Origin of the sequence: Nonomuraea sp. 10N515B (genome assembly GCF_052245915.1) — a bacterium.
In the GTDB taxonomy this organism is placed as follows: domain Bacteria; phylum Actinomycetota; class Actinomycetes; order Streptosporangiales; family Streptosporangiaceae; genus Nonomuraea.
In genome coordinates, this window is sequence record NZ_JBQQBQ010000004.1 from 339222 (window position 1) to 394736 (window position 55515).

Consider the following 55515-nt stretch of genomic DNA (forward strand, 5'->3'; position numbering starts at 1 on the left):
TGGTCCCGACCTCGCGCAGCCGAGCGCCCGTGGATTCGAGCAGGTCGGGGAGGCGAAATCCGTCCCCGATCTCCACCATCTCGCCGCGGCTGACGACGATCTCCCGCCTGGCCGCCAGCGCGGTCGCCGCCAGCACCAGCGCCGCCGCGTTGTTGTTGACGACGTGCACGTCCTCCGCGTCAGGAACGGCCGCCGCCAGTGCGGCCAGCGCCGCCCGCCCGCGCCGCGCCCGCTCCCCCGTCACCAGGTCGAACTCGACGTCCGTGCACCCGGCCACCGTGCTCATCGCCTCGACGGCGGCAGGCGAGAGCGGAGCCCGGCCCAGGTTGGTGTGCACGAGCACACCCGTGGCGTTGATCACCCGGCGGGGGCCGTCGGTCAAGGCGGACACGGTGGCCGCGACGACGTCCTCGGGCGCGATCCGGCCCTCCCTGGCCCGCTGCTGCGCGGCGACGACCGCGGCCTTGGCGACGGCCCGGCCTGCGCCCCTGGCCGCCTCGACCACCCGGGGGTCGGCCAGGACGGTGTCGGTACGCGGGATCCGGCGGCGCGGATCATCGCCCATGGCGGCCTCGTGTCCTAGGGGAACCTGGAGCGGAGGCGCACGGGAATCGAACCCGCCGACGACGCCGCGCGCCGTCCACCGGTTTTGAAGACCGGGGTGCACACCAGAACACAAGCGCCTCCAAGGTCAATATTTCACGATATGACCCGTCAGGTGACGGAGGACTTCAGGATCGTGCCACCTCCGTGAAGGGAGGCAGCCGTTCACCAGCCGGGCCTGCCGGGTTACGTTGGGGAGAGCCTCCCACCGAGACCTGCGAAGGACGTGGTATCCGTGCTTTACCTCTTCGGCTTCGAGCGGATCGGCGTGGCCGTGAGCGACATCTACTTCGTCGACCCCGACCCGATCCCGGGGCAGGAGAGCGCCGAGCGAGGCGTGCGGCTGGAGATCCGCCGGCTCGAAGCCGGTGAGTTGAAGGGTTCCATCTACTCTGCCCGGCCGATCACCGTGGATCGGCCGCTCTGGCGCATCGACCTGCTGGAGTCGGTCGACAGCCCGCCGGGGAGCTTCAATCGCACCCATCATCACCCGTCCATCGACGGGTGGGAGCCGGGGCCGCGGGTGTTCGACACGGAGTTGTCCGGCGAGCCGTTGAAGTGGCTGAGTGAGCGGCTGGCCGATCTGGAGGGGGTGCTGGAGGAGGTCGGATTCGACCGGAGCGAGGTGTCGCCGGCGGATGTGGCGGGGCTGCGTGACCGGGCTCCGGAGATCGTCGACACCGTCGGCCGGCTGCTGGAGCGCATCCGCACCGGGGAACTGGGCACCCCGCCGGACGCCGGGTCCGCCACCAGCATGCGGGTCAGCTGGCTCTGACCCCGGGCCATGGCACGGAAGGCAGCGGTCGCTCGCCTAGATCCCCTCGGCCAGCTTCACCACCGCGCGGATCAGCTCGTCGCCGGTCAGCATGGACAGGTCGTTGTGCCCCGCCCCGGTCATCTCCACGGTCGTCACCCGGCCCCCGGCCGCCTCGGCGACCGCCCTGCTGAGCCGCGCCGGCACGATCGTGTCGCGGGTGCCGTACACGACCACCGTGGGCGCCCGCACGGCCGCGATCCGCTCCGACACCGGGTACCGATCCCGCAGCAGCAGCCGCACCGGCAGGAACGGGTAGTTGGCCTGCCCCGCCGCCGCCAGGTCGGTGAAGGGCGAGCGCAGCACCAGCCCCTCCGGCGGCTGCTCCAGCGCCAGCCGGGTCACCACCCCGGCGCCCAGGCTCTCGCCGAAGTAGATCACCCGCCCGTCTCCGAGGAACGCGCGGGCGGCGCGGACGTCGAGGTGCAGGCCCTCCTCGGTCGGGGTGCCCGGGTTGCCGCCGTAGCCGCGGTAGTCCATGAGCAGCACCGGCAGCCCGTGCGCCGCCAGCGCCCTGGCCAGCGGCGCACGGTGCAGCCGGTTGCCCGCGTTCCCGCCCGCGATCAGCACGGTCACGTCGCGGTCGCCGGGCACGTACCAGGCGCCCAGGCGCAGCCCGTCGCCCGTCGTGAGCGAGACGTCCCGCGCGCCCGGGATGACCTTCCCGGCCGGCGGCACAGAGGACCGGTCAGGCAGGTAGATCAGCTGCCGCTGGAACAACCACAGCAGTCCGAGCAGCAGGAACACCACCGCGACGATCACAAGAGCGGTCCGCGTCAGCGACGTCACGCAACAAACGGTACGCCCGCCCGGGTGCCGGGGGCTCGTCCTACGACACGACCGCGCCCGCCTGGACGACGTGGCGGATGTGCTTCGGGTCGGCCAGCACGCCGATGTCCTCCAAGGGGTCGCCGTCGAGCACCAGCAGGTCGGCGTGCGCGCCGACCGCCAGCGTGCCGATCTCGCCCGTCATCCCGGCCAGCTCGGCCGCGCCGGCCGTGGCGGCCCGCAGCACGTCGATCGGCTCCTGCACCTCCCGTCGCAGGCGGAACTCGTGGTTCTGGTGCCGCTGCATGCCGCCGAGCAGGTCCGTCCCGTACGCCAGCCGCACCCCGCCCCGCGCGGCCCGCTCCAGCGCGACCAGCCCGGCCTCGAGCACCTCGTCGACCTTGCGCCAGCTCGACTCAGAAAGCCCGAACGCCCGGCCCTCATCCTTCAGCGCCCAGTACGTCACCAGCGTCGGCACCAGGAACGCATCGTGCTCGCGGAACAACTCCACGCTGCGGTCGTCGATCAGGTTGCCGTGCTCGATGGAGCGCACCCCAGCCTCCAGAGCCCGGTTGACGGCGCGGGCGGTGTAGGCGTGCGCGGCCACATACCGGCTGGCGGCCCCGGCCTCCTCGACGGCCGCGCGCAGCTCCTCCATCGAGTATTGGGTCGAGTCGATGCGATCGGTCGGCGAGGCCACCCCGCCGGACGCCATGACCTTGATGTGGTGGGCGCCCTTGCGCAGCTCGTCGCGGGCGGCCACGCGGACCGCGTCGACACCGTCCGCGACCCGCCCTACGCCCGCGCAACACGGGTGGTCGTCGCTCACGTGCTCGCCGCGGCCGCGGAAGTCGGCGTGGCCGCCGGTCTGGCTCAGCCCTTTGCCGCAGAACAGCAGCCGCGGCCCCCGGATCAGCCCTTCCGCCTGCGCGTCGGCCAGCCCGTGGTCGGCGCCGGACACGTCGCGGACCGTGGTGAAGCCGCGGCCGAGCATTTCGCCCATGATTCTGGCGCTGTGCGCGGCCACGTACGACGGGGACATGCGGCCGAGCGCACCGAGGTCGGCGGTCAGGGCCGTGACGTGCACGTGCGCGTCGATCAGCCCGGGCACGACGTACGCGCCCGCCACGTCGAGCACCCGGACGTCCGACGGCGCCCGCAGCCCGGGACCCGCCTCGACGACGCGGCCGTCCGCGCACCGCAGGTCCCCCTCGGCGTAGTCGCCCGTGCCGACGTCAAGCACCAAGGCGTTCCGCAGCAACAGGTTCATCGCCCACCCCCGCGCAGGGCGGGCGCCGCGAGCGGCGCGAGGGACTCGGCCACGGCGACCGACCCCTCGTCGTAGGCGCCCTCGGCGTCGAGGATGTTGAGCACTCCCAGGACCTGGCTTCCCTCGACCACCGGCACGTTGATGATGGACCCGCAGCCCAGGCTCTCGATCAGCTCATGATCGGCGAACACCTCTCGCACCGCCGCCCGGTCCGGTCCGAAGAACGGCTTGCGTCCCTCGATGCACGTGGCCAGCCAGCCCTGCGCGACCTCCACGGTCTTCTCCCCGCCGATGGGGTATTCAGCAGGGTGGCTCGTGTGGACGCGGCGCAGCGCCCACCGTTCCGGCACCCAGGCCAGCACAGTGAAGAGCCGCACACCCAGCTCCTTCCGCACCCGTGTTTCCAGTTCCCCCAGTGCTGTCACTTGGCACTCTCCTTGGCCGGCTCGGTCAGCTCTTCCAGCGATCGCCCGGCCGTGGACAGACCGAACACCACCACGCAGATGACGCCCGCCACCAGGACCGCCGTGGTCAGCCCGAACACCCCCGCGAAGCCCAGGCTGGCGGCGGAAAGGCCGATGATCGTCGGTGCGAGGATGCTGCCCACCCGCCCGAACGCACTCGACAGCCCGGTCCCCGTGGCGCGGATCCAGGTGGGGAACACCTCGGGCGTGTAGGAGTAGACGCCCGCGTACGTGCCGTTGAGGAAGAACGACAACACCGCGCCCGCCAGCGTGATCGTGACCGGCGAGTCCATCTGCGACAGCCAGAACGCGCTGACCGCGGACCCGGACAGGTAGAGCGCGATCGTGTTCTTGCGGTCCAGCCGCTCCGACAACCAGGCCGCCGAGAAATAGCCAGGGACCTGCGCCAGATAAATGATGATCGAGAACTCGAAGCTCTTCGTCACCGTGATGCCGCGCTGCACGAGCAGCGTCGGAATCCAGGAGAAGAACCCGTAGTACGAGAACGTGATCACGAACCAGATCAGCCAGATGACGGCGGTCCGCTTGGCCATGACCGGGCTCCACAGGTAGCGCAGCGCGCTGAGCAGGTTCACCTTGGGAGTGCTGGTCGCGGGCGGCGTGGCGGATTCGGGCACCGGCGGCAGCGGACGGCCCGTGGCCCGCTCGACGCGGCGCTCGAGGTCGGCCACCACCGCCTCGGCCTCGTCCACCCGGCCGTGTTGCAGCAGGAACCGTGGTGACTCCGGCAATGATCGGCGCCACCACAACAACATCACGATCGGCAGCGCGGTGATCACCTGCGCCACCCGCCAGCCGTCCTCCATCGTCGGCACCACGAACCGCCCGATCAACGCGGCCATGACGAACCCGAAGGAGAAGAACCCGGCCAGCGCGCCGATGAACCACCCACGCCGGTTGGCCGGCACGAACTCCGAGAGGAACGGCGCGATGATCGCACTCTCCGCGCCCGCGCCGGCTCCGGCCAGCACCCGGCTCGCCAGGAACACCTCGTAGTTGGGCGCGAACGCGGCCACCACGGAGAAGACGGCATAGAACGCGAGCGCGTACATCATGACCTTCTTGCGGCCGATGCGGTCGCCGAGCAGCCCGGCGATGGCCGCGCCGAAGAGGAACCCGAACGGGGTCGCGGACCCGATCAGACCCAGCTGGCCGTTGTTCAGGCCCCAGGCTTCCTGCGCGCTCGGCAGCAGGAAGGCGACCACGGCCGAGTCCATGCCGTCGAACGTGTAGCCGAGGCCGCCGATCAGAAGGAGGAGATAGTGCGGCCGGCTCAGGGGGAGCCGGTCCAGCCGGGCCAACAAGGTCATCGAACACACCCTTTCGACCGATTTCGAAGCAACATACAGTGCAGATTCCACGATTTGCAATAATCTTTGCAATCCGATCGTGTTACGAGCACGTAGCATGTTCCCGGCCGGCAGCTCGGCGGAGAGAAGGATGCGTTGACCGACAGCTTCGAGGACTGGCTCGGCGCCCGGACGCCGGAGCGCGGCCTGCGCGGCAAGGCGGCCGCGGTGCTCCAGGTGCTGCTGTCGCAGCCGCGGCGCGCGTCGTTCGGATCGGCGGCGGAGCTGGCCCAGGTCGCGGGCGTCAACGTGGCGACCGTGACCCGCACGGCGCAGGCGCTCGGGTTCGCCGGCTGGCCGGCGCTCCAGCAGGAGTTGCGGGCCCGCTACCTGTCCTCGCTCAGCGCGGGCCAGGTCGCCGCCGAGCACCGCGGCACCGGCTCGCCCAGCTCCCGGTCACTCCGCCGCGACCTCGACAGCCTCGCCCTGCTCAACCGGCGGGTGGACGAGGCGGTGCTGCTCACGATCGCCGAGGCGATGGCCACCGCCCGGCGCACGGTGATCCTCGCCGAGGGCAGTTACGCCGCCGTCGGCCTGGCCCTGGCGCACAACGCCGGCCTCGCGGGCTACCCCGTCACGGCGGTGACCACGGGCGACGCCGAGCTGGCCAACACGATGGCCACCATGCGCTCCGGTGACGTGCTGATCGCCATCAGCTTCTGGCGCCTGTACGAGAACACCGTGCTGGCCGCCAACGAGGCCCGCTCGCGTGGGGTGCGGGTGTTCGCGCTGACGGACGCGGCCAGCCCCGCCCTGGCGAGCGCGGCCGAGGAAGTGGTCATGGTGCCGGCCGAGAGTGAGGCGTTCTTCCCCTCGCTGACGGCCGGGATGGCGGTCGCGCAGGCACTGGTCACGCAGCTGGCGGCCGTGGATCCGGTCCGTACGGGCGCCTCGATCGAGGCGGCGGAGGCCATGTGGGCGAAGTTCGATCTCCTCCACCGCCGCCCCACCGGCAGGCCCTAGAATTCCCGCGTGCCGGTGAACGGGTTACGGATTGCCGCAGGCGTCGTCGCTGCAGCGGGTTTACTGGTCGCGGGGTTTCTGGTGCTCCGCGACGGCGGGGACGAGCAGCGGCCGGTCCGCGACCGTTTGCCGATCCAGCCCACGGTCGTGGGCAAGAGCGTGCTGGTGGACGTCTCCGGCGCCGTCTTGGAGGAGTTCAACGGCGACTGCGTGAGCAGCCGGGTCTCCTATCTGTGCCTGCGGGTGCGCGACGAGCTGCTCGCGGCGGACGAGCACTTGCTGGCGCGCGGCGGCCTGACCATCAGGACGACGGTCGACCGGCGGCTGCAGCAGTCCGCCCAGCAGGCCATCGACCGTCGCGTGCGATCGGACGACAAGCCGATCGCCGCGCTGGCCATGGTCGTCCCGGGCACGGGCGACATCAGGGCGATGGCCACCAACCGCCCGCTGGTCGACAAGGTGGGCGCGCTCGCCTACCAGCAGGGGTCCACGGCGATGGTCTACACGCTGGCCGCCGCGCTGGAACGCGGGCTGCGCTTCGAGGACGGCTTCCCCTATGCGGCCGCGTACCGCGCGCCCTCGTCCAGCGCGTTCAAGAACTGCAAGGGAGAGAATGTCGCCGAACCCGTTCATTCGGTCTTCAACGCGAAACGGGATCACAGCGACTTCACGACCCTGCGGTCGGGCACCTGGGCCGCCGACAACACGTTCTTCGTCCGGCTGACGGAAGAGGTCGGCTTGTGCGAGAGCGTGACCATGGCCCGTCGGCTCGGCCTGGCCCGCCCGGACGGGCAGAAGGTGACGGAGTACGAGACCTTCTCGCTGGGCGTCAACGAGGTGGACCCGGTGACGGCCGCCGGCACCTATGCCACACTCGCCGCCCGCGGCAAGCAGTGCGAGCCCAGGGCGGTCGCCGAGGTCAGCGACGGTTCGAAGGTCCTGCGGTCCTTTCCTCCACGCTGCCGCGACGTGCTGGACCCGGCGGTCGCGGACGCGGTGACGAACGTGCTCGCGGACGGGCTGGCCCGCAGTCCGCTCAAGGGCCTCGGCCGGGACGCGGCGGGCATGGCGGGCGCCTCCGACAACTACACCGCGGCCTGGTACGCCGGATACAGCCCTGACCTGGCCTCCGCCGTCGCGCTCGGCGTCCCTGGCAGGGGCGCGCTCGACCAGAGGCTGGTCGACGTCACCCTCGGCGGCCGCCGCTACGAACGTGTTGAGGGCACGTCGATCCCCGGCCCCATCTGGAAGGAGTCCATGACGGCGGCGCTGAGCGGCCTCCCGGGGACGGCGTTCACGAAGCCCGACACGGCACGGTTCGGCGGCTGCCGCGACAGGTGCGCGAACTGAGCCGGAGAGTACGATGAGCGCGTGGATCGTACTCACCATCCTGGGTACACTCCCGCGACCGAGACCCGGCGACTCATAGCTCACGGACTGCCGAAGGTTCTGCCGGAGACTCTCGGCGGACGGCACCGTTTCTCGCCGCTGTCCCTCTACGTGGGCGACCGACTCGCCGCGACGGCCTTCGCCCGGCTCGACGACGTCGGACTGTTCTGGCTCGACGTCTGGATCCTGTCGCAGAGCCGCGGCGGCCGCTGGACCCTGCGCGACGGCACCAGCACCGCCGCGGGACCCGCCGACGACCTGCTGGCCCCGAGCCCGGCGGCCGCCCTGCTCAACGGGCACGGCCGGGCGGACGGCACGGCCCGTTCCGACATCAACGCGGGCCGGTGGTTTCCGTGGCCGGCCAGGTGGGTGGCGTACGGCGTCGTGCGGTTGTCGGCGGAGGTGGGCGCCGTCAGGCTCGAGGGCCGGACCATCATGGTCCCGGAGCACGGCCTGCAGGCACTGGCGTGGGCGCCGAGCCACAAGAAGGAGACCAGCGTGGAACTGCTCGACCAGAAGGGCGAGCCGATCTGCGCCCTGCCCCTCACGGAGCCGGGGGAAGAAGGGACTCCAGCTCGGTGACCGCGTGGTCGCGGTGGACGTTGAGCGTCGCGACGGCCTCGTCGGCGGCGCGCCGGCGCAGGGCGTCCAGGGTGGCGCGATGTTCCTTGATCACTCGCTCCCGGTTGCCGGCGTCTCCGTAGTACATCGACCGGTAGGCGTCCGTCGTGTCCCAGAGCGTCCTGATCAGGCGGGCCAGCCGCGGCATGCCGGCGCAGTCGAACACCGTCATGTGGAACAGGCGATTGGCGGTGGCCATGGCCAGGACGTCGCCTGCCTCGGCGGCCTGCTCGACCTCGTCCTGGGCCGCCTCGAGCCGGTCGAGGTCGGCGTCGGTGAGGCGGTCGACGGCGCGCCGCACGGCCTCCTCTTCCAGCAGCTCGCGGATGCGATAGACCTCGCGCAGGTCGTCGAGCGATAGCGCCGCGACGCAATAACCCTTGTGAGCTTTGTAGGTGACCAGGCCCTCGCCCTCGAGCGTCTTGAGGGCCTCGCGCAGCGGGACACGGCTGACCTGGAGCTCCTCTGCCAAGGCGTCCTGCCGGATGGGCGTGCCGGGGCGCAGGCGGCCAGTCGTGATGGCGCGGCGCAGCTCGCCCAGCACGAACTGCTGGGCCGTCGGCGGCCTGCGTCGTGCTTCGTCCGGGCTCACGGCCCCAATATCTCACGAAGCCATCCCTGGTCCTCACCGAGAGCCGGGGGCGGGCGGCGGTAGCAGGGCGGGGTGGCACTGAGCCGGATCGGGTTGGCCACCTGGCCCACGCCGCCCACCTCCACGGCGGGCTCCAGGCCGAGGTCCTCGGCGAGGGCGAAGGCCGCGGCCAGGTCGTTGATCGGTCCGCAGGGCACTCCGGCGGCGGTGAGCAGCTCGAACCACTCATCGGCCGGACGTTCCCTGAGCGCGGCGTTCAGCTCGGCGACCAGCGCCTCGCGGGCGGCGACCCGGGCGGCGTTGGTGGCGTAGCGGGTGTCCCGCGCGAGGTCCTCACGGCCCAGCGTCGCGCAGAGGGCCTGGAACAGCCGGTCGTTACCGGCCGCGATCACCAGCGGGCGGTCGGCGGTCTCGAACACCTCGTACGGGACGACGCTCGGATGCCGATTGCCCATGGCCCGCGGCACGACTCCGGCCGCCGCGTAGGCGGAGGAATGGTTGGTGAGCGCGGACAGGAGTGAGGACAGGAGCGAGACTTCGACACGCTGGCCTTCGCCGCGACCCGGCGGGTGCCCGCCGCCGTCGAGGACGCGGCCGCCTTGTCCGGTCCGTTCGCGGTGGTGCAGGGCGGCCAGGATGCCGAGGGCGGCGTGCAGGCCGGTGATCACGTCCACCAGCGCCACGCCCGCCTTCGTCCCCGGCCCGCCGGGCTCGCCGGTGACGCTCATCAGCCCGCCCACCGCCTGCGCGATCAGGTCGTACCCGGGCAGCCCGGCCCCGGCCCCGGACCCGAACCCGGTGATCGAGCAGTAGATGAGCCCCGGGTTCAGCTCGCGCAGCGCGTCGTACCCGAGCCCGAGCCGCTCCATCGTCCCCGGCCGGAAGTTCTCCACGAGCACGTCCGCGCGGGCCGCCAGGGCCCGCGCCACCTCCACGTCGGCCCGCAGGTCGAGCGCGATCGAGCGCTTGTTGCGGTTGACCCCGAGGAAGTACGTGGCCTCGCCCCCGGGCCCGTACGGCGGCCCCCAGGCGCGGGTGTCGTCCCCGGCCCCGGCCCGCTCCACCTTGACCACGTCGGCCCCGAGGTCGGCCAGCAGCATGGTGGCGTAGGGCCCGGCCAGCACCCGGCTGAAATCCGCCACCAGCAGCCCCGACAGCGCCGCTGTCACGCCAGCGCCCCGAGATAGCTCTGCTTGGTCCCGCCGAACGGCACGTACCGGAACGTCCCCGCCGGCTCGGAGTTGATGTGCGACATGAGCCACTCGCGGTCCACGATGTCCGCCGCACCCAGGTTGGTGTCGGCGAACTCCTCGCCTTCCCCGTCGACCCAGCGACCACCGATGAGATTGAGAACGTCCATGGTCAACGCACCCTAGCTGTGCCATATTGGATTTTCAATATTGGATCCAAAATATGGGAGGCCGTTACGATGATCGCCCCGACCGCGCTGTTCGCCCTGGACACGCTGCTCACCGACGAGGAACGCGAGATCAGGACCACGGTCAGGAAGGTGTGCGACCGCGAGATCCGGCCGCACGTCGCCGGCTGGTTCGACAGCGGCGAGCTGCCGGCCCGCGAGCTGGCCCGCGCCCTCGGCGAGATCGGCGCGCTCGGCATGCACCTGGAGGGGTACGGCTGCGCCGGCCTCGGCGCGGTCGCGTACGGGCTGGCCTGCCTGGAGCTGGAGGCGGCCGACTCAGGCCTGCGCAGCCTGGTGTCGGTGCAGGGCTCGCTCGCGATGTACGCGATCTGGACGTACGGCAGCGAGGAGCAGAAGCAGGAGTGGCTGCCCGCGATGGCGGCCGGCGAGCGCATCGGCTGCTTCGGCCTGACCGAGCCGGACTTCGGCTCCGACCCGGGCGGCATGCGGACCACGGCCAAGCGCGAGGGCGGCGACTGGGTGCTCAACGGCACCAAGATGTGGATCACCAACGGCTCGGTCGCGGACGTGGCCGTGGTGTGGGCGCGCACGGATGAGGGGATCAGGGGGTTCCTGGTCCCGGCGGGCACGCCCGGCTTCACCGCCCACGACATCAAGCGCAAGGTGTCGCTGCGCGCGAGCGTGACGAGCGAACTGGTGCTGGACGGGGTGAGACTCCCTGACGCGGCCGTGCTGCCGGGCGCGCGCGGCCTGTCCGGGCCGCTGGGCTGCCTGAACGAGGCCAGGTTCGGGATCGTGTTCGGCGCGATGGGGGCGGCGCTCGACTGCCTGGAGACGGCCCTCGCCTACGCGGGTGACCGTGAGGTGTTCGCCAGGCCGCTGACGTCGTACCAGCTCACCCAGGAGAAGCTCGCCGACATGGCGCTGGAGCTGGGCAAGGGCCTGCTGCTCGCCGTGCACCTCGGGCGGCTGAAGGAGGCGGGCACGCTCACGCCTGAGCAGGTGAGCGCCGGCAAGCTGAACAACGTGCGCGAGGCCCTCGAGATCGCCAGGACCTGCCGCACGTTGCTCGGCGCGAGCGGCATCACCCTCGAATACCCGGTGATCAGGCACGCCGTGAACCTCGAGTCGGTCCTGACCTACGAGGGCACCTCGGAGATCCACACGCTGGTCCTGGGCAAGGCGCTGACCGGGATCCCCGCCTTCCACTGAGCCGATTCCAGGGCCGGCTCAGAAGGTCTGCCAGGTCTCCTCCGTGACCTGGCAGGGCCCGCCCTTGTGCACCCGCAGCCGCCCGCCGGGCACGTCGAGCGCGATCGTGGCGACGGTCTCCCACCGCTGGTTGATCGGCTGCGTCAGGTCGGGGTGGGCGCAGACGGGCGCGTCGGGGCCGTGGCTGAGCATGGCCAGCGCCCGCGTGGTGTGGTCGTCGCTGCTCAGGTCTTCGGTATTGGCCTCCAGGTGCTGGAGCCTGGCGTAGGTGCTGGGCCGGTCGGTGGCGTGCCGCTCCCCCGCCGCAAGGTGGGAGTTGAGGAAGTGGTTGCAGTGTTGCAGCACGCCGCTCTCGGGCTCGATGACGCCGACCCCGGCCGGGGAGATCTCGATCGAGGCGGCGTCGTCCGAGGTCACGGCGGTGATGACGGTGGAGGCGGAAACCTGCGCGGAGTAGGCGACGGCAATGGCGTCCTCGACGGTGGCGGCGTCCTCCAGGATCCTGCGGGCGATCAGGTGCACCGGCACGCCGAGATCGTCGTTGTCGGACTCGTGGCGCAGGATGTTGAAGTGGATGCCGAGCCCGGCCGTGTTGACCCCGATCTTGGCCAGCGCCCCGGCCTCCGTGAAGGTGCGCACCACGTGCCCGGGACTGCTCTCCAGCTCCCACAACATGGGCGCGTCACGCAGGTGGTCGTGCCAGTCCCAGGTCTGCACCGTACGGGGCCCCGGCAGCACGACAGACGTGGAGCACTCCCCCTCGCCGACCGCGTCGATGGCGGCCAGGATCTCGGTGCGGGCGTTGACCACGGCCACCTGCCACGGCTCCAGCCCGGCGCCGGACGCGATCCCGGCGATCTCCTCCGCCAAGTGCGGCGCCCAGTCGGCGGCGCGGTCGAGCGCCTGCTCGCCCCACGTCCGGACCTGCGTGGCGCTGGCGCCCGCGACGGCGAACAGGTCGGAGTAGCCGGCGAGGTTGGCGACGATCGCCTCCCGCCGGTGTGTGCCGAGCTCTTTGCCGCGGGCGCGGGGATCGATCTGCGTCGAGGTGAAGTCGGGGAAACTCATGAACCACCCACTACCCCAGGTAACAGCGCTGCGAACCTGTCCCTCGACGCACGACGCCGCACATAGCGCCCCTGCCGCCGCACACGGCGCCGACCGCCGGACGCGCGAGGGTCGTCCGGCGGGCGGCTGGCTCCGTGTTCAGCCGGGGGTCCGGTGATCGGAGCGCTCCCGTCGAGGACGGTATCTGACTGCATAAATCCGCACAAATACCGGATCCATGTCAACGCCCATCTGTGCTGCCGCCGATCCCCCTCCAATGGAGGCGAGCAGCGGAAACGACCTCCCGGCGCCTGTGTGAGACCGGTGAAAGTTTCGACGACCGCGACCGAAAAGCTGAGATTGTCATCCGATGTCGCCGGTTTCGACGAATAGGTCAAACGACATAGACGCCGACCAAGGACTGACACAGGGTGAAATTCACATCACGGCGTCAAAGGAGGGAGAAATCATGTCAACCCCGGCTGTCGTTGAGCGCTCCGGCTCCAGCGGCCTGGGTGACGTCGTCGAGCTCATTCTCGACAAAGGGCTCGTGATCGACGCATTCGTTCAGGTTTCACTGATCGGCATAGAAGTCCTCACCATCCAGGCGCGGGTCGTGGTGGCCAGCGTCGAAACGTACCTGCGGTACGCGCAGGCCATCGAACGGCTCGACATCCGCGGAGAGGAGATCTCCGTCGACGTACGCCACGGAGCTCTCCCCGTCGGCCCAGCCGCGCAGAAGGAGACGCAGGTCGTCGTCAAAGGCGTGACCGTCGAGACGGATGGTGAAAAGTCATGACGAGCAAGTACATCTACGGTGTCACCCACAGCACCACAACCCTTCCGGCTCCGGTGACCGGGATCGGCGGCGCCCCCGTGACACTGGTGACGCACGACCGGTGCGGCGCCCTGGTCAGCGACCTGCCGGCGGACCGCCCGCTCGGCACCCGCGACGACCTGCTCTCCCACGAGCGGGTGCTGGAGGACCTGGCCCGCCGTCGCGTCCCCGTGCTGCCGTTCCGCTTCGGCGCGGCCATGACGGGACCGCAGGAGATCGCCGAGGAGTTGCTCGCCACCAATCAGGACGCGTTCCTCGCGGACCTGGAGCAGATCCGGGGGCGGGTCGAGCTGGTCGTGAAGGGCCGATACGAGAACGACTCCGCCTACCTGGAGGTGCTGCGCGAGGAGCCCGCGGTGCTGGAGCTTCGGGAGCGGATCCGCGGGGTGCCCGAAGAGTCCAGCCACGACGAGCGCCTGCGACTCGGCGAGGTCATCGCCCGGGCCATGGCCCGCAAACAGGCCGGCGACAGCGATCGGCTGACGGCCGCGCTGTCCCCGTACGCCGAGCAAGTGGCGCCGCGCCCGCCCGCCAGGGAGGACGAGGTGGCGAACCTGGCGTTCCTGGTCGAGCAGGGGCAGGAGGACGGGTTCGAGCAGGCGATCGAGGAGCTCGGCCGGCAGTGGGCGGGCCGCGTGCGGCTGCGCCTCGTCGGCCCGTTGCCTCCGTACGACTTCGTGGGCTCGCTGCAAGGGCGGCAGTCGTGATCTCGGGCCTGGTGACGTGGCCGCTCGCGCCCGCGTTCGCGGTCATCCGGATGGCGGAGTTCCTGTGCGACCGCGCGGAGGAACAGCTCTACGACCCGGTCCGGATCAGGCGCGAGTTGGAGGACGTGGCAGCCGACCTGGCCGCCGGTGAGATCTCCGAGGAGGAGGCGGCCGCGCGGGAGGAGGAGCTGCTGGACCGGCTGCTGCGGGCGCCGAGGAGGTGAGGTCGTGGCCGACATCTCCTGGGTACGCTCCGGACCCGCCGCCGAGCCGGCCCGCAGCGACCCCGCCAACCTGGCCGACATCCTGGAACGCGTCCTCGACAAGGGGATCGTCGTCGTCGGCGACGTCCGGGTGAACCTGCTGGACATCGAGCTGCTCACCATCAAGATCCGCCTCCTGGTCGCCTCGGTGGACCGGGCGAAGGAGCTGGGCATCGACTGGTGGGAACACGACCCGTCGCTGTCCTCCCGCGCCCGCGGGGACGTCCTGGCGGAAAACCGCGAGCTGCGCGCTCGGCTCGCCGAGCTGGAGCGGACGCCGGGGAGGGATCCGCATGACTGACACCGCCGTCTACCTGTACGCCGTCACCAACGCACGCGATCCGGTGGCCGGCGAGGTGGCCGGAGTGTCCGGCAGCCGGGTTCGCGTGGTCGAGCACTCCGGGCTGACGGCGGTGGTCAGCACGGTGCCGCTGCCGGAGTACGGCGAGCGGGCGCTCCGCGAGAACCTCGAGGACCTGGCGTGGCTGGAGGCGATCGCCCGCGCGCACGACGCGGTGGTGCGGACGGTCGCCGGCCGCGGCCCCACCGCGCCGGTGCGGCTGGCCACGGTCTTCCATGACGACCGCCGGGTCAGGGAGCTGCTGGAGGAGCGGCGGGGTGGAATCGAGCGGGCCCTGTCGAGGGTGGCGGGCCGCTCGGAGTGGGGCGTCAAGGTGTACGGCACCGCCCCCACCGGCTCACCCGCCAACGACCACCAGGCCGGCCTGTCGCCACCGGCCGCGCCTGAGGGCGCGTTCTCCCCCGCGCAACGGCCCGGCCCTGGTGTGGCATACCTGCGGCGGCGCAGCGCTCAGCGCCGCCGGCGCGAGGACGCGACCCAGGCGCTGGCGGGCCGGGCCGAGCAAGTGCACGCGCGGCTGGCGCCTCACGCGATCGCCAGCCACCGGCATCGTCTCCAGGATCGCCGGCTGTCGGGGCACGACGGCGTGATGGTTCTCAACGCGGCGTACCTGATCGAGGACCCCCACGCCTTCACGGAGGCCGCGGCCGATCTGGCCGCCCGGTGGGACGACATGCGCGTCGAGGTGACCGGCCCGTGGCCCGCCTACTCCTTCACCACGATCGACGGGGAGGAGTGGGCATGACCGCGGAGCTCGTCCAGCGGGAGGTGGCGCTCGTCGATCTGCTCGACCGGCTGCTGGCCGGCGGCGTCGTGCTGAGCGGTGACCTGGTGATCTCCATCGCGGAGGTCGACCTCGTGCGCGTCTCCCTGCGTGCCCTGATCACCTCCGTCCGCGCGGAGCCGGCATGACCCGCCGCCTGGAAACCGACCCCGACCAGGTCGAGCACGACCTCGTCTGCCTGGTGCTGACCTTGGTCGAGCTGATCCGCCAGCTCATGGAACGTCAGGCCCTGCGCCGCGTGGACGAGGGCGACCTCACCGGGGCGCAGGCCGAGGCGCTCGGCCTCGCCCTCATGCGCCTCGACCAGGCCATGACCGACCTCAAGGACCGCTTCGGCATCACGGAGGACGAGCTCAACCTCGACCTCGGCCCGCTCGGCACCCTCCTTCCTGACGCACCTCGCCCATAGCGCTCCGCCGGGCGCGCACACGAGGGCGGCGCCCGGCGGAGACACCACGTCAGTCAGGCTCAGGTGAAGTTGACGTCGCTGCAGAAGTAGTACGTCTGGTCCATGTGCGAGGCCTTCCCGATCGTGTAGATCACGTGGCGGCCAGTGCGCGACCCCTTGCTCAGCCCGTTGATCATGTACGTGTCGCTGGCGGCGTACCTGCCGGTCTCACGGACCAGCTCCAGGTGGTTCCACCCGAGCGGCGTGGTGAGGGCGTTGTTGTCCTGCCACGCCTGCCAGCACATCGGCTCCCGCTGCTGCATGGTGGGGTTCTGGAAGTCGTTGCCCCAGCGCAGCCAGCATCCGTAGTTGCGGGAGGCCGGGTCGGTGACCGACCCGTGCGCGGAGGCGGTGTCGGCGAGGGGGACAGCGAAGATCATCGCCATGGACGTCAGCACGGCCAGGGCGCGCAGCGCCCAGCGGTTGAGTGCGACTTGGGGCGTTGCGCGAGACCATGGCAGGCCAGGTCAATGGCGGGATGAGCAGCGGAAAGGGCTTTCCCGAGCCGCGGCGAACGGGGTGAAGTTTCAATTCCCCGCGAGAGGTAATGGTAATGGCACGACAACTTAGAGTGACGGAATTTGGGGAAGTAGCATGTGGGCGAGGGCGAGGTTCCCGATACTGAGTGGGTGACCGCAATGGCAACGATCGAACCGGCCAAGATTCCTTTCGGCAAGCCGCCGTACACGGTCGACGACCTGCTCAAGTTCCCCGACGACGGGAACCGCTACGAGCTCTTCAACGGGAGCCTACTGGTGAGCCCTGCCCCTACTCCCCCACACCAGCTAGCCATCACGAATGTCCTGCTTATTCTCCAACGCGCAGCACCGCCCCATCTGGTGACCTTGACCAATGTCAACCTGCGGGTTACCGACAAGGACTACTACATACCTGATGTCGTCGTCGTGCCCAGAAGTTCGGTGAAGACCGTGGGGCTCATGTTCACGCCGCGCGACATGCTGCTCGCTGTGGAGGTCGGCAGCTCTAGCACCAGGGATCGGGACGAGGCTCTCAAGGCCTTTGCGTATGCCAAGGCAGGCATCCCCACCTACTGGCGCATCGAGCCGGAGGAAGGGCCGACCCTTTACGTCTACGAGCTCAATGGCGGCACCTATGACACGCCGACCGCCTACAAGGCCGGTGCCGTCGCGGACTTGAAGATCCCGTTCCCGATCAGATTCGATCCCGCCGAACTCGACCAATGACCTGGACCCCGGTCCTGCCGGCCCCCTCCTGCCGGTAGGCCCGAGGCCCAGGAGCTTTCATCCCTGGCCAGGGGGCGTCTTGGCGGCCAGGGACGTGTAGATGGTGACCTCGTCGGGCTGGATGAGCCCGTCCTGGATGGCGCAGATCAGGAGTTTCTCCTTGGTGGGGGCGGGTCGGCCGGCCGCGGCGTACTTGACGCGGGCCCGGTCGATGTACTGGCGCACGGTCCGCTCCTTGATCCCCATCCGCGCCGCCACCGACGCCTTCGACATCGACTGGAACCAGAACAGCAACGCCGCCCGCTCCTTGTCCGACAGCTGAGGCCGGTGCGGCCGCTCGTCCGTCGCGATCGCCTGCGCCATCGGCGGCGTCACGCTGGGCTGGTCGGCGGCCACCTCCAGGATGGTCTCGACGCAGGTTTCGCGGGTGGCCCGGCCCTTGCCGATGAACGCCGAAGCGCCCGAGTCCAGCACGGCGCGTACGGTCTCCGGCTCCTCATGCTCGGAGAAGACGATGACCCGCTGCCCGCCCTGGCACAGCTCGGCCACCCGGTCGATGACCATGGTGCCGTTGAGGTTGAGGTCGAGCAGCAGCACGTCGGCGTCGGTGCCGAGGACCGACTCGATCGTGGGCCCCTGGGCGACCAGCTCGACCGGGCTCGGCGAGAGGTCCGTGGGCCCGGAGCTCGCGAACCAGGACCGCACTCCGTCCACCACGACCTGATGGTCCTCCACCAGCGCGACCGTCACGGGCCTTGCCAGATGCTGTTGACCCATACCTCCCCTCCCTGCCGCTGATAGGTGACGACGACGCCGCTCGGCTCCTGGACGGGTGCGGCGCTGATGGGCAGGTCGTCGTTGTCGGCCACGACCGCCACGCTCACCATGGTGGACATCGCGGACACGGTGACCCGCGCCCGTGACCTGGCGCCGTCGAGCGCCCGGATGGGCGCCCTGAGGAGATCCTCGCGCACGCCGTCGGGGAGGCCGGGCAGGTAGTCGCCGAACGGCGGCGCGGTCACCATGACCTTGCGCCGCTCGGCCGCCTCGATACGCTCGCGCAGCGCGGACACCAGCTCGTCGGGTACGTCCTCCCGTTCGGTGATGAGCCGGCGCAGCCGCATGGCCCCGGCCGTGCAGTCCTCGCGCACGCGCGGGTCGCCGGGGTCGGCGCCGTCGCCGAGCTGGTGGAGCAGTGACTCGGCCACGTCGCGGATGGCGGCATACCTGCGCAGCCGGTCGGCGTGGATGCGCTGGGCGGACTGGCGCAGGGCGTCGTCGGCGGCGAGCCGGCGGGCCAGCACCACGGCGTCCTCGGCGCGGGCCAGCAGCATGCGGCAGCCCCACGCGTAGCCGAGTTGCATGGTGACGCCGCCGGCGATGACCACCAGGTATTTGGAGATGGACACGCGGTCGAGTGTCCCGGTCAGGATCATGGCCGACAGCATGATGCCGGCGTTGGCGGCGAGGAAGGCGATCAGCTCGGCCCGCCAGCGGGGCCGCCCCCACACCAGCATGACGGCGATCCAGCCGACGGAGCCCCACGCCCAGTCGCTGATGCCGAGCAGTTCGCCGGGGCGGAGCGACAGGATCACCGCGACGTCGATGGCCAGCGTGGCGAGGGCGAGCTCGCCGATCCTGGCGGGGCCGCGCGAGGTGCCCGTCAGCGACCGCAGGGCGATCGCGAAGATCGCGGAGTAGGCGGTCCAGGCGGCCAAGGCCAGCCAGGGCCAGCGGAAGGCGGACCAGCCGGTGATCGTGACGGTGAGGTCGTACCCCAGGTGCCACACGGCCGCGATGACCGCGGCGCCCAGTGCGGTGAAGCGGGCGTATCGCTGCGCTACCTGCTCGATCTCTTCCGTCATGGCCGCCACCACAGGCTCACGCGGGTGCCCTGCGCGCTGGAGGAGATCTCAGCGCCGCCGTTCGGCAGGGAGCGCATCATGTCGAGGATCGATCCGCGCACGCCGAACCGGTCGGGCGGCAGCTGCTCCTGGTCGAATCCGCGGCCCGCGTCGGCGACCTCCACCAGGATCTCGCCGTCGCGCCTGCGGGAGATCAGCTCGGCCTCGCGGACGCCGGCGTGCAGGGCGATGTTCGCCAGGGCCTCGGTGACGGCGCGGGCGAAGCGTTCGGCGACGTTGCCCGGCACCGTCTCGGGCGTGAGATCCCGGCGCACCTCCAGGCCGGTGGCCCGCCCGGCGACCTCGTCCAGCAGCGTGTCCAGGGCGATGGGGACCGAGTCGGCACGCGGGGTGTCCCGCAGCTTCTCCAGCGCCGCCAGATCGGTCCTGACCTGGGCTTCGAGCGTGGGCGACGGCTCGTCGTAGGTGCCCAGGCCGACCATCGTGAGCGTGTGCAGCGCGGTCTCGTGGATGCTGCCGACCTGCTTCAGCTCGTCCTCGCGGCGCAGCCGCTCCACCATGCGCGAGATGTCGGCGCGTACGCTCCGCTCCAGGAAGGAGTCGGTCGCGGCGGCCGAGCGGCGCAGCAGCGTCATCAGCATCACGATGGCGAGCAACTGCACGAGGTGGATCCCCAGGGTGCCGGCCACGTCCTGGGAGGGAGAGGCGATGCGTACGCCCGCCGCGAAGGCCCCCGCCACGACCAGCCCCACGGGGACGACCACCTTCGGTTTCCAGGTGATCCCGGCGATGACGATGGTCATCGTGACCGTCCCCGCGACCCAGCTCGACCCCGTGACGAGCGCCTCGCCGGCGACGAGATGACGTTGCGCGAAGCACAACGCGACCGTGATGGCGACATCACCGGCCACCAGCCAGTGGGGCAGCGGCACATTGCGCCACCACACGCGCACGAACAACGCCGTCCACACCAGGTGGACCACCAGCATGGGCGCCAGCCACGACAAGGAAACCGGCGCGACGGCGCCGAACGCCGCCGAAATGACCGCCACCACGCCCACCGCGCTGCGTGCGCCGGCACCGGTGCGCGCGGTGGCCTTTTCCAATTGCCTGGTCGCCGAGTCGTACCTCGTGGAACCGGGGTGAGCCATGGGCCGTCCGCACACGCTGGGAGCACAAGACGGGTCTCACGATAACGCAGCGCAGGGTGGGTAAAAAGAAACAGGAATGGGTTTCTCCGATGAATCCGAAGGGGCGTGCCGCGGTCGTGACGAGGGATGAGGTCATGGGTTGCATGGCTCTTTTCCTGGGCCCGGCTTTCCTGCGGCGTGCACCGCACCTCACACCCTGGTGCGCCGTCCCCCGGGGCGGCACGACGGCTGATCGGCCGTCATGGAGCGCTACGACGGCCGAACGGCCGTCAGTCGTTTCGCCGCGCATGGGCGTCTACTAGGCCCGGGCCGCGACAACCGCGGTGGGAGGGGACCCATGACGCTCTTCGTGATCTCGTTTCTGATCGGCTGCCTGTCCGTGATGACCGGCCGCGGCAAGCGCGGGCAGTGGCCGGCCGGCATGCCGGTGACCCGCCCGCGGCTGGTGGCGGTGGGCGGCACGTACGAGGGCACGCACGGCCGGGCGTCGGACGCGTACGTCGTGCAGGAGCGGCTCGTCGCTGTGGCCGACGGCGCGGCCGGCGCCGAGCCGGGTCACACGGCCGCCGCCGTGGTCCTGGGCGCCGTCGTCGCCGCCCGGCCCCAGCGCGCCGGGACGCGGCCGGAGGACCTGGACGAGTGCGCGCAGACGGCGCACCGTGCGCTGCGTACCGCGGCCCTGCGCGAACCGGCCGGGCGCGACCTGGTCAGCACCCTGGATGTGATCGTCCTCGATCCCGGCGAGAGCCCGCGCCTGCGCTTCGCCCACGTCGGCAACGGCGCGATCTGGCACTGCGTGAAAGGCGCCGCGCCCGTGCCGCTCACCACGGCGCACTCCTTCGGCGATGGCCCGCTGCTGCGCGGTCTCGGCCTGCCGTCGGAGCTCAATCCCGAGGTGGGCGCGGTGTCCATCCACCCCGGCGACCGGGTGGTCATCGTGACGGACGGCGTCGTCCGGGCCCTCGGGCCGCAGCGCATGGCGGAGCTCTTCACCGCGGGCTCCTCCCCGGCGGCGTGCCTGGACCGGATGTACGACGAGCTCGCCGCCGCCGACCCGAAGGAGGACGCCACGGTCATCATCGCGGATGTGGCGTTCTGATGACCTAGGATTCTGATCGTGAGCGCACCAAACGGGATCAATCCGAACATTCCCCACTCGGCCCGCGTTTATGACTACTGGCTGGGCGGCAAGGACAACTTCGAGGCTGATCGCCGGGTGGCCGAGGCGACCATGGCCGCGGTGCCGGGGGTCCGCGAGAGCGCCAAGAACAACCGGGCCTTCCTCGGCCGGGCCGTGCGCCACCTCACGCAGCTCGGCGTCCGGCAGTTCCTCGACCTCGGCACAGGCATCCCGACTCAGGGCAATGTGCACGAGATCGCGCAGGCCGAGGCGCCGGACGCGCGCGTGGTCTACGTCGACAACGACCCCATCGTGATGGCCCACGCCCGGGCCCTGCTGAGCGGCACGCCCCAGGGCAGGACCGCGTACATCGAAGCCGATGCCAGGAACCCGCGCGCCGTCCTCGACCACCCCGAGGTACGCCAGACACTGGACTTCAGCCAGCCCATCGGGCTCGTGATGGTCGCGATCCTCATGCACATTCCGGATCAGGACGACCCGGCCGGCATCGTCAAGGCGTTCGCCGACGCCGTGCCCGCCGGCAGCTATCTGGTGCTGAGCCACCTAACGCTCGACCTCGTGTCCCAGCAGACCGCCGACGACTACCTGGCGGCGACCCGGAGCCAGGCGATGCACCGCACGCCGCGCACCGGCGAGCAGATCGCCCGCTACTTCGACGGGTTCGACCTGATCGAGCCGGGCCTCGTCGGGGTCTCCCAATGGCGCGACACCCCGCTCTTCCCCGACCCGGCGACCTGGATGTACGGCGGAGTGGGCCGTAAGAGCTGACCACTGCGCCGGGCACTGGATCCGTTTAAGCTTCAAGTCGTGATGCCAATCGGGGACAGGACGGCGGAGTGAGCACGACGGTCGGGACCGAGCAGGCCGCGGCGGAGGCGCCGGCGCCGAAACGCCGGCGACGCAGGCGATGGTTGTCCTGGACGGTCGTCGTGCTGCTGGCGCTGTGGGCGGCGATCAGGGCCGGGGGGTTGGATCAGGGCTCGTTCGTCACGCAACTGATGACCGTGACGCCGTATGGCGCGGGGCTGGCGGCGCTGACCGCGCTCCTGCTGATCAGGCGTAACCGGCCGGCCACGCTCGTGGCCGCGCTCGCCTGCGTGGTCATGGCCGCCTGCGTGGCGCCACGGCTGACCAGCACGGAGCAGCCCGCGGCCGACGGCGCGCCGCTGCGGGTGCTGACGGTCAACCTGTTCGGCCGCGGCGACGCCCAGACCGTGGTCGACCTGGTGCGGCGGCACGACGTCGACGTCTTCACCGCGCTGGAGCTGACCCCGGACGCGGTGGAGCGGCTGGACACGGCCGGGCTGAAGCAGCTGCTGCCGCACCGGGTGCTGCAGGAGGAGTTCGGTGCGACCGGCAGCGGCATCTACGCCAAGCACCCGGTGAGTGAGCTGACCGGGCTGTTCACCCCGATCGGGCACAACATGCCCGCCGCCACCATGGCGTTGCCCGGCGGGAGCAAGGTCGAGATCGTGGCCATTCACCCCAACCCGCCGCTGGGCCGCATGGAGGAGGAGTGGAACGCCGCGTTGCGCGGCCTGCCTGCGGCCACCCCCTCCGCGATCCGGGTGCTGGCCGGCGACTTCAACGCCAGCCTCGACCACCGCGCCTTCCGCGACCTGCTGAGCCGCGGTTATGTGGACGCGGCCGACCAGGTGGGCAAGGGCCTGGTCCCGACGTGGCCGAACGGCCGGGCGATGCCGCCCATCATCGCCATCGACCACGTCGTGGCCGACCGGCGGGTGAGCGTGCGCCGGGTCGAGGTCGCGGACGTGCCCGGCACCGATCATCGCGGCGTGTTCGCCGAGCTCCGCCTGCCCTAGCCCGGCGGCCGGGCCTGCGCATGGCGGCGCCCGCTCTCCTGCGCTGAGAGCGGGCGCCCTTTGTGCGGCTGGGAAAAGTGGTCAGGCCACGTTCTCCTCGGCGTCGCGCTCCAGCGTTCTGAGATCGAACGCGCCCGACTTGACCGCCGTGGTGAACGCCTCCCAGTCGTGGCGGGGGACCTCGAACACCACGTCGGGGTTGTCAACGTGGACGAGCTCCACGTGGTCGTTGATCCGCTTGGCCGCGACGCGGCCGGCGTCATGCGTCATGCCGGATTCCTTCCGTGAACACTGCGAAGGTCCCGCCCCAGACAACCAGGGCGGATGCGGGCAGCCTGCCATCCCGGCGGTGCCTCCGGCCACCGGTTCACGAACGCCGGTGGATAGAACTTCCTCCACACGGCGATGGGTTGCTTACCCTTCGGAGCAAGAAACCCACGTCTTGTAAGGGCGTTTCGACCGCCCTCGCCATGATCGCCGATGCCCTCGCGGGCCGCCGCCGTGGCCTGCCGGAGGTCTGGCGCAGGGCGCTCAGCTCGGGCGTCGGACGGCTCGGGCACGAGGCCGTGCGCCCACTGGCCGCGCCCGGCCACTCGATCGCGCCTGGGCTGCCGTCCGTCCGCTGGCGGCCGGCCGCCGAGCGGCCCGCCCGTTGGCTGCACGGCTACGCCGGCGCTGTCGCCGACGTCTGGAAGAGCGCCGAGTCGCTGTGGAGGCGTGCCTGCCCGCTGCTGGACAGGGAGGTCGAGCGGGTCGGGGTGGCCACCGTGCGCGGCGGACCCGAGCTGCTGCTGGCCTCGCTGACCAGCCGCATCGTGTACGGCGAGCGCGGCCTGCTCATCCCCGGCACGGAGCGGGACAGACACGAGCCCGGCAACCGCAAGATCGTCCTGGTGCCGATGCTGGCCGGCAAGGACGCCCTGATCGTCGGCTTGGACGACCCGGAGGCGGTGTGGATCGCCTACCCCGTGCCCGGCGCGGACTCGTTGTGGCGCCGTCCCGTCGCGCCCGCGATGGGGCTCACGTACCACTGCGACCGGCTACGAGCCGGACGGCTGATCACCCGGGAGCGCCGCGGCCGCGAGGTGTGGATCGCCCGCACGGGGCGGGCGGAGGAGTTGCTGGAGTTGTTCCGGCGCTAGCGCCCGGCTCTGACGGCACGCGCCGCCGACCTGGGCACGTACGGCGACTATTCGCGGATGTTCCAGCGCGCCGCCGGTCAGTTCTGGTCCGGCCGCCGGCCAATTACGAGAAGTTCGAGCGCGTCGGCGACTGGGTGGTGCTGGACGGCTACGGTAACAAGGAGGGCATGCTGCGGCAGCGCGTCACCAAGGAGCAGGTCGGCGACGTGGGCGGGCCGCTGGAGCTGCGTTACACCTGGACGTACTGAGCGACGAAGCGGTGGGCGGTCGCGCGTAGGGGGCGGCCGTCCTCCATGTCCGTGTGCAGCGCACGCAGCCGGGCGCCGTACGTGTCCACGTCGAAGCCCGGGACCTGCCAGGAGAGGACGCGCAGGAACAGCACAAGAGCGCCGATGTCGTGGAACGTGGTGGTGAAGCACGCCTCCTGGCTCCAGATGACGTCCAGTCCGGACAGTCCGGCGGTCGCGGTGGCGAGGTCCCAGGCGCGGTTCCGGTGCGGCGGGGCGCCCAGCGCCTCGTTGATCTCTTCGAGGTCGCGGCCGGCGACCTGCTGAGTGACGAACGTGCCGCCGCCGGCCAGGAGGCGGCGGATCTCGCGCGGCTCGTACGCCTCGTGGCGGTTGATGATCAGGTCGAACGAGCCGTCAGGCAACGACCCGGTGGTCTCCGTCACCTCGACGCCCAGCGGCTCCAGGCGGCGGCGGGCGATCGGGACGTTCGGCGCATGGCCTTCGGTGGCCACGGTGCGGGGCGGGAGCGGGGCGAAGGAGGCCAGGAGCTCGCCGCCTCCGGTGCCGAGGTCGAGCAGCGCCGAGGCCTTGGGGAGCCGGTCGCGGACCAGCTGCTCGTAGTCCCAGGGCAGCGTGCCGTCGTAGGTGACGCGGCCGCGGAACACGGTGAAGTCCCAGCCCTCGAACGGTGTCGTCAGCGCCTCGTCGATCAGCTCCTCATAACCCATGGGCATGATCATGCCGGCAGGCGGGGCGGGGTGCTTTCGCGTAGAACGACGTCGGCCGGGAGGCAGATGTCGGTCCTGTCCTCACCGGACAGTGCGAGGCGCATCGCGCTCAAGCCCGCCTCGCGCAGGGGCACCGCCACCGACGTCAGCGCGGGCACCACGTCCACCGCCGAGCCGATGTCGTCGAACCCCGCCACCCCGATGTCCGCCCCAGGTACCACTCCGGCGTCACGGAAGGCCGTCATGGCGCCGATGGCCATGACGTCGTTGACCGCGAAGACCGCCTCCACGTCCGCCAACCCCCGCTCCACCAGCCGGCGAGCGGCGTCGTAGCCGCCCGCCCTGGTGAAGCCGGTCTCGATCGCGACCGGGTGCGGGGCCCGGGCCTCCCGCAGGGCGGCCAGGAAACCGGCGTGGCGGTCGCTGGACGTGCGGATCTCGGCAGGCGCGTGGAAGACGGCGAAGCGCCGGTAGCCGGCGTCGAGCAGGGCCCGCGCGAGGCGTCCCGCACCGCCGTGGTTGTCGATGGTGACGGTGCTGAACGGCAGATCCCGCTGGCTGATCATGACGACCCGCCCGCCGGCCGTCTGGTATTCCTCCAACTCCTCCACGAGCGCGTCCCGCGTCCCCGTGCCCTCGATGCGGCTGCCCGCGACGATGATGACGCGGGGCCGCTGCCCGCGCAGCGTCTTGACGATCTCCAGCTCCCGCTCGGGTGACCCGTCTGCCACCGCCATGGTGACGATGAGCTGGGCGGACTCCGCCGCCTGGGTGACCCCGGCGGCGATGGAGGAGAAGTAGGGGTCGGCCACGTCCCGGACCACCAGCGCGACGGTCCTGGTCGAGCCCTTGGCGATGGCCTGTGCCGACAGGTGCGGCTCGTAACCGAGCTTGGCCGCCGCCGCGCGGACCCGGGTGGCGTTCTCCGATCTGACGTTGCGCACGCTGCCGTTGAGTGCGCGCGACGCCGTGGCGATGGAGACGCCGGCCTCCCTGGCGACGTCGTGCAGGGTCGGCGGGGAGGAAAGGGTCCTCCACCCGTCATCCATACCGGTCATCTTGTCACCAGCGTCAATGGTTCGCTCCTGGTGACGCCTGCCGCGTTCTCCAGCTCGGCCACGTACGTGTGCGTGCCGGCCGGCCGATCTTCGAGCACGGTGGCGGCGCTCTGGGCGGCCGGTGTCGCGGCGTCGAGCCGCTGGGTGTCGACGAGCACGCCGTCCTCGTAGAGGCGGTAGGTGGTGGCGTTCGTGCCCCACCACATGTTCATGCGGATCGTGTAGCTGCCGTCGCTGTCCCAGTTGTCGGAGCTCAGCACGGGCTCGCCGGGGTTGGCGTCGCTCACCTCGACGTTCACGGACGTGGTGGCGGTGCGGCCCGCCTGGTTGAGCAGCTCGCCGGTGTACAGGTACGTGCCGTTCTTCCTGCCGCTGATCGGGATCGTGGACTTCTGCGCCGACGGGGTCTTCGGGGTCAGGTCGCGCCTGGCGATCTCCTTGCCGTTCTCGTACAGGATGAAGACGCTGCCGTTGACGCCGTACCAGAGGTTCATGGTCACGTCGTACGTGCCGTCGTGGAGGCCGTGCCGCCGGCCGCTCGTGGTGGAGAGCGCGGCGCGGGCGGGCGGCGCGGTGGCGCCGTCCTGGGGCAGCCCAGGGCCGGTGACCTTGACCTTGTACGTCGTGTCCGCCGTCCCGTCCTCCGAGACCACCTTGATGGCGATCTCGGCGGGAACGGTGATCGCCGGCGACTTCGTCCCGCTGGTGACCGCATGGTCCTCGACCGTGATGGCCGAGCGGGGGTTGAGCGCGGTCGGGGTGAAGGCGACGCGGTCCCCGGGGATGGCGAGCTCGTACGCGTGGACGTCCGGGTCGAAGGCCGGGTCGAGGGTGCCCGCGTCGGGGACGAGCGCGGACAGCGTGGTGTCCTGGGCCAGTGACCGCCGCTTGATCCGCAGGGTGTGAACGCCCTCCGTGCCGTCCTCGGCGGTGACCACGATGCGGACGTCCGCGCCGGTGTCGCCGAGCGTGATCCGCCGCGTGGCCTGGGCGCCCTCGGTGCGCTCACCGTCGATGGCGACCGACGTGGCGAACGGGCTGCGGGCCACGGCGGATACTTCGACCTCGCCGACCCGCGCGGGCACGTCGAGCACCAGGTCGCCGTCGGGCGCGCCCTGGCTGGTGTCGACGCTGAGCAGGGCGGTGTCGCCGCGGGCCAGCCCGACGCCTTGGGAGACCCGGATGTCGTCGAGGTCGATGCTGCCGTAGTTGGTGCTGTTGGCGTAGTAGTCGATCTGCGCGACGGTGTCCATCGGGTTCCTGAACGCGGCGCCCTCCAGGACCCGGCGGCCGTCGAGCAGCAGGTCGAAGCGCTGGTTCACGGTGTCGATCACCGCGGCGACGTGATACCGGCGGCCGGGCTCGTACGTGCCGACCGTCCGGGTCGTAGCTCCCGCGTAGGCGACGATCGTGTTCTTGGTGAAGGCCACGCTGACGGCGTTCTGCCCGGCGGCGTTCCTGATGTAGGGGACGGCCCACCAGTGGTTGCCGGAGGTGTAGGCCTGCCGGCTCATGACGTTCGCCTCCACGGTCACGATGCCCTTCAGCGCGAACGTGCGGGACACGCTGGTGCTGCCGCTGTTCGCCGTGCGCGTGAGCAGCACGCCCTTGTCGTCCGTGACCTCGGCGCTCCCGCCGGCGGCGCTCACGGTGAGGCCGTTGCCGCTGGTCAGAGGCCCGGTGGGCAGGTCGTTGAAGTCGTGGACGGCCACGTAGGACGGGATCGGGCGGACCAGGAGGAGGGAGCCGGCCTCGCTCGCCGTGGCGGCCTCCACGCGCAGCCCGGACCGGGTCGCCGCGACGTACCCGCCGGCCTCGGCGCGGAGCGTGTAGCCCTCCCCCACCGGCACGCTCTCCACGGTGAAGCCGCCGTCGGCGCCGCTGGTGGCGGTGCCGAGGGTCTGGTCGCCGTCCTTGACGGTGACGCTCGCGCCGGCCAGCGGCTGGGCGGCCTGGTCCAGCACCCGGCCGGTGATCGTGCCGACCACGCTGGTCGAGGCCATGGTGAGGTGGACGGTGGTGGTGTTGCCGAAGCGCACGTTCACTGACTCGGAGGCGCTCTGGTAGCCGTTCCTGGTGGCGGTGACCTCGACGCCGTCGGCGAACGGGATGTTCGCCAGCGTGAATCTTCCGTCGGATCCGGTGGCGGCCGTCACGTCGGCCGCGGTGACGCTCGCGCCGCTGATCGGGGCGCCGGACGGGGTGCGTACGGTGCCGATGACGGCCTCGGCCGTCGCGCCCTCGGCGGTGGCGTACTCGAAGGCGCCCAGGTCCGGGCCGCCGTTGTAGAGGGTGGCGCCGGCGTAGTCGCGGCCGCCGTTCCCGGTGATCTCGGCGCCCGTGTCGATCGCCGGCGATCCCGAGGTGACGCGCAGGCCGTGCGCGGTCTCCAGCCGGGGCCCGGTCTCCGGCGTGCCGGAGGGGCCGTCGAGCGGGGCGGCGGCGAACTTGGGATCCGCGACCACCGCGTCCTTGTCGCCGGCCGGGACCGCGAGGTCCGCGCCGCCGTAGAGGTTGTGGCTGTAGGCGATGGTCGGGCTGGTCGTCAGGGTCGCCGCGGCTCGCGTCGAGTACAGGACGTTGTTGGTGATGGTGTAGCGGGCGTCGAGGTAGCTGCCGTACCCGTAGATCAGATATGCGGATCTGTCGTTGTAGATCGTGTTGTTGTAGATCTGCGCGGTGGCGGCCCGGTCCGAGTGCAGGTAGATCTGGTAGCGGGAGTTACCGGCGATCACGTTGTTCCTGACGATCGCGTCCCCGAAGGCGAACTGGCACAACAGCACGCCGTCGCCGTTGCCGTGCAGGTAGTTGTACTGGACGACCTGCCGCGTGGTGCCCTTGTCCGGGTCGATGCCGTTGGAGTCGGCGCCGCCTGCCTTCTGCTGCGTCTCGTACACCTCGTTGAACTGGAACGTCACGTCGTCGGCGTAGTACGTCTCGATGCCGGAGGTGCCGGTGCGGTAGACGACGTTGCGCTCGATCAGCGCGCCGCGCACGTTGGTGACGTACATGCCGTTGCAGCCGTACGCCGTGTCGGCCTGGGTGACGTAGTTGTTCCTGATGACGATGTTCGTGTGCGGCGTGAATTTCGGATCGTCCGGGCTCTGCCGGGTGCCCCAGCCCGTGGGCGTGGCGATCGTCTGGCCGGCGTCGTTCTTGCCGTCCCCGGTGTACTGCTTGACGACGATGCCGGCGAACGACGTGTTGCGCACCGTGGAGTTCTGGATCACCACATCGTTGAGCACGGTGGCCCGGTCCGGGGGGCTGTGGATGTCGGGCACGGTGGTGTCGAACACGATGCCGCCGGTCTTCTTCGAGCCGTCCCAGCCGGTCTGGAACCGCACGCCGGGCGCGTTGTTCTCGATGCTGCCGCCGATCCAGTTGACCTGGCCCGTCACGTCGTGCACGTCGACGCCGTCGATGACGAAGCCGTCGAGGGTCTGGCTGTTGTCGCCGGAGACGTGCACGCCGCGCAGGTCGCGCAGGTTGTCCCCCGGGGTGCCGGTGGCCGGGACCTCGTTGGTGACCTCCAGGTTGCGGATCGTCCAGTGCTCCTGGTTGAACAGCCTGACGGCGTCGCCGACCTGGCCGGCGCCGTCGACGCGCGGCTTGCCGCCCTCGCCGTACCGGTCGACGGTGATGGGCGCGCCGCTCTCGCCCGAGCCCTTGGGCCACAGCTGGCCGGTCCACCGCTGTCCCGCGCGCAGCAGGATGCGGTCGCCGGGGGCGAACGTGGTGGCGTTCACCTTGTCCAGGCTCTTCCAGGGGTGCGCCTGGTCCTGGCCGGAGGCCGCGTCGTCGCCGCCGGCCGCGTCGACGTAGTACGTCGTGCCCGCCTGTGCCGCGGCGGGCTGGGCGGGAAGGGCGAGCGCGGCGACCATGGCGGCGGCCGTCATCATGCGCAAGAGGGTACGGACTAAGGCAGCGTCACGTGGCATCGCCGCGCTCCTAGCGGGGGGTGTTGTCCGGGATGGGGATGTTCAGTGCACGATCGGGTTGGCGACGTCGTGGGCGCGCAGGTGGCCGCACATGCCCCACCGCTGCTGCGGCGGGCTCTCCATCAGCGCGGAGCGCAGCAGGTGCGACCCGTCGCCGCCGGCGAGGGCGTCGAGGATCTCGCCGGTGCGGCGGGTCTCCTGGGCCGCCGTGCGCTCCCAGATGTCCCGCCACCCCGCCACCTTGGGCCGGACGAGGGCGACGGCGCTGTCATAGAAGCGCCGCAGCTCCTCCGGGCCGCCGTCGGCGAGCCGCAGGAACCCCTCGACGGCCAGCTCGCGCCGCCGGGTGACGGCCTCCTCGACGTTGTCGGCAGGCAGGGTGGCGGCCTCGCGGTAGCGGTCCGGGTCGGCCACGATCTCGGGCGGGAACGTCATGACCGCGTCGCCGGCCTCGGGCAGGCCGGCGTTCGACATGACGACCAGCACGTCGAGGCCGCCCCGGTTGATCGCCCGGTGGATGGTGCCCGGCGTGAACCACACGGTCGAGCCGGCGCTGAGCTCGGTCTCCTTGAGGCCGTTCGCGTCGAGCGTCTGCAGCGCGCCGTGCCCGCCGACGACGACGTACGCCTCGGTGGAGGCGATGTGCACGTGCGGCGTGCCGCCCTCGAGGCCGTCGGCGCACGCGCCCGTGTAGACCGTCAGCCGGCTGATCGACGTGCCGCCGGGGAACGTCATGCCAGGGCCGCCCTTCCCTGCTTGGCCAGCAGCGCCGTGCCGTCCTCGCCACGGTCGCCGTCGGCGATCACGACCGCGTACCTGAAGCGCAGCGCCTGGCCGTCGGGAAGCGGCACCTCCTCGCTGAAGAACGGCGCCGGGCACAGGCAGGCGAAGTCCTCGCTGCGGGCGAACCACTGCGGCGGGTGCTGCGGGTTGGCGGTGTCGTCGACCATGACGATCGTCGAGTGCTCACCGGTCTCGTCGTGCCGGCCGCGGAAGCCGAACCACTCGGCCCGCGTGCCGCGCAGCTCGTCACCGCCCGCGCCGGCCGGCGACTGGATGATCCCGCCGGTGAACGAGCGGGGGCCGCGCCAGAACAGGCCGCCGTACCCGGCGTTCTCGCGGCCCTTCGTGGTCGGCGAGCCGAAGTCGAGCGTGCCACCCGACACGTTCGTCATCGTCGTGTCGAACACCAGCGCCCACGTCGCCTCGTCCAGCACGGTCGCGGCCAGGGACCGCCGCTCCTCGATGACCGGGGCGCCGGCCTGGGACGTCCAGCCGAGCGTGTGCCCGATCTCGACCCGGTTTCCCTCGGCGGTCAGCGTGGTCATCTCGCGGTGCGTGGCGCTGCCGTTGTTCTCCAGCTGCACGTAGGACCTGCCGTGCACGTACGTCGGCCCGCCCCAGAAGTTGTGCTCGCCCACGTGCGGCAGCGACCAGGCGATGCCCTTGTGCCAGACGTGGTCGTGCGGCCGGAACAGCGACACCAGCGCGCCGCCGACAGTGCGGATCGGGTGCAGATACGGCTTCGGCGACTCCAGCACCGGCGTGTCCGGGCGGTAGACGTAGCTGAACAGCTCGACGTCGCCGGCCGTGACGGTGACCGACCGGCCGAGCGCGTGGTTGGCCTGCAGAGTCACTTGTTCCTCACCTTTTCCCACGGGGCGCCCGTGCCCTCCATCGTCGTGGCGAACGGGCTGTCAGCAGTGATCTGTCCGCTTCGCACGCGCTCGCCGGTGAAGGCGGAGGCGTACAGTGCGGCGATGAACTCCATCGTGCGCCGGGCGTCCGCGGCGGTCACCGGCGGCGCCTGGCCTTGGTCGAGGGCGTCGAACACGGCGGCCAGCCAGTCGTCGTGGCTGCTCGGCGACGTGCCGGCCCCCTGCGCCCACAGCGCGGAGACGTTGTCGTGCCCGGGGGCGGGGGTGATCGTCCAGTCGTCGTCGGTGTAGCCGTAGAGGTGGTCGACCTCGACCGTGGCGTGCTCGTAGTCGAACCTGAGCTGGGAGGTCTGCCGCGGCGAGACCACCGAGTTGACGATGGTGGCCATCGCGCCGCTCTCGAACGTCACCAGCGCCATCGACACGTCCTCGGTGTCCACGTCGCGGGCTTGGCGGCCGGCCATCGCCGTGACCTCCCGCCACGGGCCGAGGATCGAGAACAGCAGGTCGAACTGGTGGATGCCGTGCCCCATCGTCGGGCCACCGCCCTCGGACTCCCAGGTGCCGCGCCACGGCACCCCGTAGTAGGCCTCGTCCCGGTACCACTGCGTGGCGCAGGTCGCCAGCAGCGGGCGGCCCAGCTCGCCGGCCTCCTGCAGGCGGCGCAGCCGGATGGCGCCCGTGCCGAAGCGGTGCTGCAGGACGGTCGCCACGTGCCCGGCCGAGCGCCGCTCGGCCTCGATCAGCGTGTCGAACTCGGCCAGCGACAGCGTCGGCGGCTTCTCGATCAGCGCCGTCGCCCCGGCCTCCAGGATCTCCAGGGCCTGCGGCGCGTGCAGCTGCGGCGGGGTGCACAGGTGGACGAGGTCCACCTGCTCCTCCCGCAGCAGGTCGGTCAGGCTCGCGTGGGCGCCGGGGACGTTCCACTCCTCCGCGAACGTCTTGGCCCGGCCGAGGTCCACGTCGGCCACGGCGACGAGCGTCGCCCTGCCGCCGGAGGCGGCGATGGCGCGGGCGTGGGCGGTGGCGATCGCACCGGTGCCGACGATCGCGGCCCGGTACTTCCGTTGAGACAAGGTCATAACTCCTGGTGGGGAAGGGGGTCAGGCGCCGTCGATCTCGGCCTGGAGCTCCTTGATGAACGACTTGGCTGCCTGTTCCGGCGTCTGCCGGTCGAACAACACCTCTTCAGTGTGCCGCTTGATGATCGCCTCGAGGTTACTGGCCCCGTTCGGAGTGACTCTGGGGGCGGTGCCGACCTTGATCGTGTCCAGGAACTCGACCGCCGCCTTGTCCGTCTCCGCGAGCTTCGGGGTGATGGCGGTGCGGATCTTGGTGTTCGCGGGCACGCCGCGGTCGGTCAGCATGATGTCCGCCGCCTCCTGGCTGTTGGCCAGGAAGTCCACGAACAGCGCGGCCTCGGCGGGGTGCTTGCTGCGCGAGGAGATCGACCAGAACATCGAGGGCTTGTAGTACGCGGCCGGGGAGGACGCCTGCGCCTCGCCGGGCAGCTTGAGCAGCTTCAGCTTGGACCCGCTGGCCGCCGACAGCGACGTCAGCTGGGTGTTCCACCAGGTGGCCAGGGCGGAGGCGTTGGTGGCCGTGCCGGACTGGTCCAGCGGGCCGCCGGCCCGCTCGATGGTCACCGACGGCGCCGGGGAGACGCCGGACGTGGCGAGGTCCTTGATGAAGGTCCAGTAGCTCGCCAGCACGTTCTCCGGCACGGCGACCTTGCCGGCCTCGTCGAACAGGGCGGCGCCGTTCTGCCTGGCCCAGATGTTGAGGCTGCCGGCGTCGAAGCCGAAGGACTGCACGCCGGTGACCTTGCCGCCCGCCTTCGACACCGCGTCGCCGGTCTTCTTGAAGTCCTCCCAGGTCCAGGTGGCGTCGTCGGGGACCTTGACCTTGAACTGGTCGAGGAGGTCGGTGTTGGCGACGATCGCGTACGTGGCCAGGCCGACCGGCAGGGCGTACTGCTTGCCCTTGACGATGCCGGTGTCCAGGGCGGACTTGTCGAAGTCGGCGGTCTTGACGTGTTTGGACGCGGTGCCGAGGTCGAGCAGCGCGCCGCGCTCGGCGTAGGAGGCGAGGTAGAGCTCGTCCATCTGGATGATGTCGGGCGCGTCGTTCGCGGCCACGGTGGTGGCCAGGCTCTCCCAGTAGCCGTTCCAGTCCTTGAACTCGCCCTTGACGGTGATGTTCGGATACTTCTTCTGGAAGATGTCGATGACCTGCTGGGTGCGCTTGTGCCGCTCGTCCGCGCCCCACCAGGTGAAGCGGAGGGTGACCGGGTCCTTCGAGAGCTCCTGGGAGGCGCTGCCGCCGCCGGAGCCGCAGGCGGTGAGCATGAGTGCCGCCGCGGCGGCAAGGGCGATTCGTCTCATGATGATTCCCTGGGGTTACTTGCCGCCGGTCGTCGCGATGCCCCGGATGAGGTATCGCTGGCCGACGAGGAAGGCGAGGAAGACCGGAGCCAGGGACACCACGCTCATGGCGAACATGGATCCCCACGAGGTCTGCACGGTGGCGTCCACGAACGAGCGCAGCGCCACCGGCACGGTGTACATCTCCGGGTCGGTCAGGTAGATGAGCTGGCCGAAGAAGTCGTTCCACGTCCAGATGAAGGTGAAGATCACGGTCGTGGCGAGGGCCGGCATCATCAGGGGCAGGATGACGCGCAGGAAGATCCGGGCGTGGCCGCAGCCGTCGATCCTGGCCGCCTCGTCCAGCTCGCGCGGCAGTCCCCGGATGAACTGCACCATGAGGAAGACGAAGAACGCGTCGGTGGCCAGGAACTTCGGCACCACCAGCGGCAGGAACGTGTTCACCCAGTCGAGCTGGGAGAACATGATGTACTGCGGGACGATGATCACGTGGATCGGCAACATGATCGTGCCGAGCATGATGGCGAACCACAGGCGCTTGCCGGTGAAGTCCAGCCTGGCGAACGCGTAGGCGGCCATCGAGCAGGACACCAGGTTGCCGATGATGCAGGCCAGCACCAGGATCGCCGAGTTGGCCAGGTAGTGGCCGAACGGGGAGGCCAGGGCGGTCCAGCCCTCGCCGTAGTTCTGGGTCTGCAGGCTGTCGAGGATCAGGCCGGGGCGGCGGAAGATCTCGTTGTTGGGCCGCAGGCTGCTGACCACCATCCACAGCACCGGATAAAGCATGACCAGTGCCAGCGCGAGCAGCCCGGCGTGCTTGAGCACCTTACGGAGTTCAGTCATCGTAAACGACCCAGAATTTCGCGGCCCAGAAATTGATGGCGGTGAATGCGGCGATGATGACGAGGAGCAGCCAGGCGAGCGCGGAGGCGTACCCCATGTCGAAATTGCCGAATCCCCGCTGATAGAGGTAGAGCGTGTAGAAGAGGGTGGAGTCCGACGGCCCGCCGCTGCCGCCCGAGACCACGAACGCCTGCGTGAACGACTGGAACGCGTGGATCACCTGCAGGACCAGGTTGAAGAAGACGATCGGCGAGAGCAGCGGGATGGTGATTTTCCGGAACTGTGTCCATTTGCCCGCCCCGTCCGTGGCCGCGGCCTCGTAATACATGGCGGGGATCTGGCGCAGGCCGGCCAGGAAGATCACCATGGGGGCGCCGAACGTCCACACGTTCAGGACGATCAGCGTCGACAGCGCGCTGTCCGGGTCGGAGATCCAGCCCTTGCCCTCGATGCCGGCCATGGCCAGCACCTGGTTGAACAGCCCGTCGGCGCCGAAGATCTGGCGCCAGAGCACCGCGATGGCCACGCTGGAGCCCAGCAGGGACGGCAGGTAGAACGCCGAGCGGTAGAACGCCAGGCCGCGCAGCCCGCGGTCCAGCAGCAGGGCCAGGGCCAGGGCGCAGGCCAGCTGCAGCGGGACGGAGACCAGGACGTAGACCAGCGTCACGCCGAGCGCCTTGTGCAGGCGCGCGTCGCCGAGCATCCGGATCCAGTTGTCCAGGCCGTTGAACACCGGCGGCTGGATCAGGTTGTAGTCGGTGAAGCCCAGGATGAAGGAGGCGGCGATCGGGCCTCCCGTGATGAGCAGCAGGCCCGCGAACCAGGGCAGCAGGAACGCGAACGCGGCCTTGTTGTCGCGTCTGGCCAGGCCTTCACGGCCGCCGCCGAGGGTGCCGCCGCTGCCCTTGCGCATGCGCTGCAGCTCGCCGAGTGCGCTCATGCGGGCCTCCCCGACGGGATCATTCGTAACCTCCTGTCACCGCCGTGCTGTAGGCGGGAAAACGTATTCCGCAGTTTGCATGCCGGTAACGCGACCGTCAAGAGCGGGTTTCCTGGAGCTATGACAGGACTGATCACGGCGATCGTCACAGACTGTGAGTGAGCGCACAGCCAGCCGTTATGCGGCCGTGACCTGCTGTGATACGTCGCCAGCCAGGTGCCGGCGGGGTCCGGGCCGCGCCATCGGGCCAGTCCGCGGGGCACTCCGCCCCGCCCGGCGCGGCCGCCCCCACCTCCGTGTGGCAGTCGTGCCCCGGCCGGACGCGAGACCAGCGTTCGTCACGGACGGTGACATTCCAGCGGTGCGACCGGCGGCGAAATCCAGCGTCGGAGGAACGTCGTCATCAGCGCGGCGGACGGCGCCGGGCGAGTCGCGAGGCGCCGACGCCGCTACTACGCCTGACGCGGGCGGGTGCTGTCGCGGACGATCAGGCGGCCCTCGACGATCAGCCGCCGCGGCTCGCCCCCCGCTTCGGTGAGCGCGAACCGAATGGCCTCCGCTCCGGCGTGCGCCAGCGGAAGCGCGACGGTGGTCAATCGCGGTGTCACGTCACCGGCGAGCGGAATATCGTCGATCCCGGTCACCGAAACGTCCTCGGGAACGTTTATCCCGGCCGCCCGGAAACCCGACATGGCGCCGATGGCGACAATGTCGTTGACCGCGAGAACCGCCTGCCGGCCGTCCATTCCCTCCGCCGCCAGCCGCCGCGCCGCGTCGAATCCGCCCGACCTGCTGACTTCGCAGGTAACGATCCGGATATCCCGCTCGTCAACGCCTCCGGCCCGCAGTCCGTCGACGAATCCGGCCGTCCGGTCGGACACCGTGCGCAGTTCCCTGACGCCCGCGAATATCGCCACCCGCCGGTGTCCCGTTTCCGCGAGAAAAGCGCCCGCCGACCGCCCTGCCCCGTAGTCGTCGAAACCGATCGAGTCGAAGGCCATGTCCGTCTCGCCGACGATCACGACCCGGCCGCCCTCTTTCTCATACGCGGCCAGCTCTTTGAACAGCCGCCCGCCGAGCGCGTTCGCCACGAACCGGCTGGAGGTCAGCACGAGCGCGCGGGGCCGCAGCGAGCGCAGCAGGCGGATGGTCTCCAGTTGCCGTTCGTGCGCTCCCATGGTGGCGGACACGGTGACGAAGGCGCCGCCGGCGCGGGCCTCGCGCTCCATCGCGGCCACGACCATGCCCATGGACGGCGTCGTGAGGTCGTCGGCGACGAGCGCGATCGAGTCGCTCGCCCGCCGCATCGCCCTGGCCGAGGCGTCCACCGTGTAGCGCAGGGCCGCCGCCGCGGCCAGCACGCGGGCCTCGTATTCAGGCGCCACCTTCCTGGTGCTGCCGCCCAGGACCCGGGACGCGGTGGCGACCGAGACACCGGCCGCCGCGGCCACGTCGTGCAGCGTGACCGTGGGCCGCGCCGCGTGGGGCATGGGCGGTGTCCTTTCCGAGGCATGCGGGTCGGTTATGAAGAGTACCTCGGGGGTGCGGCATGACCCTTGTCATACCGCGTCGATGACATCGCGGACTAACCCCGCATCCGTCCTTGGATCATGATGAAGCCCATGATTTCTCGCCGATTCCCACAGTGCGGCAGGCGGATGGCCGTCGCTACCGCGATGGGCGCGCTGCTCGCGGCAGGAACCGTCACGACTCCCGCCGCCGCGACTCCCGATGGGCTCGACCGGCAGGCGCTGCAGACGTCCCTGGACGCCGTGCACAAGGCCGGCATGTACGGCATGTACTCGAACGTCCGCGACGGGGGCCGGACGTGGCGGGGCGCGGCCGGCGTGGCCGACGTCGACACGCGCCGTCCGGTGCGGCCGGACATGGTGCACCGGGTCGGCAGCATCACCAAGACCTTCACGGCGGTGGCCATCCTCCAGCAGGTGGAGCGCGGCGCCATCGAGCTGGACGCCCCGGTGGGCCGCTACCTGCCGGACTTGGTGCCCGGCGAGCGCGGCCAGAAGGTCACCGTGCGCATGCTGCTCAACCACACCAGCCACATCGCCGACTACATCGTCCCAGCGTTCCCCTCGCTGCTGGAAGGCTCGGCCAAGAGCCTGGACGACCACCGCTTCCGCACCATCGCCCCGGAAGAGCTGGCCAAGCTGGGGCTGAACGGCGTCCCCACGGGCGAGCCCGGCGTGGCGCCCGGTTCGTACTCCAACACCAACTACATCCTCGCGGGCCTGCTGCTGGAGAAGGTGACGGGCACGGACGCCGAGGACCACATCACCCGCAACGTGATCCGCAAGGCGGGTCTGCGGCACACGTCGTTCCCGCGCACGCCGCACATCCCGGGACCGCACTCCAAGGCGTACGAGTCGATGTACGGGTTCATCGACCCGCCGCGCGACTACAGCGTGTACAACATGTCGTGGGCCGGCACGGCGGGGGCCGTCACGTCGACGATGGACGACCTCAACCGCTTCTACCGGGCGCTGCTGCGGGGCGAGCTGATGGGCGCGGCGCAGCTCGCCGAGATGCAGAAGACGGTGGTCGTGCTGGCGGGCGGGGGCTCGATCGACTACGGGCTCGGCCTCTACTCGCTCGACCTGCCGTGCGGCCGGTTCTGGGGGCACGACGGCGGCGTCTTCGGCATGGCCACGCAGTCGTTGTCCAGCCCGGACGGGAGCCGCCAGCTGTCGTTCGGAGTCAACCGCACGAAATACCAGACCATCGATGAGAGCGGCAACATCGTGCTGCACCCGATCGACTACGCGACCGTCGATCATCTCCTGCTGGCGCTGTGCGGGCCGGGCACGGCGACCGCGAAGGCCGTCACGGCGCCGTTCGTGCCGTTCCCGGCGGACCGGCTGTCCGTCAAGCGCTGAGCGGGCTCAGCGGCGGTTCCGCGCGGTCTTGTTGGCGGAGGCGGGGGCGCTTTGGTGCCCGAGCTGGGCGGACATCTCGCTGGTGGTCGTGAGCAGCTCCGCCGTCACGGCTCGCAGGACGTCGTCCGTCGCGAGCCGCGCGGGCAGGACGATCGCGACCGCCAGCGGCAACGCCTCACCGGTGGTGAACACGGGGGCGGCCACGGAGGTGACTCCGGGAATCACGCCCCCGGAGGTGACGGCATAACCGGTGTGGCGTACGTCGGCCTTGATGCGCTCGATTTCCTCGTCGGTGAACCGCTCATCGGCGGTGGTCTCCTGGGCCGCGATGACCGGGTCGGTCAACGTCCTGGGGAGGTGGGTCAGGTAGAGGCGGCCGATCGAGGAGGTCAGCATCGGCAGCGTCGCGCCCACGCGCACGGTGATGGGCAGCACGTGGGAGCCGTAGTCCCAGCGGACGATCACCGGGCCGTGGTCGCCCCAGACGGCCAGGTTGATCGCGTGCTTGGTGCGGTCACGCAGGCCCGGCAGGTATTCGGAGGCCAGGGCGACCTCGTCCATCCTGCGCAGTGCCTCCGCGCCGAGCCGCCGCATCGCCGGGCCCAGGTCGTACAGGCCTGAGCTCGGCGACTGGGAGACCAGCCCGGCCCGGCCCAGGCTCACCAGGTAGCGGTGTGCCTTGCTGGGTTGCATGCCGCTGAGGGCCGCGATCTGCGTCAGGCTCGCCGGTCCGGCGCTCTGCTCCAGGGCCAGCAGCACGGTCATCGCGATCTCGACCGACTGGATGCCCTGACGGGAGGCGGACCGCTCCTCACCGGCATGCTCTAGATCACTCACGTTCCCTGGCCCCCGCACACACCTGGTTGACGTAACGCCGAAACTATACGGAGTCGGCGACGTCCAGGACGAAGTCGAAGTCCATCGTGAAGAAGGCGCTGTCGAGCACCCGGCCGTCGGGGGCGGGGCCGGGGTCGTGCCGGACGAAGTCGCGCACCAGCGAGTCCTTCTCCCCGAAGACGGCGTCGGAGCCGAGATAGGGGTCCCCTGCCGCGAACACATGGGTGGTGAGCGTGGCGAATCCCGGAGCGCTGATCTGGAAGTGCACGTGGGCCGGCCGCATGGAGTCGCGCTTGGCGGCGGCCAGCAGGTCCCCGACCGGCCCGTCGTGCGGGATCGGGTACGGCACCGGCAGCACGGAGGAGAACCAGTAGCGGCCGTCGGCGTTGGAGCGCAGGCGGCCCCGGCCCTGGGCGCCGTCGAGCTGGGCGTACTGCACGTCGTAGTTGCCCTCGTCGTCGGAGTGCCAGACCTCGATCCGCGCCCCGGGGATCGGCGCGCCCGTCGCCGAGAGCACCCGCCCGGAGTAGAAGCACGGCTCTCCCCCGGCGCCGCCGGAGATGTCGTCGCCGTTGGCGAACTCGGGTGCGTTCTCGACGAAGAACGGGCCGACCACGGTGGAGGCGGTCGCGGTCTCGGTCGCCGGATGGTTGATGCCGATCACCAGCATCGACAGCCCCAGCACGTCGGAGAGCAGGATCAGCTCCTGCCGCCGGTCGTCGCTGATCTGGCCTGCCCGGGTGAGGAAGGAGACCGCGGCGGCCCACTCCTCCTCGGTGAGCCGCACGTCGGAGGCGAAAGCGTGCAGGTGCGTGACCAGGCTGCGCATGACCTCGCGGACCCGGGCGGAGGGGGCCGCGTCAAAGCTGGCCAGCACACGATCGGTGAGCGCCCGGTCGGCCGTGGGCATCGGCTGAGTGGTCATAGTGATTCTCCTCGCAGGGCGGCGGTCAGGATCCCGCGTACCTCGGGCTCGCCCACGGGCCGCGGGTTGTCGCCGAAGTCCTTCTCCAGCACGAGCCGCACTGCTGTGTCCACATCGTCCTCCGCGAGCCCGATCTGGGCCAGCGACACCGGGGCGCCGATCCGGGCCGCGAGCCCGGTCAGGCCATGGGCGACGTCGTCGGCGCCGAGGGCCGGAGCGACCCGCGTCCGCAGGGCGGGCACCGCCGGCGCGTTGAAGGTCGCCACGTACGGCAGCAGCACCGTGTGGGTCTCGGCGTGCGGCAGGCCGAACGCGCCGCCCAGGACGTGGCAGATCTTGTGGTGCAGCCCGGACCCCGCGACGCCGAAGGCGGACCCGGCCAGGTAGGCCCCGTACAGCAGCCCGGCGCGCCCGGCCGCGTCGGCGGGGCGGGACATGACGGCCGGCAACGCGTCGGCGATCACCCGGACGCCTTCGGCGGCGACGAGATCGGTGACGGGGTTCGCGCCGGGCGCGTAGAACGCCTCGACGCAGTGGGCCATCGCGTTCATCGCGCTGGCGGCCGTCATCGCCGCCGGCAGGGTCGTGGTCAGGTCCGGGTCGTACAGCACGACCTTGGGCAGGACCAGCGGTGATCGGCCGGTGGTCTTGCGCGCGCCTTCGGTCGTGCCCCAGACGGGGGTGACCTCGGAGCCGGCGTACGTGGTCGGCACGGCCACGATGGGCAGCGACGTGCGCAGCGCGATCGCCTTGGCCGTGCCCGTCGTGGAGCCGCCGCCGACGCTCAGCACCGCGTCCGCGCCGGTCCGCGTGGCCAGCTCGACGGCCTGGTCGACCGTCTCCACCGGCACGTGCGGTCGTACGCCGTCGAAGACTCCGGCCACGGACAGCGGCCGGGCCAGCGTCGCGGCGAGCGGGGCGGTGCGCGGCGTGGTCACGATCAGGGGGTGGCGCGCGCCGAGGCGCTCGACCTCCGCGGCCAGCGCGCCCTCGGCGCGTCCGAAGACCACGCGGGCCGCGAACGTCTCGTACGTGAACGGTCTCATCCGGCAGCTTCCGGCACCGCGTGCCGAGCGCGAACCACCGGGACGAGGGCGGCGGCCGTCGCGCCGATCAGGCCGGGGATGGCGAAGAGGTAGAAGTTCCACTCCACGCCGAGCTGGGAGGACAGGATCCAGCCGCCCATCGACGGCCCGAGGATGGCGCCGAGCCGTCCGACCGACAACGCCCAGCCGATCCCGGCTCCGCGGAGGTCCTCGGGATAGCGGTTGACGATGAAGGCGTTGGTCATCACCTGCGAGCCGATGAACCCCAGCCCGCTGACGAACATCAGCAGGAACAGCAGCACGATCGCGGGACGCGTGCTCATCGCGATGAGGCTGACCGAGCCGACGAGGAAGGCCGTGGACACGACCGGCTTGATCCCGATCCCGTCGGCGATGCGCCCGCCGGCGATCATGCCGAGTCCCGCGCCCACCCACATGGCGGCCGTCTGCAGCAGCGCCGACCCGAGCGAGTAGCCGCTGGTCCTCATGATGGTGGGCAGCCAGGTGCTGATGCCGAAGACCAGCAGCAGGCCGCAGAACGACGCGATCCAGAACAGCACGGTCACCGTGCGCGTGCCGGGGGCGAGCAGGGGCTTCAGGCCGAACAGGTCGCTTCGGGCGGCGGGCCGGGCGGAGCGGTCGGCGTGGACGGGGCTCTCCGGGAGGATCCGCGCGGCGATCGGCAGCAGCACCAGCGCGGGGGCGGCGCCGATGACGTAGATCCAGTGCCACGACGCGTGCGGCAGCAGCCCCGCGCCGAGCAGGGGGGCGAGCAGGGCGCCGAGGGCGTACCCGGACATCATCAGCCCGACGTTGCGGCTGCGCCGCCCCGGGTCGGACAGGTCGGCCACGTACGCGGTCAGGGTCGGCAGCACCACGCCGAGCCCGACGCCCACGAGCAGGCGGGCCGCGCCGAACACGGCGAAGCCGGGTGCCACGGCGCAGGCGAGCATGCCGGCGGAGAACGCTCCGGCCCCGGTCAGCAGCAGCCGGCGCGGGCCGAGGCGGCTGATCGCCGCGCCGGCGAGGCCGGCGCCGATCATCATGCCGACGGCCACGAGGGATCCGACCGTGCCCGCCGTCGCCGCGTCGCCGCCCATATTGCGGTCGGCGAGCATCGAGGGCACGGTGACGCCGTAGCAGGCGAGGTCGTAACCCTCCAGGGCCGCGAAGATCGCGACCACGATGAGCATGGTCTTCTCGGAAAGCGTTCGTCGGGCGGTGGTGGGGGTGGTGGTGTGCATGGCTGCTCCAGCCGTGTTGCAGGGGGTGTTCGGAGTTCAGAGGCTGTGGGACGCGCCGGCGGGTACGGTCGCGCCGGCGCCGAGGCCGGCGAGGAGCTCGCCGGCGAGAATGCGGGCCGCCGCAGCGTCGCAGGCGGTGCCGAAGACATAGAAATCGGGGCGGACGGCGACGGCGGAGCAGCCGTGCCCGGTGAACCACCCATGGTAGGTGCCGTCCACGTCGAACAGGACATCACCGCTGGTGGGAGCCTCCCAGGCCAGGGTGGCGACACAGACGCCGGCGGCCTCCAGCGCGGTGACGAGGCCGTCGCGGTCGAGCTCCCGGCGCACCGGTTCGGTCACCAGCAGGTGGAAGCCGTGGCCGATGATCTGGTCGAGGCGGGCGCGGCGGGCGCCGTCGTCCACCACGCCCTGGACCGCCAGCTCTCCCCGCCCGGGCGCCGACTCCTTCGCCAGGAAGCCCGTCGCCAGACCGGGGAAGCGGATCTTCTCCTGTTTCCGTCCCTTGGCCCGCCGGGCGAGCAGCTCCCTGTTGCGGGCGGCGGCGGCTTCGGGGTCGCGGATGGTCTGCAGCCGGCCGAGCTCGATGCCCTTCTCGACGACCGCGCGCACGTGCGGCTCCCGCTCGGGCTGGTAACTGTCGAGGAGGTCCTCCTCCGCCCGCCCGGTCAGGATCAGGTCCAGCTTGAAGGCGAGGTTCTGCGCGTCGCGGATGCCCGAGCACATGCCCTGCCCGAGGAAAGGCGGCATCTGGTGCGCGGCGTCCCCGGCGAGCATGATCCGCCCGATCCGCCAGTGGTGCGCGATCAGCGAGCGGAAGGTGTACGTGGCGACCCTGATGAGGTCGGCGTCCTGGGGCCCGAGGTAGGCCGCGACCCTTGCCCAGACCAGCTCGGGAGCACTCTGGACGGCGAAGTCCTCCTCCGAGTCGAGCATGAAGCTGAACCGGTGGTGCGACGGCCCGAGCGAGATGATCGACGTCGGCCGGCGGGGATCGCCGACCTGGCGCGCCGGCGGCACGTCGACCGGCCGGCGCAGGCGGAAGTCGCAGACCATCCACGGCTCGGAGAATCCGTAGTCGTCCTGGTCGACGCCGAGCGACCGGCGGACGAAGCTGTTGCCGCCGTCGCACGCCACGACGTAACGCGCGGTCACGGCGCCGGGGCCGTCGGGGCCTTCGACGGTGACCACGACGCCGGACGCGGTCTGCTCCAGCGCGGTCACCCGGTCCCCGTGCCTGATCGTCACCTGCGGGAAACTCCGGCAGACCCGATCGAGGGCGTCTTCGAGGTCCGGCTGGTACATCATGTACCACTCGGCCCAGCCGCTGCGGCCCACCTCGGCGTAGTCGACGTCGATGAGCACCTCGCCGTCGGCGTCGCACCACTCGTAGGTGCGCTGCACGCGCACCTTCGGCAGCAGCTCCTGGGCCACGCCCAGCTTGTCCAGCGTGCGCATCGTCTCGTCGTCGAAGATCGCGGCGCGGGGCAGGTTGTAGAGGCCGGCGTACCGCTCCAGGACGATCACGCGATGCCCGGCCTGGGCCAGCAGGGCGGCAGTCGCCATCCCGACCGGCCCATACCCCACTACGGCGACATCGCACTCTCCCATCACCGTGTGGTGACCGTGTTGTGAGCTTGACATGCGGTCACCGTACTTTCCACTATTGATGAAGTCAATGCATATTGGTGAAACAGACAGAGGGGTACGGACATGCGCAAGATCGGCTTGGAGGAGCACTTCGTCACGGAGGAGCTCGTCGGCTACGGCGCCGGGACGGCCACGGTCGCCCGCCCCGACGCGTGGCGCGAGGCCTCGCGCCGGCTGCTGGACCTCGCGGAGGAGCGCCTGCCGGCGATGGACGCGGCCGGCGTCGACGTCCAGGTGCTCTCGCTCAACTCCCCCGGCATCCAGGCCGAGAGCGACCCGGCGGTCGCCGTGGCGCGGGCGGCGGCGGTGAACGACTTCCTCGCCGGCGTCATCGCCGAGCACCCGACCCGCTTCGCCGGCTTCGCCGCGCTGCCCCTGCAGGACCCGCAGGCGGCCGCCAAGGAGCTGGAGCGCGCCGTCACCCAGCTCGGTCTGCGGGGCGCGCTGGTCAACGCGCACACTCAGGGCCGCTATCTGGATCACCCCTCGCTGCGGGTGGTGTGGGAGTACGCGGAAGGGCTCGATGTGCCGCTCTACCTGCACCCGGCCAACGGCTACGACGCTCCGCACGTGTTGTCGGACCACCCCGAGCTCATCGGGCCCATGTGGAGCTGGGGCACTGACACCGCCGCGCACGCGCTGCGCCTGGTCTTCGGCGGTGTCTTCGACGACTTCCCCAACGCGAAGCTGCTGCTGGGACACATGGGCGAAGGGCTGCCGTACGCGTTGTGGCGCCTCGACTCGCGCTGGGGCTTCCACAACCACCACGGCATCGAGCTGAAGCTGGGCAACCCGTCGGCATATCTGCGTCGCAACCTCTACATCACCACGAGCGGCGTCTGCTCGGCCCCGCCGCTCCTGTGCGCCCTGCTGGCACTCGGCGCCGACCACATCCTGTTCGGCTCCGACTATCCCTTCGAGGACATCGGCAAGGCCGCCGCCTTCCTCGACAACGCCCCCATCAGCGAGTCCGACCGGGCGAAGATCAGCCACCAGAACGCCGAGGCGCTGCTCAAGCTCTGACAACGGCCCCGCCGGCCCCGCGAAGGGGCCGGCAGTGCCGCCGTCATGCCTTGAGCAGGGCGGCGGCGAGCTCGGCCGGACGGGTGAACTGGGCTTCATGGCTGCCCGGGTGCTCGATGACAGGCGTGTCGGGCCCGAGGCGCTGCGGGAAGCGGGGCGTCCAGCCGTGCTCTCCGGGCGGCAGGGCGAAGTCGTCGGTTCCGACCACGTAACTGGCCGGCACGCCGAGCGCCGCCGGGTCCACCGGGGTGACGGTCTCGGTGAAGTACCGCATCGGCTGCGGCACCAGCAGGCTGTGGATCAGGCGCTGCGTGCTCTCGTCGGCGTCCTGCATGAACGCGCCGCAGAACACCTCGTAGGGGAAGACGATGCTGTTGTTGCCGGAGGCCGCCGCGAGCTGGGTGAACATCTCGGCGTAGTGCGGCGGCACCTCCCCCATCAGGGGTGTGTCCTGCGCCGGGACGAACGCGCCCCAGTAGACGAGCTTGCGCAGCCGGGGCGCGAGCCGGTGGGCGGCGCCGGTCATCGGGTAGCCGCCCCAGCTGTGCCCGACCATGGTGACGTCCGTCAGGTCATGACGCTCGACGAGGTCGACGATGAAGTCGCCGACCTCCGCCAGGCTGTAGCGCTCGGGGTCGTCGCCGTCGGCCAGGCCTGGCAGGGTAGGGGCCAGGACGCGGTGCCCGGCGGCACGCAGGTGCTGGGCGACCAGCCGCCAGGTCCAGCCCTCGTGACAGGCACCGGTGATGAGGACGAAAGTCTCTGCCATGGCGTCTCCTCGTGACGTGGCGGCCCCGCCACCGAGCGTGGCGGTGAGTTCTTTGAAATATGGGCTAACCATGAGACGATCGTCAAGCAATTGAAACATGTCAACGGGAGGCGCGAGTGAAGCCACGGTCGCTGGTCTTCGATGTGTTCGGCGACTACCTGCGCTATCGCGGAGGAGAGGTCCGGCTGCGCGGCCTGGTGGCGCTCATGGGGTGCTTCGACGTGCCCGAGGCGACGGTGCGCGTGATGGTCGCGCGGATGCGCAAGGAGGGCTGGCTGGAGGGCCGCCGCGAGGGCAGGGAGACCAGCTATGTCCTCACCGGCGCCGCCTGGCGGCTGCTCGACGACGGCAGGGCACGGATCTTCGCCCGCGAGCCCGGGCCGTGGGACGGCCAGTGGCACATGGTCATCTACTCGGTGCCGGAGTCGGAGCGGACCCTGCGCGAGCAGCTGCGCAAGCGGCTGGCCTGGCTCGGGTTCGGCATGTTGTCCGCCTCCGTGTGGATCAGTCCCCACGACCGGATCGCGCAGGTCAGGGCCGACTTCGCCGACCATCCCGCGATCCGGCTCGATGTGCTGCGCGCCCGCTCGGAAGGTGCCGCGGCGGACCGGGAGATGGCGGCCAGGTCCTGGGACCTGGCCGGGCTGGACAAGGACTACCGTGGGCTGCTCGACCACTACCGCCCCCGGCTGGCCCGCTACCGCGCCGGCGAGCTGCGCGGCAGGCAGGCGCTGGTCGAGCGGATGCAGCTGATCCACGACTACCGCATGTTCCCGTTCCGGGATCCCGACCTGCCGCCCGAGCTGCTGCCCGAGGGCTGGTGCGGCCGGGCCGCCCATGAGATGTTCCTCGAGGCCCACGGCCTGCTGCGGAGCGAGGCCGAGGCGTACGTCGACCGCCTGGTCGCCGATCCCACGGCCACCTGATTCGTGTCATTTTCTAGACGACGGTGAATCAAATGTCATATGTTGGCGTCGTGAGAGTGAAGGAAGCACGATGAGGGTCGCGTGCGTGGGCGGCGGCCCGGGCGGACTGTTCCTCGCCACGCTGATCAAGCGGGACCGGCCGGAGTCGGAGGTCGTGGTCTTCGAGCGCAACCGCCCCGACGACACGTTCGGGTTCGGGGTGGTCTTCTCCGACGCCACCCTGGGCGCGATCGACGCCGCCGACCCGGTGCTCAGCGAGGCGCTGGAGAAGCACGGCCGGCACTGGGACGAGATCGAGGTGCGGGTGCACGGCGCGCGGGAGCGCGTCGGCGGCATGGGCATGGCCGCGGTGGTCCGCAAGACCCTGCTCACCCTGCTCCAGGAGCGGGCCCGCGCCGAGGGCGTGACCATGCGGTTCGAGCACGAGATCAACGATCCGGCCGAGCTGGACGGCTTCGACCTGGTGGTCGCCTGCGACGGCGCCAACAGCCGGTTCCGGCGGATGTTCGCCGATGACTTCGGCCCCACGGCGGAGGTCGCGGCCGCCAAGTTCATCTGGTTCGGCACGACGTACATGTTCGACGGGCTGACGTTCGTCCATGAGGACGGCCCGCACGGGGTGTTCGCCGCGCACGCCTATCCCATCAGCGACTCGCTCAGCACCTTCATCGTGGAGACCGACGCCGACTCGTGGGCCGCGGCCGGGCTGGACGCCTTCGACCCGGCGACACCGCCCGGGGTGAGCGACGAGAGGAGCAAGGCCTACCTGAAGTGGCTCTTCCACGACCAGATCGACGGTCACTCCCTCGTCGGCAACAACTCCCGGTGGGCGAACTTCGCCACCCGCAAGGCGCGCTCGTGGCGGCGCGGCAACTGGGTGCTGCTCGGCGACGCCGCTCACACGGCGCACTTCTCGGTGGGTTCGGGCACCAAGATGGCGATGGAGGACGCCGTCGCCCTCGCCCAGGCCCTGGCCGAGACGCCGCACGACATCCCCGCCGCCCTGGAGCTCTACGAGCTGCGGCGCCGCCCGCAGGTCGAGAAGATCCAGAACTCCGCACGGCCCAGCCTGTCCTGGTGGGAGCACTTCGGCCGGTACGTGCGCGCCTTCGATGATCCGCTGCAGTTCGCCTTCCATTTCCTGAGCCGCTCCATCCCAAGGGCCAAGCTCGCCGTGCGCGACCGGCAGTTCGCCGAGCGGGTCGACCGATGGTGGCACGAGCGGCACGGAGCTCCCCCGCTGGACACTCCCTTCCTCAGACTGCCCGGCCGCAGGGTGACCGCGACCGACGCCGCTCTCGTGGGGGACGACGGCACCGAGATCCCGATGGCCCCCTTCACCGGCCGTCCGTCCACTTCGGGCGTGTGGATCGACGCTCCCGGCAGCGAAGCCGAACTGCCGCAGGCCCTCGCTCACGTCCGCGCCAGCGTGGGCGCTCCGCTCATCGGCGTGCGCGGCGGGACTCCCCTGACCCGGGTGCTGGTCGCCGAGGAAGCGCGGCTCGCTCACGGCCTGCCTGCCGCGATCGTCGGGCACTACGACGACGACGCCGCGGCCACGCTGCTCCTGTCCGGCCGCGCCGACCTCGTGGGAGTCGCCGAGTGAACACCCTCGATCCGCTGTTCGCACCCCGATCCATCGCGATCCTGGGTGCCTCGGACGTCCCCGGCAAGCTCGGCACGGCCATGACCGCTTCCCTGGACCGCTTTCCCGGCCCGGTCATGAAGATCAACCCGGGCCGGTTCTTCCCGACCGTGGCCGCGGCGGTCGCGGCCGAAGGCATCGCCCCTGACCTGGTGATCTCCTGCATTCCCGCCGCCCTGACCGCCGACGCGCTGCGTGAGGCGGCTGCCGCGGGGGCACGGGCGGCGCTGGTGTGCGCCGGCGGCTTCGCCGAGTCCGGCGCCGAAGGCACGGCCCACCAGGAGGCGCTGAGCGCGGTGGCGCGGGACACCGGCATCCGTCTGCTCGGTCCCAACACCTCCGGCTTCATCGCCCCGCACGCCTCGCTGACCGCCAGCTTCGTCCCGGACGCCAGAGACCTCGAGGCGGGCCCTGTGGCCGTGGTCGCCGCGAGCGGCGGTGTCAACCACGCTCTCGCCTTCGCCCTCGCCGACGCCGGAGTGGGCCTCCGCCTCGGTGTCGGCCTCGGCAACAGCGTGGACGTCACGCAGGCGGACGTCCTGGACCACCTGTCCGGCGACGACGGGCTCGGCGCGGTGGCCCTGCACGTCGAGACGGCGGCGGACGGCCGCCGCCTGACCGCCGCCGTGCGGCGTCTGGTGGACCGGGTCCCCGTCGTGGCCCTGGTCGTCGGCCGCAGCGACGTCGGCGACTTCGCCCGCTCCCACACCGGCGCGCTGGCCACCTCCTGGCGGGTCACCCGTGCGGCCCTGCGTCAGGCGGGCGCGGTCCTCGTCGATGACGAGCGGGAGCTCGTCGACGCCGTCTCCGCGCTGGCCTGCGTGCGCCTGCCCGCCCGGCCCGGCTCCGGCGTCGGGCTGGTCACCGCGCAGGCCGGCCCCGGACTGTTGCTCACCGACGCGCTGCGCACGGCCGGCGTCCGGGTCCCGCAGCTGGCGGAGCGTACGGTCAAGGAGATCGGCGAGCTGCTGCCCGACCTGACCTACCAGCGCAATCCCGTCGACACCGGCCGCCCCTCCGGCACGTTCACCCAGGTGATCGAGCACGTGTCCGCGGACCCGGACGTCGACGTCACGGCCGTGTACGCGTTGCTGGAACCCGCCGCCCTCGACCTGCCCGCCGCGTTGACGGCCGCTCGCCCGGCCACGCCGCTGGTCGCCGTGGTCGGCGGCCCGCCGGAGCAGGCCCGCCGAACCCGCGCGGTGCTCGGTGCGGCGGGAATCCCGTGCGCCACCACGCCGGCCGCCGGCGCGACCATGGTGCGGGCTCTGGCGCAGGACGCGGCCAACCGCAGCCGCCTCGGCGAGGACGTCATCCCCACGACCTGGCCCGCGTTGGCGCTGTCCGATCCGGTCGACGAGCACACCGCCAAGAACGTCCTGGCCGGCTTCGGCGTCCGGACCCCCGAACGCCGCGTGTGCGCCGGCCCGCAAGCCGCGCATGCCGCGCTCGACGAGCTCGGCGGCCCGGTCGTGGTGAAGATCCTCGACCCGGAGGTGCTGCACAAGACCGAGGTGGGCGGCGTCCGGGTCGGCGTCCGGACGCACGAAGACCTCGACGCCGCGCTCGACCGCCTGCCCGCCAGCCCGGCACTGCTGATCGAGCGGATGGCTCCCGCGGGCCCGGAACTGATCGCCGGCGTACGCCGTGACCCGGTCTTCGGGCCGGTCGTCGCCCTGGGCGCGGGCGGGACGGCCGCCGAGGCGCTCGGCGACGTCTCCCTGCGCCTGGCGCCTCTGACGGCGAACGAGGCCGGCACCATGCTCGACGACCTCGCCACCCGCGCCCTGTTCCAGGGCGCCCGGGGCGCGGCGCCGGTGGATCCGGCCAGGCTCGCCCACGTCCTGCTCGCCCTCTCCTCCCTGGGCGCCGACCCGGCCGTGGCGGAGTGCGAGATCAATCCCCTGCGGGTCCTGCCCGACGGCGATATCGTCGCGCTCGACGCCGTACTGCTGCTCCGTGACGATCAAGGAGGGTCCGACGATGCGTGAGGGATTCGTCCCCTGGCCCGAGGAGACGGCCGACCGCTACCGCGCGGCCGGGTACTGGCGTGGCCGGCCACTCGGGAGTTACCTGCACGAATGGGCCGACACGTACGGGGACGCGGTCGCCGTCGTCGACGGCGACATCCGGCTGACCTACCGCGAGCTGGCCGCACGCGCGGACGGGCTGGCCGTCCGGCTCCTGGCGGCGGGGCTGGAGCCGGGCGACACGATGCTCGTCCAGCTGCCGAACGGCTGGGAGTTCGTCACGCTCACCCTGGCCTGCCTGCGCGCGGGCATCGCGCCCGTCATGGCGCTGCCCGCCCACCGCGGCCACGAGCTGCGTTATCTGGCCGCGCACGCCGACGTGACCGCCATCGCCGTCCCCGACCGCATCGGCGACTTCGACCACCAGGCGCTCGCCCAGGAGATCGCCGCAAGCACCCCGAGCGTAGGGACGCTCCTGGTCGCGGGTGCCGACGTGGACGAGAAGGCTGCCGACCTGCGCGCCCTGGCCGGGCCCGCGGACGACCCGGCCGCCGCCCGCGCCGCGCTCGACGAGCTCGCGCCCGGCAGCGGCGAGGTGGCCGTCTTCCTCCTGTCCGGTGGCACGACGGGGCTGCCCAAGCTCATCACCCGCACCCACGACGACTACGAGTACAACGCCCGCCGCAGCGCCGAGGTCAGCGGCTTCGGCCGGGACACCGTTTATCTGGTGGCGTTGCCCGCCGGGCACAACTTCCCGCTCGCCTGCCCCGGCATCCTCGGCACCTTCATGAACGGCGGGCGGGTCGTCCTCGTGCGCACCCCGGAACCCGGCAAGGCGCTGCCCCTGATGGCGGCCGAGGGCGTGACGGCCGCGGCCGCCGTGCCGGCCGTCGCGCAACGCTGGATCGACGCCGTCGACTCGGGCCGCCACCCGGCGCCGGAGTCGCTGCGGCTGCTACAGGTCGGCGGCGCCCGCCTCGCCCCGGAGGTGGCCCGCCGCGTCGAACCGCTGCTCGGTTGCACGCTCCAGCAGGTGTTCGGCATGGCGGAAGGGCTGCTCAACTACACGCGCCTGGACGACTCCGACGACGTCAAGATCTACACGCAGGGCCGTCCGATGTGCCCCGACGACGAGATCCTCATCGTCGACACGGCGGACGAGCCCGTGGCCCCGGGCGAGATGGGCGCCCTGCTGACCCGCGGCCCGTACACCCCGCGCGGCTACTACCGGGCCGACGACCACAACGCCCGCTCCTTCACGCCCGACGGCTGGTACCGCACCGGCGACGTCGTACGGATGCACCCCTCGGGCAACCTCGTCGTCGAGGGCCGGAGCAAGGACCTCATCAACCGCGGCGGCGAGAAGATCTCCGCGGAGGAGGTCGAGAACCTCCTCTACCGCGTCCCGGGGGTCTCCCGGGTGGCCGCCGTCGCCAAACCCGACCCGGACCTCGGCGAGCGGGTGTGCGCGGTCGTGGTCCCCGAAGCCGGGCACCAGCTCACGCTGGAAGAGATCCGGCAGGCTCTGACCGGCATGGAGGTCGCCCGCTACAAGCTCCCCGAACACCTCGTCCTCGTGGAGGAGCTCCCCCTGACCAAGATCGGAAAGATCGACAAGAAGGCGCTGCGCGACATCGTCCAGTAAAGGGGCTGTGTCGCGCATCACCCTTGGCGTGTGGATTTCTCCACAGATGATCCATTCCGCTCTCCGTAATGTCCGTGCTGCCGGACGAAACCGGCAGCACCGATCAGGGGGAGGAACCCACATGCGTAAGACCCTTGCGATTGCGACCCTCGCCGGCTCGATGGCCGTCACCGGCCTCGCGCTCGCCCCGGCCGCCCAGGCCGCCACCCAGACGGCGACCCAGTCGGCCACCACCGTCGTCAAGTGGGGCAAGTTCTTCTCGAGCGATGGCAAGGCCTACACCTACGGCCACACCTTCAAGAAGGGCCACACGGTCTACACGAAGTGGTACGGGGTCGACAAGAAGGGCGGCAAGAAGGGCTGGGTCTGGTTCGAGTACTACCAGAACGGCGGCTGGCACAAGTTCAACCGCGCCTGGGATGGCAAGGTCGTCAGCAGCTGGCACGGTAAGGGGATCAAGAAGATCTACACCTTCACCTGCTGGGCCGGCAAGTTCGACAACTGCGGCAAGAAGTACCGCATCTACTAAACCTCCACACTTGAGGCCCGGCGCACCCACACCCCGCCGGGCCTCAGGCATGCTGCCCCGGCTTTCCGAGATGCGTGCGCCAACCCCATCATCGCGGCACGGCGACCCGAACGTAGATCTTGTCACGTGGTCAATGCGGTGTTACCTCTTGCGAGTGCGCGTGATCCGCGCACACCCGGACACGCAGGAGGGAACCGACCGTGTCGTCGAAGTCCTGGTTACGCAGCAGCACCCTCATCGTCGTCGCGTTAGCCGCATCGGCTCTGGCCCCCACCGGGGCCGCCCAAGGCGAACGCGCCAAACCGAACATCGTCCACGACTTCCAGGCAGAGGAGCACGGCAAGCCGGACGTGGACAACCGGCAGGGCCGGGTGGCGCCGCCCGCCAACGCCCGCAGGGCGGGCCCCGCTGCCGAGATCCGCTGGAACGCTCTCGGCACCCCGGCCGCCGTCGTCAGCTCCGAACCCCTGGCCGAGGGCCTCGGTTCCGACCCCGAGCAGGCCGCGCGCGCCTACCTCAAGAACAACGAGAGCATCTTCGGCCTGCCGGCCGAGGCCGTCGACGCGCTGGAGCGGGTCGCGGTCAACCCCATCGGCGCAGGCCACGCCGTGCTGCTGCGGCAGCGGTTCGGAGACCTGCCCGCCGGGGTGGACGGGCTCGTCGCGATCGGCGTCGTCGACGGCACGGTCAGGCACGTCACCTCCACGCTGTCGCGTGCCACCCAGGCGCCCCCGGCCGCCGCGATCAGCGCGCAGCAGGCGATGGAGATCGCGGCCAGGGACGGCGGCATCGACCTGGCCACGGCGGCCACCAAGCAGGCGACCCCGGTGGCGGTGCCCGCTCCCGACGGGGTGCACAACGCGTACCAGGTCGTGCTGATCGGCGGCGGGGACGGCGAGGCGGCGGCGTACACGACGCATGTGGACGCGGTCAGCGGCGCCATCCTGGTACGGGAGAACCTTGTCGATCACCACCAAGACCCGGACAACCCACACTGGGAGGTGTTCCCGGCGAACCCCCGCGACGACTACTCCTCCACGGACACCCGCCAGACCTGGTGCTACCAGCCGGGCACCGGCTGTGACTACGTGAGCGGCGGCGACCCGGCGACCGGCAAGGCCTGGGACGTCGACCACGTCACCGGCGAGCCGACGAACACCAGCCTCGGCAACGCGGCCAGGACGTTCGAGAACCGAGCCAGCGGCGACCCGTTCACCGTCGGCACCCGCCCGAACGTGATCACGCCGAGCAGGAACTACGCCTTCCCGTGGCGCAACACCTGGTACGAGGCCAAGTGCAACCCCGCGGTGCTGGACCAGGAAGGCGAGAACGACCTCGAGGCCGCGATCGCCAACCTGAAGGGCATGCACAACCGCATGCACGACTGGTCGTACCGGCTCGGCTTCACCGAGACCGCCTGGAACATGCAGGCCGACAACGGCGACAGGGGCGCGCTCGGCAACGACCCCGAGCAGGGCAACGCCCAGGCAGGCGCGCGGGTGCTGTCGGTACGCGACAACGCCAACCAGATCACCGGCCCTGACGGCGTCGCGCCGATCACCAACATGTACCTGTGGCAGCCGATCGCCGGCGCCTTCTACGCGCCGTGCGTGGACGGCGACTACGACATGTCGGTCATCGCCCACGAATACACCCACGCGATCTCCGGCCGCATGATCGGCGGCCCGGCCGCCGGGTGGAGCGGCGCGCAGGCCGGCGCCATGAACGAGAGCACCTCTGACCTGTTCGCGATGGAGTACCTCTTCGAGTACGGCTTCCGGCCCTCAGGGGCGACGCCGTACGTCACCGGCGGCTACGTGACAGGCGACAAGGTCCGCGGCATCAGGAACTACGACATGTCGAAGTCGCCGCTCAACTACAGCGACGTCGCCTACGACATCGTCGGCCAGCAGGTCCACGCCGACGGCGAGATCTGGTCGGCCACGCAGTTCGACGTGCGCACGGCCTTCGTCAAGCGCTACGGCGACGGCACGTCGAAGCAGCAGCGCTCGTGCGCGGACGGCAAGACGCCGGTCGACAAGTGCCCGGGCAACCGGCGCTGGGCGCAGCTGTCGTTCGACGCCCTGCTGCTGATGGCCTCGGGCGCGGTCAGCTACGTCGACCACCGCGACGCACTGCTCGCGGCCGACGCGATGCGCTTCGGCGGCAAGAACCACGACATCATGTGGCGCGCGTTCGCCGAGCACGGCCTGGGCAAGGGCGCGACCAGTGCGGGAGCGAACGACGCCGACCCGACGCCGAGCTTCGTCAACCCGGTGGGCAAGAACGGCTCGCTGCAGCTCAAGCCCCTGGGTGAGGCCAAGGACGCGGCACTGCGGCTGTACGTCGGCGACTACGAGGGCCGTGTGGTCCCGGTCGCCGACACCGACCCGGCCACCCCGCTCGCCGAC

Annotated in this window: 55 protein-coding genes and 1 tRNA gene (2 of these 56 running past the window's edge); 25 read left to right on the plus strand and 31 right to left on the minus strand. The window is 71.0% G+C overall.

Annotated features, from left to right (window positions below):
- Together selA and ACTWQA_RS08065 are read right to left on the minus strand one after the other, a co-directional pair.
- Positions 1-565: the 5' portion of an L-seryl-tRNA(Sec) selenium transferase gene (gene selA / locus ACTWQA_RS08060; protein WP_443158635.1), read on the minus strand. It extends 752 nt beyond the left edge of the window; 565 of the gene's 1317 nt are visible here — the first part of the coding sequence; its start codon is at positions 563-565; its stop codon lies off the left edge, out of view.
- A 25-nt stretch (positions 566-590) separates the two neighbouring features.
- Positions 591-687 (minus strand) — tRNA-Sec (locus ACTWQA_RS08065).
- A gap of 151 nt (positions 688-838) precedes the next feature.
- On the opposite strand from ACTWQA_RS08065, the gene ACTWQA_RS08070 reads away from it, so the two are divergent.
- Entirely contained in the window at positions 839-1378 is a 540-nt protein-coding gene (locus tag ACTWQA_RS08070) for a hypothetical protein (protein ID WP_443158636.1), read from the plus strand.
- A gap of 36 nt (positions 1379-1414) precedes the next feature.
- Here the strand turns inward: ACTWQA_RS08070 and ACTWQA_RS08075 are convergent, their stop codons facing one another.
- From ACTWQA_RS08075 to ACTWQA_RS08090, 4 genes are read right to left on the minus strand one after another with little or no spacing between them, the layout of a single operon-like run.
- The gene (locus ACTWQA_RS08075) at positions 1415-2206 is read right to left on the minus strand and encodes an alpha/beta hydrolase (RefSeq protein WP_443158637.1); all 792 of its coding nucleotides are present in this window, start codon (positions 2204-2206) and stop codon (positions 1415-1417) included.
- A gap of 40 nt (positions 2207-2246) precedes the next feature.
- Positions 2247-3455: an amidohydrolase family protein gene (locus ACTWQA_RS08080; protein ID WP_443158638.1), complete on the minus strand. Its 1209-nt coding sequence runs from the start codon at positions 3453-3455 to the stop codon at positions 2247-2249.
- A complete protein-coding gene (locus tag ACTWQA_RS08085; protein WP_443158639.1) occupies positions 3452-3880 on the minus strand; it encodes a GAF domain-containing protein in 429 nt (142 codons plus the stop codon). The genes ACTWQA_RS08080 and ACTWQA_RS08085 overlap by 4 nt, the downstream gene beginning before the upstream one ends.
- Positions 3877-5250 (minus strand): MFS transporter, encoded by a 1374-nt coding sequence (locus ACTWQA_RS08090; RefSeq protein ID WP_443158640.1) that lies wholly within the window; start codon positions 5248-5250, stop codon positions 3877-3879. The genes ACTWQA_RS08085 and ACTWQA_RS08090 overlap by 4 nt, the downstream gene beginning before the upstream one ends.
- Before the next feature lie 135 nt (positions 5251-5385).
- On the opposite strand from ACTWQA_RS08090, the gene ACTWQA_RS08095 reads away from it, so the two are divergent.
- Genes ACTWQA_RS08095 through ACTWQA_RS08105 form a run of 3 tightly spaced genes read left to right on the plus strand, consistent with a single transcriptional unit; the run spans position 5386 to position 8223 of the window.
- Positions 5386-6252, plus strand: a complete 867-nt coding sequence (locus ACTWQA_RS08095; protein ID WP_443158641.1) for a MurR/RpiR family transcriptional regulator — start codon at positions 5386-5388, stop codon at positions 6250-6252.
- Positions 6253-6261: 9 nt separating this feature from the next.
- Complete coding sequence (locus tag ACTWQA_RS08100) at positions 6262-7602, plus strand: hypothetical protein (RefSeq protein ID WP_443158642.1); 1341 nt, start codon at positions 6262-6264, stop codon at positions 7600-7602.
- Between the two features lie 21 nt (positions 7603-7623).
- Entirely contained in the window at positions 7624-8223 is a 600-nt protein-coding gene (locus ACTWQA_RS08105; protein WP_443158643.1) for a hypothetical protein, read from the plus strand.
- On the opposite strand, the gene ACTWQA_RS08110 is transcribed toward ACTWQA_RS08105, so the two are convergent.
- From ACTWQA_RS08110 to ACTWQA_RS08120, 3 genes are read right to left on the minus strand one after another with little or no spacing between them, the layout of a single operon-like run.
- Positions 8186-8854, minus strand: a complete 669-nt coding sequence (locus tag ACTWQA_RS08110) for a GntR family transcriptional regulator (protein ID WP_443158644.1) — start codon at positions 8852-8854, stop codon at positions 8186-8188. The two genes, ACTWQA_RS08105 and ACTWQA_RS08110, sit on opposite strands and share 38 nt — an antisense overlap.
- Complete coding sequence (locus ACTWQA_RS08115) at positions 8851-10023, minus strand: CaiB/BaiF CoA transferase family protein (protein ID WP_443158645.1); 1173 nt, start codon at positions 10021-10023, stop codon at positions 8851-8853. Before ACTWQA_RS08115 ends, ACTWQA_RS08110 begins: the two co-directional genes overlap by 4 nt.
- Positions 10020-10214: a hypothetical protein gene (locus ACTWQA_RS08120; protein ID WP_443158646.1), complete on the minus strand. Its 195-nt coding sequence runs from the start codon at positions 10212-10214 to the stop codon at positions 10020-10022. The genes ACTWQA_RS08115 and ACTWQA_RS08120 overlap by 4 nt, the downstream gene beginning before the upstream one ends.
- A gap of 69 nt (positions 10215-10283) precedes the next feature.
- On the opposite strand from ACTWQA_RS08120, the gene ACTWQA_RS08125 reads away from it, so the two are divergent.
- The gene (locus ACTWQA_RS08125; protein ID WP_443158647.1) at positions 10284-11447 is read left to right on the plus strand and encodes an acyl-CoA dehydrogenase family protein; all 1164 of its coding nucleotides are present in this window, start codon (positions 10284-10286) and stop codon (positions 11445-11447) included.
- A gap of 18 nt (positions 11448-11465) precedes the next feature.
- On the opposite strand, the gene ACTWQA_RS08130 is transcribed toward ACTWQA_RS08125, so the two are convergent.
- A complete protein-coding gene (locus tag ACTWQA_RS08130) occupies positions 11466-12515 on the minus strand; it encodes a C45 family autoproteolytic acyltransferase/hydolase (protein ID WP_443158648.1) in 1050 nt (349 codons plus the stop codon).
- Positions 12516-12864: 349 nt separating this feature from the next.
- On the opposite strand from ACTWQA_RS08130, the gene gvpJ reads away from it, so the two are divergent.
- Genes gvpJ through ACTWQA_RS08165 form a run of 7 tightly spaced genes read left to right on the plus strand, consistent with a single transcriptional unit; the run spans position 12865 to position 15856 of the window.
- Positions 12865-13293, plus strand: coding sequence for a gas vesicle protein GvpJ (gene gvpJ, locus ACTWQA_RS08135; RefSeq protein WP_443158649.1), 429 nt, complete (start codon positions 12865-12867; stop codon positions 13291-13293).
- Positions 13290-14039 (plus strand): GvpL/GvpF family gas vesicle protein, encoded by a 750-nt coding sequence (locus ACTWQA_RS08140; RefSeq protein WP_443158650.1) that lies wholly within the window; start codon positions 13290-13292, stop codon positions 14037-14039. The genes gvpJ and ACTWQA_RS08140 overlap by 4 nt, the downstream gene beginning before the upstream one ends.
- Positions 14036-14263, plus strand: a complete 228-nt coding sequence (locus tag ACTWQA_RS08145) for a gas vesicle protein GvpG (protein ID WP_305915749.1) — start codon at positions 14036-14038, stop codon at positions 14261-14263. Before ACTWQA_RS08140 ends, ACTWQA_RS08145 begins: the two co-directional genes overlap by 4 nt.
- A 4-nt stretch (positions 14264-14267) precedes the next feature.
- Positions 14268-14603, plus strand: a complete 336-nt coding sequence (locus tag ACTWQA_RS08150) for a gas vesicle protein (RefSeq protein ID WP_371825754.1) — start codon at positions 14268-14270, stop codon at positions 14601-14603.
- The gene (locus ACTWQA_RS08155) at positions 14596-15408 is read left to right on the plus strand and encodes a GvpL/GvpF family gas vesicle protein (protein ID WP_443158651.1); all 813 of its coding nucleotides are present in this window, start codon (positions 14596-14598) and stop codon (positions 15406-15408) included. The genes ACTWQA_RS08150 and ACTWQA_RS08155 overlap by 8 nt, the downstream gene beginning before the upstream one ends.
- Positions 15405-15575, plus strand: a complete 171-nt coding sequence (locus tag ACTWQA_RS08160; RefSeq protein WP_305915747.1) for a gas vesicle protein — start codon at positions 15405-15407, stop codon at positions 15573-15575. The genes ACTWQA_RS08155 and ACTWQA_RS08160 overlap by 4 nt, the downstream gene beginning before the upstream one ends.
- Complete coding sequence (locus tag ACTWQA_RS08165) at positions 15572-15856, plus strand: gas vesicle protein K (protein ID WP_443158652.1); 285 nt, start codon at positions 15572-15574, stop codon at positions 15854-15856. Before ACTWQA_RS08160 ends, ACTWQA_RS08165 begins: the two co-directional genes overlap by 4 nt.
- A 59-nt stretch (positions 15857-15915) precedes the next feature.
- Here the strand turns inward: ACTWQA_RS08165 and ACTWQA_RS08170 are convergent, their stop codons facing one another.
- On the minus strand, positions 15916-16281 hold the full coding sequence (locus tag ACTWQA_RS08170) for a lytic polysaccharide monooxygenase (protein ID WP_443158653.1): 366 nt from the start codon (positions 16279-16281) through the stop codon (positions 15916-15918).
- Positions 16282-16533: 252 nt separating this feature from the next.
- Between ACTWQA_RS08170 and ACTWQA_RS08175 the strand changes: the two genes are divergently transcribed.
- Positions 16534-17100, plus strand: coding sequence for a Uma2 family endonuclease (locus ACTWQA_RS08175; protein WP_443158654.1), 567 nt, complete (start codon positions 16534-16536; stop codon positions 17098-17100).
- Positions 17101-17157: 57 nt separating this feature from the next.
- Here the strand turns inward: ACTWQA_RS08175 and ACTWQA_RS08180 are convergent, their stop codons facing one another.
- Genes ACTWQA_RS08180 through ACTWQA_RS08190 form a run of 3 tightly spaced genes read right to left on the minus strand, consistent with a single transcriptional unit; the run spans position 17158 to position 20116 of the window.
- Entirely contained in the window at positions 17158-17877 is a 720-nt protein-coding gene (locus ACTWQA_RS08180; protein WP_443158655.1) for a DNA-binding response regulator, read from the minus strand.
- Entirely contained in the window at positions 17847-18965 is a 1119-nt protein-coding gene (locus ACTWQA_RS08185) for a hypothetical protein (protein ID WP_443158656.1), read from the minus strand. The genes ACTWQA_RS08180 and ACTWQA_RS08185 overlap by 31 nt, the downstream gene beginning before the upstream one ends.
- Positions 18962-20116, minus strand: coding sequence for a sensor histidine kinase (locus ACTWQA_RS08190; protein WP_443158657.1), 1155 nt, complete (start codon positions 20114-20116; stop codon positions 18962-18964). Before ACTWQA_RS08190 ends, ACTWQA_RS08185 begins: the two co-directional genes overlap by 4 nt.
- A gap of 337 nt (positions 20117-20453) precedes the next feature.
- Between ACTWQA_RS08190 and ACTWQA_RS08195 the strand changes: the two genes are divergently transcribed.
- From ACTWQA_RS08195 to ACTWQA_RS08205, 3 genes are all read left to right on the plus strand, one after another.
- Complete coding sequence (locus tag ACTWQA_RS08195) at positions 20454-21215, plus strand: PP2C family protein-serine/threonine phosphatase (RefSeq protein ID WP_443158658.1); 762 nt, start codon at positions 20454-20456, stop codon at positions 21213-21215.
- A gap of 18 nt (positions 21216-21233) precedes the next feature.
- On the plus strand, positions 21234-22025 hold the full coding sequence (locus ACTWQA_RS08200) for an SAM-dependent methyltransferase (protein ID WP_443158659.1): 792 nt from the start codon (positions 21234-21236) through the stop codon (positions 22023-22025).
- Between the two features lie 68 nt (positions 22026-22093).
- Positions 22094-23080 (plus strand): endonuclease/exonuclease/phosphatase family protein, encoded by a 987-nt coding sequence (locus ACTWQA_RS08205; protein WP_443158660.1) that lies wholly within the window; start codon positions 22094-22096, stop codon positions 23078-23080.
- An 81-nt stretch (positions 23081-23161) separates the two neighbouring features.
- Here ACTWQA_RS08205 and ACTWQA_RS08210 read toward each other — a convergent pair whose 3' ends face one another.
- Positions 23162-23350: a hypothetical protein gene (locus ACTWQA_RS08210; RefSeq protein ID WP_305925235.1), complete on the minus strand. Its 189-nt coding sequence runs from the start codon at positions 23348-23350 to the stop codon at positions 23162-23164.
- Between the two features lie 200 nt (positions 23351-23550).
- Here ACTWQA_RS08210 and ACTWQA_RS08215 point away from each other — a divergent pair, with 200 nt between their 5' ends.
- The gene (locus ACTWQA_RS08215; RefSeq protein ID WP_443158661.1) at positions 23551-24222 is read left to right on the plus strand and encodes a hypothetical protein; all 672 of its coding nucleotides are present in this window, start codon (positions 23551-23553) and stop codon (positions 24220-24222) included.
- 229 nt (positions 24223-24451) lie between these two features.
- On the opposite strand, the gene ACTWQA_RS08220 is transcribed toward ACTWQA_RS08215, so the two are convergent.
- The 10 genes from ACTWQA_RS08220 to ACTWQA_RS08265 all read right to left on the minus strand — a co-directional run bounded on the left by ACTWQA_RS08220 (position 24452) and on the right by ACTWQA_RS08265 (position 37491).
- Positions 24452-25180 (minus strand): class I SAM-dependent methyltransferase, encoded by a 729-nt coding sequence (locus tag ACTWQA_RS08220; RefSeq protein WP_443158662.1) that lies wholly within the window; start codon positions 25178-25180, stop codon positions 24452-24454.
- Positions 25181-25188: 8 nt separating this feature from the next.
- A complete protein-coding gene (locus tag ACTWQA_RS08225; protein WP_443158663.1) occupies positions 25189-26229 on the minus strand; it encodes a LacI family DNA-binding transcriptional regulator in 1041 nt (346 codons plus the stop codon).
- Positions 26230-26234: 5 nt separating this feature from the next.
- Positions 26235-30137, minus strand: a complete 3903-nt coding sequence (locus ACTWQA_RS08230; protein WP_443158664.1) for a carboxypeptidase regulatory-like domain-containing protein — start codon at positions 30135-30137, stop codon at positions 26235-26237.
- Between the two features lie 81 nt (positions 30138-30218).
- Entirely contained in the window at positions 30219-30911 is a 693-nt protein-coding gene (locus tag ACTWQA_RS08235) for a cupin domain-containing protein (protein WP_443158665.1), read from the minus strand.
- On the minus strand, positions 30908-31813 hold the full coding sequence (locus ACTWQA_RS08240; protein WP_443158666.1) for a PmoA family protein: 906 nt from the start codon (positions 31811-31813) through the stop codon (positions 30908-30910). The genes ACTWQA_RS08235 and ACTWQA_RS08240 overlap by 4 nt, the downstream gene beginning before the upstream one ends.
- Positions 31810-32916, minus strand: coding sequence for a Gfo/Idh/MocA family protein (locus ACTWQA_RS08245; protein ID WP_443158667.1), 1107 nt, complete (start codon positions 32914-32916; stop codon positions 31810-31812). Before ACTWQA_RS08245 ends, ACTWQA_RS08240 begins: the two co-directional genes overlap by 4 nt.
- Before the next feature lie 21 nt (positions 32917-32937).
- Positions 32938-34218, minus strand: coding sequence for an ABC transporter substrate-binding protein (locus ACTWQA_RS08250; protein WP_443158668.1), 1281 nt, complete (start codon positions 34216-34218; stop codon positions 32938-32940).
- Positions 34219-34233: 15 nt separating this feature from the next.
- The gene (locus ACTWQA_RS08255) at positions 34234-35061 is read right to left on the minus strand and encodes a carbohydrate ABC transporter permease (protein ID WP_443158669.1); all 828 of its coding nucleotides are present in this window, start codon (positions 35059-35061) and stop codon (positions 34234-34236) included.
- Positions 35054-35974, minus strand: coding sequence for a carbohydrate ABC transporter permease (locus ACTWQA_RS08260; RefSeq protein WP_443158709.1), 921 nt, complete (start codon positions 35972-35974; stop codon positions 35054-35056). The genes ACTWQA_RS08255 and ACTWQA_RS08260 overlap by 8 nt, the downstream gene beginning before the upstream one ends.
- 479 nt (positions 35975-36453) lie before the next feature.
- Positions 36454-37491: a LacI family DNA-binding transcriptional regulator gene (locus tag ACTWQA_RS08265; protein ID WP_443158670.1), complete on the minus strand. Its 1038-nt coding sequence runs from the start codon at positions 37489-37491 to the stop codon at positions 36454-36456.
- Positions 37492-37659: 168 nt separating this feature from the next.
- On the opposite strand from ACTWQA_RS08265, the gene ACTWQA_RS08270 reads away from it, so the two are divergent.
- A complete protein-coding gene (locus ACTWQA_RS08270; protein WP_443158671.1) occupies positions 37660-38895 on the plus strand; it encodes a serine hydrolase domain-containing protein in 1236 nt (411 codons plus the stop codon).
- Between the two features lie 6 nt (positions 38896-38901).
- Here ACTWQA_RS08270 and ACTWQA_RS08275 read toward each other — a convergent pair whose 3' ends face one another.
- The 5 genes from ACTWQA_RS08275 to mhpA are packed head-to-tail and all read right to left on the minus strand — an operon-like array spanning position 38902 to position 44591.
- Positions 38902-39732, minus strand: a complete 831-nt coding sequence (locus tag ACTWQA_RS08275; protein WP_443158672.1) for an IclR family transcriptional regulator — start codon at positions 39730-39732, stop codon at positions 38902-38904.
- Between the two features lie 43 nt (positions 39733-39775).
- Positions 39776-40657 (minus strand): intradiol ring-cleavage dioxygenase, encoded by an 882-nt coding sequence (locus tag ACTWQA_RS08280; protein WP_443158673.1) that lies wholly within the window; start codon positions 40655-40657, stop codon positions 39776-39778.
- Positions 40654-41703 carry a maleylacetate reductase gene (locus ACTWQA_RS08285; protein WP_443158674.1) on the minus strand — a complete coding sequence of 350 codons (1050 nt, stop codon included), beginning with the start codon at positions 41701-41703 and terminating at the stop codon, positions 40654-40656. The genes ACTWQA_RS08280 and ACTWQA_RS08285 overlap by 4 nt, the downstream gene beginning before the upstream one ends.
- Positions 41700-42947, minus strand: a complete 1248-nt coding sequence (locus ACTWQA_RS08290; RefSeq protein ID WP_443158675.1) for an MFS transporter — start codon at positions 42945-42947, stop codon at positions 41700-41702. Before ACTWQA_RS08290 ends, ACTWQA_RS08285 begins: the two co-directional genes overlap by 4 nt.
- A gap of 36 nt (positions 42948-42983) precedes the next feature.
- Positions 42984-44591: a bifunctional 3-(3-hydroxy-phenyl)propionate/3-hydroxycinnamic acid hydroxylase MhpA gene (mhpA, locus tag ACTWQA_RS08295; RefSeq protein WP_443158676.1), complete on the minus strand. Its 1608-nt coding sequence runs from the start codon at positions 44589-44591 to the stop codon at positions 42984-42986.
- A gap of 69 nt (positions 44592-44660) precedes the next feature.
- Between mhpA and ACTWQA_RS08300 the strand changes: the two genes are divergently transcribed.
- Entirely contained in the window at positions 44661-45620 is a 960-nt protein-coding gene (locus tag ACTWQA_RS08300) for an amidohydrolase family protein (protein ID WP_443158677.1), read from the plus strand.
- 43 nt (positions 45621-45663) lie between these two features.
- Here ACTWQA_RS08300 and ACTWQA_RS08305 read toward each other — a convergent pair whose 3' ends face one another.
- Positions 45664-46389 (minus strand): alpha/beta fold hydrolase, encoded by a 726-nt coding sequence (locus ACTWQA_RS08305; RefSeq protein ID WP_443158678.1) that lies wholly within the window; start codon positions 46387-46389, stop codon positions 45664-45666.
- Between the two features lie 116 nt (positions 46390-46505).
- Between ACTWQA_RS08305 and ACTWQA_RS08310 the strand changes: the two genes are divergently transcribed.
- From ACTWQA_RS08310 to ACTWQA_RS08335, 6 genes are all read left to right on the plus strand, one after another.
- Positions 46506-47315: a PaaX family transcriptional regulator gene (locus tag ACTWQA_RS08310; protein WP_443158679.1), complete on the plus strand. Its 810-nt coding sequence runs from the start codon at positions 46506-46508 to the stop codon at positions 47313-47315.
- 70 nt (positions 47316-47385) lie between these two features.
- Entirely contained in the window at positions 47386-48921 is a 1536-nt protein-coding gene (locus ACTWQA_RS08315) for an FAD-dependent monooxygenase (protein WP_443158680.1), read from the plus strand.
- Entirely contained in the window at positions 48918-50951 is a 2034-nt protein-coding gene (locus ACTWQA_RS08320; protein ID WP_443158681.1) for an acetate--CoA ligase family protein, read from the plus strand. The genes ACTWQA_RS08315 and ACTWQA_RS08320 overlap by 4 nt, the downstream gene beginning before the upstream one ends.
- Complete coding sequence (locus ACTWQA_RS08325; RefSeq protein ID WP_443158682.1) at positions 50944-52575, plus strand: (2,3-dihydroxybenzoyl)adenylate synthase; 1632 nt, start codon at positions 50944-50946, stop codon at positions 52573-52575. The genes ACTWQA_RS08320 and ACTWQA_RS08325 overlap by 8 nt, the downstream gene beginning before the upstream one ends.
- A 121-nt stretch (positions 52576-52696) precedes the next feature.
- Positions 52697-53104 carry a hypothetical protein gene (locus ACTWQA_RS08330; protein ID WP_443158683.1) on the plus strand — a complete coding sequence of 136 codons (408 nt, stop codon included), beginning with the start codon at positions 52697-52699 and terminating at the stop codon, positions 53102-53104.
- A gap of 200 nt (positions 53105-53304) precedes the next feature.
- A protein-coding gene (locus ACTWQA_RS08335) for a M36 family metallopeptidase (protein ID WP_443158684.1) crosses the window boundary here: on the plus strand, positions 53305-55515 show its 5' portion. Its footprint extends 687 nt past the window's final position; 2211 of the gene's 2898 nt are visible here — the first part of the coding sequence; it begins with the start codon at positions 53305-53307; the stop codon falls past the right edge of the window.

What these genes read in the sequence shown, in the direction of transcription:
- ACTWQA_RS08080 (WP_443158638.1), bottom strand. Translation starts at nt 3,455, where the DNA reads ATGAACCTGTTGCTGCGGAACGCCTTGGTGCTTGACGTCGGCACGGGC.
- ACTWQA_RS08090 (WP_443158640.1), bottom strand. Translation starts at nt 5,250, where the DNA reads ATGACCTTGTTGGCCCGGCTGGACCGGCTCCCCCTGAGCCGGCCGCAC.
- ACTWQA_RS08120 (WP_443158646.1), bottom strand. Translation starts at nt 10,214, where the DNA reads ATGGACGTTCTCAATCTCATCGGTGGTCGCTGGGTCGACGGGGAAGGC.
- ACTWQA_RS08125 (WP_443158647.1), top strand. Translation starts at nt 10,284, where the DNA reads ATGATCGCCCCGACCGCGCTGTTCGCCCTGGACACGCTGCTCACCGAC.
- ACTWQA_RS08130 (WP_443158648.1), bottom strand. Translation starts at nt 12,515, where the DNA reads ATGAGTTTCCCCGACTTCACCTCGACGCAGATCGATCCCCGCGCCCGC.
- gvpJ (WP_443158649.1), top strand. Translation starts at nt 12,865, where the DNA reads ATGTCGCCGGTTTCGACGAATAGGTCAAACGACATAGACGCCGACCAA.
- ACTWQA_RS08140 (WP_443158650.1), top strand. Translation starts at nt 13,290, where the DNA reads ATGACGAGCAAGTACATCTACGGTGTCACCCACAGCACCACAACCCTT.
- ACTWQA_RS08155 (WP_443158651.1), top strand. Translation starts at nt 14,596, where the DNA reads ATGACTGACACCGCCGTCTACCTGTACGCCGTCACCAACGCACGCGAT.
- ACTWQA_RS08160 (WP_305915747.1), top strand. Translation starts at nt 15,405, where the DNA reads ATGACCGCGGAGCTCGTCCAGCGGGAGGTGGCGCTCGTCGATCTGCTC.
- ACTWQA_RS08165 (WP_443158652.1), top strand. Translation starts at nt 15,572, where the DNA reads ATGACCCGCCGCCTGGAAACCGACCCCGACCAGGTCGAGCACGACCTC.
- ACTWQA_RS08170 (WP_443158653.1), bottom strand. Translation starts at nt 16,281, where the DNA reads ATGGCGATGATCTTCGCTGTCCCCCTCGCCGACACCGCCTCCGCGCAC.
- ACTWQA_RS08175 (WP_443158654.1), top strand. Translation starts at nt 16,534, where the DNA reads ATGGCAACGATCGAACCGGCCAAGATTCCTTTCGGCAAGCCGCCGTAC.
- ACTWQA_RS08180 (WP_443158655.1), bottom strand. Translation starts at nt 17,877, where the DNA reads ATGGGTCAACAGCATCTGGCAAGGCCCGTGACGGTCGCGCTGGTGGAG.
- ACTWQA_RS08185 (WP_443158656.1), bottom strand. Translation starts at nt 18,965, where the DNA reads ATGACGGAAGAGATCGAGCAGGTAGCGCAGCGATACGCCCGCTTCACC.
- ACTWQA_RS08190 (WP_443158657.1), bottom strand. Translation starts at nt 20,116, where the DNA reads ATGGCTCACCCCGGTTCCACGAGGTACGACTCGGCGACCAGGCAATTG.
- ACTWQA_RS08195 (WP_443158658.1), top strand. Translation starts at nt 20,454, where the DNA reads ATGACGCTCTTCGTGATCTCGTTTCTGATCGGCTGCCTGTCCGTGATG.
- ACTWQA_RS08210 (WP_305925235.1), bottom strand. Translation starts at nt 23,350, where the DNA reads ATGACGCATGACGCCGGCCGCGTCGCGGCCAAGCGGATCAACGACCAC.
- ACTWQA_RS08215 (WP_443158661.1), top strand. Translation starts at nt 23,551, where the DNA reads ATGATCGCCGATGCCCTCGCGGGCCGCCGCCGTGGCCTGCCGGAGGTC.
- ACTWQA_RS08220 (WP_443158662.1), bottom strand. Translation starts at nt 25,180, where the DNA reads ATGGGTTATGAGGAGCTGATCGACGAGGCGCTGACGACACCGTTCGAG.
- ACTWQA_RS08225 (WP_443158663.1), bottom strand. Translation starts at nt 26,229, where the DNA reads ATGGATGACGGGTGGAGGACCCTTTCCTCCCCGCCGACCCTGCACGAC.
- ACTWQA_RS08230 (WP_443158664.1), bottom strand. Translation starts at nt 30,137, where the DNA reads ATGATGACGGCCGCCGCCATGGTCGCCGCGCTCGCCCTTCCCGCCCAG.
- ACTWQA_RS08235 (WP_443158665.1), bottom strand. Translation starts at nt 30,911, where the DNA reads ATGACGTTCCCCGGCGGCACGTCGATCAGCCGGCTGACGGTCTACACG.
- ACTWQA_RS08245 (WP_443158667.1), bottom strand. Translation starts at nt 32,916, where the DNA reads ATGACCTTGTCTCAACGGAAGTACCGGGCCGCGATCGTCGGCACCGGT.
- ACTWQA_RS08250 (WP_443158668.1), bottom strand. Translation starts at nt 34,218, where the DNA reads ATGAGACGAATCGCCCTTGCCGCCGCGGCGGCACTCATGCTCACCGCC.
- ACTWQA_RS08255 (WP_443158669.1), bottom strand. Translation starts at nt 35,061, where the DNA reads ATGACTGAACTCCGTAAGGTGCTCAAGCACGCCGGGCTGCTCGCGCTG.
- ACTWQA_RS08260 (WP_443158709.1), bottom strand. Translation starts at nt 35,974, where the DNA reads ATGCGCAAGGGCAGCGGCGGCACCCTCGGCGGCGGCCGTGAAGGCCTG.
- ACTWQA_RS08265 (WP_443158670.1), bottom strand. Translation starts at nt 37,491, where the DNA reads ATGCCCCACGCGGCGCGGCCCACGGTCACGCTGCACGACGTGGCCGCG.
- ACTWQA_RS08270 (WP_443158671.1), top strand. Translation starts at nt 37,660, where the DNA reads ATGGCCGTCGCTACCGCGATGGGCGCGCTGCTCGCGGCAGGAACCGTC.
- ACTWQA_RS08280 (WP_443158673.1), bottom strand. Translation starts at nt 40,657, where the DNA reads ATGACCACTCAGCCGATGCCCACGGCCGACCGGGCGCTCACCGATCGT.
- ACTWQA_RS08285 (WP_443158674.1), bottom strand. Translation starts at nt 41,703, where the DNA reads ATGAGACCGTTCACGTACGAGACGTTCGCGGCCCGCGTGGTCTTCGGA.
- ACTWQA_RS08290 (WP_443158675.1), bottom strand. Translation starts at nt 42,947, where the DNA reads ATGCACACCACCACCCCCACCACCGCCCGACGAACGCTTTCCGAGAAG.
- mhpA (WP_443158676.1), bottom strand. Translation starts at nt 44,591, where the DNA reads ATGTCAAGCTCACAACACGGTCACCACACGGTGATGGGAGAGTGCGAT.
- ACTWQA_RS08300 (WP_443158677.1), top strand. Translation starts at nt 44,661, where the DNA reads ATGCGCAAGATCGGCTTGGAGGAGCACTTCGTCACGGAGGAGCTCGTC.
- ACTWQA_RS08305 (WP_443158678.1), bottom strand. Translation starts at nt 46,389, where the DNA reads ATGGCAGAGACTTTCGTCCTCATCACCGGTGCCTGTCACGAGGGCTGG.
- ACTWQA_RS08315 (WP_443158680.1), top strand. Translation starts at nt 47,386, where the DNA reads ATGAGGGTCGCGTGCGTGGGCGGCGGCCCGGGCGGACTGTTCCTCGCC.
- ACTWQA_RS08325 (WP_443158682.1), top strand. Translation starts at nt 50,944, where the DNA reads ATGCGTGAGGGATTCGTCCCCTGGCCCGAGGAGACGGCCGACCGCTAC.
- ACTWQA_RS08330 (WP_443158683.1), top strand. Translation starts at nt 52,697, where the DNA reads ATGCGTAAGACCCTTGCGATTGCGACCCTCGCCGGCTCGATGGCCGTC.